The sequence below is a fragment of the Clostridioides sp. ZZV14-6387 genome (assembly GCF_020657835.1).
GTDB lineage: Bacteria > Bacillota > Clostridia > Peptostreptococcales > Peptostreptococcaceae > Clostridioides > Clostridioides difficile_A.
Genome location: NZ_JAGWCW010000009.1, coordinates 1 through 57,671, shown reverse-complemented (window position 1 = coordinate 57,671; position 57,671 = coordinate 1). Strand labels below are relative to the sequence as shown.

Here is a 57,671-nt window from a genome sequence, read left to right as displayed (position 1 = left end):
AAATTTGAAGATATAAAAGATGATATGATGTTTATCTCAGAAAATGGAACATTGGTGGTATATAAAGGAAAAGAAATATTATCAAATCCTTTGGACAAAGAATTAGTAAATGAAATTATAGAGACAACAAGAAGTATAGAAGGTAAGAAAATCGTAATGAGTGGTAAAAAATACGCTTATATAGAAAGTAAAGATGAAGCTTTTATAGATGAAGTTAGTACTTACTATGCAAAGTTTAAAGTTGTAGATGACTTGACTAAAGTAGAAGGAGATATATTAAAGATAGCCGTATTTGACTTCAAAGGTGCAGAACATAATAATAGTATTTACTTTGAAAAGTTTTCTGATAGAGCTCAGGTATGTATTTCTGGAGTAGAATGGCTTGATTTAACTGCAAAAGGTGCAAATAAAGGAAGTGCCATAAAAAAAGTACAAAGAATGCTAGATATAAAATATGAAGAAACTATGGTATTTGGCGACCAATTGAATGATGTAGAAATGATGAAGAGTGCTTATCATAGTTATGCCATGGAAAATGCAAATGAGTATTTAAAAGAAATTGCTAGATTTAGAGCAAAAAGAAATACTGAGAATGGTGTTGTAGATAAGATAAAAGAGGTCATGAAAATAGGATAGCCATTTATAGTGGGGGTCTAAATGAAAAAGATTATTTTGGCTGGTATAAATGATAAGTTAAAAGTAGCATATAAATTGCAACTTGAAAATGTATTGGGAGATGTTGCAAAAATAGAGGCTTATGATATAGAAGATTCAAACTTGTCAAATTGTGATGTTATAGTAGCAATGAATTATTTAGATGAACAGATAGTAGATAAATGGATAAAGAGAAATAAAGAAAAATTAGTTTTAGTAAAAACTATGTATACTAAAGATGCAGTGGAAAAGTTGAGTAAAATTCCAAAAGGAAAAAGGGTTCTCATTATAACTCCTGAATGGATATATACATTAGAATGTATAGCAATACTAAAAAAGTTAGGGATAAATCACATTGAATTTATACCATATAACAAAGAGTTGTTTGGTGTGCATATAGAAAATGTAGATACAGCAGTTTATTTGGGAGAAGTTTTTTATACACCAGATTTTGTTACAAATTTTATTGATATCGGTTGGAGAGAAATTGTATATAATGGATATTTAGAAATATTGGAGAGACTAGAAGTAGACCCAAGTGTAGTATCATCTAAGTTAAAAGTAGTGAAAGAAAATGTATATAGTGAAGATGAGATTGATATTAAATCTATAATGGAAGATTTGAAATATAAAAATCGAGTGAGACATTTAATTGATTCAATACCAATAGGGATGATTATTTTAAATCAAGATAAAACTATAGAGCTATATAATGACTATGCAAGAAAATTACTTAATATAAAGGAAAGTAATATAGGAAAAAATTTAAGTACAATTAAGCCACTACTAAATATATACAACTTATTTAAACGTACAAATCTTAAAAAGAATATATATTACTCAGATAAAACTTTAAATAAGGAATTTATAGTCAGTAAAAACAATATAAACTTTATGGGTAAAAATTATCAAGAGTCTATATTTATAGATGAAGTGTTTGAAGCATATAAAGGAAATACTGGAAAGATAAATAAATCTTATTTAGCTAAATATACGTTTGATGATATAGTGGGAAACTCTAAGAAGAATAAAGAAGTTATAGAATATGCTAAAAAATACGCTAAAATAGATTCAACAGTACTGATATTAGGTCAGACAGGAACAGGAAAAGAGTTATATGCTCACTCTATTCATAATTGTTCAGATAAAAGGAATCGACCATTTATATCTATAAATTGTGCAGCAATACCAGATGAACTACTTGAAAGTGAATTGTTTGGGTATGAAAGTGGAAGTTTTACAGGGGCTAGGTCTCAGGGTAAAAAAGGTTTATTTGAAATAGCTAATGGCGGAACTATATTTTTAGATGAAATAGGAGATACAAGTCAATTATTTCAAGTGAAGCTTTTAAGAGTACTGCAAGAAAAGGAAATAGTTAAAATTGGTGGATATGAAAAAATTAGATTGGATATAAGAGTAATTGCTGCTACTAATAAGACCATAGATGAACTTAGAAATTCCAGTAATTTTAGAAAAGATTTATTTTACAGACTTAGTACTTGTATACTCAGTATACCTCCACTTGAAGAGAGAAAGGAAGATATACCTGTGCTATGTAATTATTTTTTAGCAAATATGGGATATCCTTATAAAAAAATCGATGACGAATTAGGAAAGTTTCTGTACAAATACAACTGGGATGGAAATGTACGAGAATTAAAAAATTGTATTGAATATGTTGGAAACTTTGGTGGTGAATTACTTACAATAGATGATTTGCCTATGATATATAAAGATTCTTACCAAAATAAGTATATTGAAGATAAAGAATTTACTTTAAATACATATGACAATAATCAAAACAGAGCATATGAAAATAACATGCTTAATGATACAGATTCTGAAGTTAATGATAATATAGAAAAATCTTATAATGTATATTTTGAGAACTTAAGCCATCGAGATAATCTTATAGCATGTGAGATTATGAGGATATTATATAAAGAAAATTGTGGAAGAAGAATGATAGTAAAGAAATTACAATCAAACAATGTAAATTCAAGTGAACATAGTGTTAGAGTAATTATGAACTTTTTAGAGTCAGAGGGATATATCGGAAAGAGTATTGGGAGAAATGGGAGTCATCTTGAAGAAAAAGGGGAGAAATGGGTTACTAAAAACTTATAAATAGAAAGTAAATGGGATATCGATTTAATGATATCCCATTTATTTTTTTTGTTTACAATATTATTTATTTAATCAGGATAATTAAAATTTTAAAAAAGAGTGTTTGTAAGTCTTACAAGACTTACTGAGATTAAAATCTACTTACTTGGCACAATCATTGCTTATATAGTAAGTCACAAGTAAAAAATAATTATTCCTAGGAGGGTTTTAAATATGAAAAATGATTTAATTAGTTGTGTTGATAAACATAAAAAAGATTTAGTAGAAATGGCAAAAGGAATCTGGGAAAATCCTGAGACTTCATATGAAGAATATTTTGCAAGCGGTGTACAAAAGAAGTACTTAGAAGAAAGTGGATTTAGAGTAAATACTGTGCAAGGAATAGAAACTGCCTTTGTAGCAGAGTTTGGAGAAGGTAGACCTGTCATAGGGATATTGGGAGAATATGATGCCTTACCAGGATTATCTCAGAAAGTATCTTTAATTAAAGAAGCTATAACTGAATCTGCTCCAGGTCATGGATGTGGTCATAATCTGTTGGGAGTAGGAGGAGTAGGAGCAGTAGTAGCATTAAAAGAAGTTATGGAGAGGGATAATATCAAAGGAACTATAAAATATTTTGGATGTCCAGCTGAAGAAGGTGGAGTAGGAAAATGTAATATGTATAAAAAAGGATGTTTTAGAGAGATAGATTGCGCTTTTAGCTGGCATCCTTTTGATGTAAATAGCCCTTGGAGACCAACTAGTTTATCAAATTTTTCTATGAAATTTAGATTTAAAGGAATTACTTCTCATGCAGCACAATCTCCACATACTGGTAGAAGTGCACTTGATGCAGTTGAACTTATGAATGTAGGTGCTAATTATCTAAGAGAACACATACTGGACTCTATACGTATGCACTATGTAATAACTAATGGAGGAGAAAGACCAAATATAGTTCCTGGTTATGCAGAGTCATGGTATTTCTTAAGAGGTAAAAAAGCATCAGATGTAAAGAGTACTCTTGATAGATTGGTAAAAGTTGCTAAAGGTGCAGCGATGATGACAGAAACAGAAATGGAATATGAAGTTATAGATGCAATGTATGATTATTTACCTAATCAAAGTTTGACAGATGTTGTATCTGAGAATATGAGATTGGTAGGAGCACCGAACTTTAAAGATGAAGATTTAGATTTTGCTCACAAATTAGCAAATACAATTACAAAAGAAGAAAGACGAAATGTAGCAACTTCATTTCAAGGAAATCTTAATATAGTAGAAAAATATCTACATGATGATATTGCTGACTTTGAAGATTATAAATACAAAAATGTATCTGGTTCAACTGATGTAGGAGATATAAGCTATATAGTACCAACTGCACAATTTGCTATGGCGGCATGGCCTATTGGTACAGCAGCACATACTTGGCAAGCTTGTTCATCATCTGGTTCTAATGTAGGTTTTGAAGCAATGTTAAGTGCAGCGAAAGTGCTTGCTTGTTCTGCATATGATATCTTGATGGACAGAGAAAAGCTTGAAAAATCAAAAGAAGAGTTTACAAAATCTTTGGATGGATTTGAATATAAACCATTGGTATAATCTTTATTTTAAAAATAGAATTATACCTTAAATAATAAATTAATCTTAAAATCACTAAAATTGGGGGGTAAAAAATGGAATCAAATAATATATCTAATTCACAAAAAGGGTTTTTTAGAGGATGGTTAGTTGTATTTGCTGGCTTAATACTAATGATATCTGTTTATGGAATAGTAAATAATTGTGCAAGTTTATTTATAAAACCTGTAACAGAAGACCTAGGTTTTTCTAGGTCTGAGTTTTCTCTTTATTATACAGTAATTGCTTTGTCTACCATGGTAATAGCGCTCTTTATGGGGAAATTAGCAAAGAAATTTAAACTAAAAAATATAATTCTTGTAGGGTGTGTGTTAGCAGGAATTGGTTATATAGGATATTCATATGCAAGCAGTATATATGTTTTTTATTTAATGAGTATATTTTCAGGCTTGGGGTTAGGTATGACAACTCTAACTCCTCTATCAATAATAATAAGCAATTGGTTTGTAGAAAAAAGAGGTCTAGCATTAGGTTTAACTTTTATGGGAAGTGGAGTAGGTGGTATGATATTTAATCCTATAGCTAACTATATAATATTAAACTACAGTTGGAGACAATCCTATTTAGTGTTAGGAATAATAATATTAGTCACAACTATACCAGTAGTTTTGATATTTATGTCTGAAAAACCAAGTGATAAAGGTTTATTGCCATATGGATATAGCAATTCTTCTGAAAACGTTTTAGACAATTCTGTAAAAGGAATCATGCTTGGAGATGCTATAAAAACTAAAATATTTTGGATTATGGTTGTAGGATTAATTTTGATTACAATAATAGCTATGGGAGTACAAATGCATATTGCATCTTATTTGACTGATATAGGGTATTCTCCAACTTTTGCAGCAAGTGTTATATCTATAAACATGGGAGTAGTTATATTAGGCAAAATACTTCTAGGATATGTATTTGATAAAGTTGGATGTGAAAAAGGTGTTATATTTGTTGGATTACAAGTATTTCTAGGGGTATTGGCTCTATTATTTGCTAGTAAGTATCCAGCTATAATAGTATTTATTATATGTTGGGGAATTGGAAACTGTATGGGAACTATTGTACCTGCTCTTATCACATCAGAGATATTTGGCAAAAGAGATTATTCAACAATAGTTGGTGTAGTAAATGCAGTAGTTTTATTGGGAGCAGCCTTAGGTTCAGCTGTTACAGGAAAACTATATGATATGTCTGGAGGATATACATTAGCATGGATGACATACTTGGTATTGACTGTAATTATGGTTGGATTGATATTAATAAGTCTAGTTTTAGGAAAAAAGAAAAAGCTAAAAGAGGTTTAAATTATACTAATTAAACAAATAAAAAATATCAATGTAATTTTTAATAAAATAAATTTATTTATATAAAAATTACATTGATATTTAATAAACATCAATAATGATATTTATTTTTTTATTATACTCAGTATTTTGTTTTCTATTTGAGAGGCATTTTCAGCAGAAATTAGATAAACATATCTGCCTGCTTTCTCAACTATAGTATTATTTGCTATTTCAGAATTGCTTTTTTCTCCATGTCCTTCTCCAAAAGGTGCTTGTATCATGTCTTTTTTATAATTTTCTAGAGTTTTATAGATTTTATCTACATCGTCAGTTTTTATGACGATAATATCTTCTAGAGATAATTTTTCAGAAGAATTAATTACAAAACCTTGAATGATGTCCTCTTCCACATCATTGAAATAGTTAAATTCCTTTGCATCAAAGACTTTTGATTCTTTTACAAGTAAATCAGAAGATTTTAATGACTTTTCAATTTTCGATGTAGAAACGTTTTTGTAATCACCACTTGAAGAACAACTAACCATTCCAAATGATAAGATTATCGAAAAAAACAATATTAAAATTTTTTTCATGATAAACCTCCAAGTTTTTTAAACTCTATCTTAAATTAGTTTACTACATAATTATATAAAAATAAATGTATTTAATGTTACAGTTTTGATTAATAATGTAATATTTTGATAATAATACCTATTAAGAGGTGATTAGAAATGAGAGTACCAAAACATGTAGGAATTATCCCAGATGGAAATAGAAGATGGGCGAGTCAAAATGGTATGACAAAAGATAGAGGATATGAAAGTGGAATAAATCCTGGACTGGAATCTTATAGATTATGTAGAGATTTAGGTTGCGAAGAAGTAACTTTTTATGGATTTACAACTGACAATACAAGACGTCCATCGGTGCAGACAAAAGCTTTTACAAAAGCATGTATTGATGCTGCAAATATATTAATAGATGAGGGTGCAGCTTTATTAGTTGTTGGAAATACGAAATCTCCAATGTTTCCAGAAGAATTATTACCATATACTAATAGAATCCAAGCTAGGGAAGGTCAGATAAAAGCAAATCTATTGGTAAATTATGGTTGGTATTGGGACCTGAATAATATATCAGGAGTAGAAAATGTAAATAAAAATAACATACAAGATTACATACAGTCATTTGATGTATCAAGATTAGATTTGATAATCAGATGGGGTGGAAGAAGAAGATTAAGCGGTTTTTTACCTGTGCAATCGATTTATGCAGACTTTTATGTTATAGATAATTATTGGCCAGATTTTAGAGGTGATGATATAAAAGATGCCTTTAGCTGGTATGATACACAAGATGTTACTTTAGGTGGATAATTAGAGAATTTTGATGTTTTAGGTTGTAGAATGTTTTAAATTATTGAAAAAAAACCTTCTTGGTGGTAAAATAACACTAATATTATGAAAAAATAACACTAATATTATAAAAAAATGTGAAAATTTATACCAAGAAGGGTGAAAAAATGTCAAAAAGCAATAATAACAATAATTCAAGAAACAAATCTAAAAATACTAGCCATCTGAATAGAAAAAAAAGAAAATTAAATAAGAAAAAATTAGTAGTGTTGGTTTGCTTTACGATGTTATTTTTATTTATTGCATTTAAAGTTACTCAAGGTGTAGTGGCTTTAGTAAAAGGGATGGATAAAAGCAATAAAACTAACCAACAACAAAACGTTGAGTCAGAGCAATTTGATCTTGGCAATGAAGAAGAAAATAAAAATAAAAAATATACTGTATTCATAGACCCAGGTCATGGAGGAAATGATAAAGGGACCCAAAGTAAGACTAGTAACAGATATGAAAAAGACCTAAATTTACAAATTTCAAAGAAATTAGCAAATAAATTAGCTAAACAGAAAGATATTCAAGTTGTAGTATCTAGAACTGATGATACATATGTATCGCTGATGGATAGAGTTAATCTAGCGAAAAATAGTTCTGCTGATGTGCTTGTTTCTATCCATTTAAATGCAGAGAAAAATGGAAATTCAGCAACAGGTATAGAAACTTGGTATAGGAATAAAGCTACAGATGGCTCAAAAGATCTTGCGCAGTCAGTGCAAAGTACTATATCATCCTATGTTAAAGTAAAGGATAGAGGTATAGTTGAAAACAACTTTGAAGTACTTAGAGAATCAGATATGCCTGCTATATTGATAGAGTGTGGTTTTTTAACGACACCATCAGAAGAACAAAAAATAATAAATGAAAAATATCAAGACCAACTTACAGAGGGTATTGTTCAAGGTATACTTTCATACTTAGATTCTAAAGGGAAAAAATAAATTAAGTTCATGTTTATGTATGGATTTACTTAAATATGAAACTGTATACTTTGGATTAAATTTATTCTGTTGAATTGTATCAAAAAATACTATTTGAATTGAAAAACTATGAAATTAGAAACTATTTTACATATATCTAATCTCATAGTTTTTTTGTTAAGAAAGTAAATATTTATGAAATTTAAGAAAGTAAATTTAATATAACATAGTTATTTATTTGTGATGTTAACTTACATTGATTTACTATCAATTGTGCTTTATAATTAATATAGAAAAAGTTTGATTGTAAGATAATTTAAAAATAATATAGGGGAATTTATATGAATAAGAATAGTATGACAAAAATTTACAGTTTAAATAAAATAATTTTTATCATAATCGGAATTTTGGGAATAGTTTTACTCACAAGGCATGTTGGGATATATATAAAGGTATTAATTTTACTTTTATTAATATTATTTACTATAAATATATTTATTTCGTATCTTAAAATCAAGCTATATGAGGATAAAATTAATTTAGAAATAGTAAATAATTCAGATAAGATTATGAATATTACTAAGGATGAGAACTTTTTAAAACATATTCAAAATTATATTATTAGCAATAAGAAAGAAAACTGTGTTATGGCTTGTTTTGATTTATGTAGACTTAAGCTTATAAATGATATATATGGTTATGAGTTAGGGGATGAAGTATTAGATAATATTTCAAGCAATCTAAAAAGTTATTTTGGTGAAGAGGCTATTTATGGAAAACTAAAAAGCGATGTTTTTATATTAATAATAAAGCTTGAAGACAGAGAACAAAAGATTCCTTATTTGGTAAATCTCATTAGGAATAAAATTGTGACATTAAGTCAGATTGATAGTTTTAAAATGAATATAAATGTTGAGGCATCAATTGGAATTTATAGATTTAATGATGATAAAGTTGATATAAAAAAAGCTATGGACAATGCTGATATGGCAAGGATTAAGTCAAAAGGACTAAAGCATATAGAATATGTAGAATTTGATTCTGCAATGGAAGAAGAAATACAATCACTTATGAAAATAGAGCAAGATTTATTCTTAGCTATAAAGAACAAGGAATTTGTAATCCATTATCAACCCAAAGTTGATTCGAGTACAGGTAAAATTATAGGTTCAGAGGCATTAATAAGATGGATACATCCGTCTTTAGGTATGGTTGGACCAAATAAGTTTATTCCTATAGCTGAAAGAAGTGGTCTGATAAATAATATTGGTAGATGGCTAATTCAAGAAGTATTTGTTACTATTGATAATTGGATTTCAGAAGGTATAAATGTCTTACCAGTTTCAATAAATCTTTCCAGGGTGGAACTATACAAAAATGATTTAGTAGATTTTTTTAAATCAATGTTTAATACATATAATGTGCCTAAAGAACTCATAGAAATAGAAGTTACAGAAACAACAGCACTAAGAGATGTAAAATTTATAAGTGAGAGGCTTTATGAGATTAAATCTTTAGGTATAGATATATCATTAGATGATTTTGGAGTAGGCAACTCGAATTTTATTAATCTTAAGGGGATACCACTAGATGTTATAAAAATTGATAGGTCGCTTATAATGGATATAGTCACAAATACAAAGACAAAGTTTATGGTAAAAGCAATTGTTAATCTTTCACAAGATTTGAACTTAACTGTTATATGTGAAGGTGTAGAGGATATGGAGCAGGTTAAAGTTTTAAACGAAATGGGATGCAATTTAATACAAGGTTACATCTATTTTAAGCCTTTAGATGAGATTAGTTATAAAAGAATTCTTACTGACAGAAATTATGTAAATCTAGAAGATACTCTTTTAGATAGATACATGGCAGTTGAGGAGGCGGAAGAATGATTTCAGAAGATGTAGATTATTCAATAAGAATTATAAGAGCTATATTTAACAATGGGGAAGATAATCCAATAGATGTTAAAACAATATTAAAAAGTGAAGATATACCAATACTAACACTGTATAAACTTCTTAGAAAACTTTGTGCAAATAATGTACTTACTCTTAATAAAGAAGATGGCAAGAAATACATGTTAAATGTATCATTGGATACAATAAGTTTAAGAACTATTGTAGAATTAATTGATGGAAAAATATATATAAATAAATGTACGAGATATGTATCCAATTGCAGTAATTGCTTAAAAGGTTGCAAAGTAAATCGCGAGTTACTAGAAATAGAAAAAGAAATCTATAAACTTTTATCAAGAAAATCTATAAGACAAATACTAGAATAATAAATTTTCAGCTATGATAATAATTGGAGGTTTTCAGCTATGGATGATATATCTCAAGATAATTTTCTACTGTCTAAAGAGTATGAGAATAGTTTAGATGTAGATACTAAAAAAGCAAGTGGAATATACTATACTCCTAAAATCATTGTCGATTATATTGTAAAAAAAACTTTAAAAAATCACGATATAATTAAAAATCCATACCCACGAATACTCGATATTTCTTGTGGGTGTGGAAATTTTCTTTTGGAAGTATACGATATTTTATATGACTTATTCGAGGAAAATATCTATGAATTAAAAGAGAAGTATGATGAGGCTTATTGGACTGTTGATAATATACACAATCATATATTAAATTATTGTATATATGGTGCTGATATTGATGAGAAAGCTATAAATATATTAAAAGACAGCTTAATAAACAAAAAGGCAATAAATGACTTAGAGGAATCTAATATAAAGATTAATCTATTTTGTTGTGATAGCCTTAAAAAGAACTGGCGATATAAGTTTGATTATATAATTGGTAATCCGCCATATATTGGTCATAAAAAACTTGAAAAGAAATATAAAAAATTTCTCCTAGAAAAATACAGTGAAGTTTATAAAGATAAAGCTGATTTGTATTTTTGTTTCTATAAAAAGATTATAGACATTTTGAAACAAGGAGGAACTGGTAGTGTTATAACTCCAAGATATTTTTTAGAAAGTCTATCGGGTAAAGATTTAAGAGAATATATTAAATCAAATGTTAGAGTTAAAGAAGTAGTAGATTTTTTAGGTGCAAATATATTTAAAAATATAGGGGTATCTAGTTGTATACTTACTTTTGATAAGAAAAAATCAAAAGAGAAATCAATAGATGTATTTAAAATAAAAAATGAGGATATATGTATAAATAAATTTGAAACACTAGAAGAACTTTTAAATAGTAGTAACTTTGATTATTTTAGTATAAATCAAAGTTTGTTGTCTGATGAATGGATACTTGTAAATAAAGCTGATGGAGTTTTTTATAATAAGATACAAGAAAAATGCAACTATAGTTTGGAAGATATAGCAATAAGTTTTCAAGGAATAATCACAGGTTGTGATAAGGCATTTATTTTAAGTAAAAATGATGTAAAATTGAACCTTGTGGATGATAAATTTTTAAAGTGTTGGATAAAAAGTAAAAATATAAATAAATATATAGTAGATAAAAGTGAATATAGGTTAATATATTCAAATGATATAGAAGATGAAGAAAAAAATAAGAAAATACTTGATGAGATTATAGGAATATACAAGTCAAAGCTAGAAAACAGAAGAGAATGTAAAAATGGAATAAGGAAATGGTATGAACTTCAATGGGGAAGAGAAAAGCTTTTCTTCGAAAGAAAAAAAATAATGTATCCTTATAAATCAAAAGAAAATAGATTTGCTATAGATTATGATAATAACTTTTCAAGTGCAGATGTATATTCTTTTTTCATAAAAGAAGAATATTTAGATAAATTTTCATATGAATATCTAGTTGGAATCTTAAATTCTAGCATTTATGATAAATACTTTAAAATAACTGCTAAAAAGATGAGTAAAAACATATACGATTACTATCCTAATAAGGTTATGAAGATAAGAATTTTTAGAGATAATAATTATGAAGAGATAGAGAGTTTGTCAAAGGAAATAATATCAATTTTATTAAACAACTCTGTGGATAAAGAAAAGATAGAAAGATTGCAGATAAAAATGGATAACTTAATAATGAATTCTTTGGGTATATAAGCATCTGTAAATATAAAGAAAATCACGGAATGTTAATTATTTATCTAAATTTTGAATAAAAAGTTAACCATATAAAAAACATTAAAGATATATACTTTTAAATGGTTTTTTGATAAAATAAAAATAAATTTGTACAATTTTATTTTTCTCCAATAACTAAAAATAGTTTTTTGAATTAATATTTGCTGAGAAATAGAAATCAGAAACGTTTTTAATATAGTAGGTGATAATATGAAAGGATTAGTTTTAGAAGGTGGAGGAACAAAAGGTGCCTATCAAATAGGGGCATATAAGGCTTTAAGAGAGCTTGGAATAGAGTTCCAAGGAGTAACTGGAACATCAATTGGTGCTTTAAATGGAGCATATATAATTCAAAATGATATTGAAGTAATGGAAGATATTTGGTTAAACTACGATTATACTCACTTTATGAATATGGATAAAGATACTTATGAGAAATTTAAAAATGTAGATTTCACTACTAAAAATATCAATGCACTTATTGAACTTATAAATAAGGCTAGAAAAAATGAAGGCATAGATATAAGTCCTATGAGACAACTAATGGAAACTACATTAAATGAAGATATAATACGAAAATCAAAAAAAGACTTTGGACTTGTTACAGTGTGGTGGGATAAAAAGATTAATCCACACCCAATGTATATAGAAGATATGCCACAAGGGAGATTGATTGATTATTTAATTGCTAGTTCTAGCTTGCCTATTTTTCAATCAAACATGATGGATGATAAATTATATCTTGATGGAATGTTTTGTGACAATATGCCAATAGGACTTTTAGAAGACAAAGGGTATGAAGATGTTGTTGTAATTAGACTGATTGATGATTTTCTTGGAAAAATGAATTTAAATAAACATCAGAATATAAATATAAAAACTATAATACCATCAGAGTATTTGGGAGGTTCTCTAAATAAAGACAGAGACAATGTAGAAAAAAATATTCGATTGGGTTACTTAGATACTATGAAAGCGTATGAAAGATGTAATGGGATTAAATATTATTTTGATGTAGAATATAAATACAATGAAGAATATTGTTTTGATAAGTTTAGAAGTATGAGTAATGAAACTGTGCAATTTATTTGTAATTTATTAAATATAAAGAGAGATGTTTCTTTAAGAACTATTATGGAAAGTGTAATACCAAAACTTGGTGAAGTACTTGGCTTACCCAAAAATTTTTCATACAAAGATTTATTTTACTGTATATATGAAAAAAAACTTGAAGAAAATAGCATAAATAGAATAAAATTATATGATTTTAACAAAGTTATAGATGTTGTAAATACAAATATTGATTCTAATAAAAATTTAGCTTCTAATTTTGAAATTAGACCTAAAATTAGTATTAAAAAGAACAAAAATACAAAATTATTGACAAATTGTATTATAAAAGACTTAAAAAATCAAAGTTAAATAAAAAACAAAAAAAAATTTGTAATTATACTCGAAAAAAGTGTATATTAGTAGTATAATATTTTTGTAGCACTAGTGGGAACAAAAAATGACCATAGGACAAAAAAGTACCACTAAGTACCATTAAAGTAAAAAATAGGAAAACAATTTTAAAAAATATAAAATGTAAAGTCTATAGGAGGATTTAAAAAATGGAAAAAGTAGTTAGTATCAAAAATGCAAGTGGATTACATGCTAGACCAGCAGGAATGTTTGTTAAGAAGGCTGCTGAGTTCAAATCAACAGTAGAGGTTGTAGCAAAAGACAAGACTGTAAATGCAAAATCAATAATGGGAATAATGAGTTTAGGTTTAGCTCAAGGAGAAGAATTAAAGTTAGTTGTAAATGGAGACGATGAAGAAGTAGCTTTAGCTGCAATGGTTGAATTAGTTGAAAGTGGATTTGGAGAGTAGATATAATAATTTTTTAAGTTTGATATTTATAATCTAATCATTACTTAAAGTAAAAGTAACAGAGAAGCATTAAACATATACAGATTGACATTTGTAGATATTTAATTTCTTTGTTACTTTCATGTTTATTTAATCAGAAGATTAAGACTATTGTTAACTGGGTATGAAAATACAAATATTTTAGAATATGAAATAAGATATTTTTAATCATAAATTTAGTATGAAAATACAGAAGATATTTTTTAGGAGGTAGGGTTATGGCTTACAAAGGAATAGGTGCTTCTCCAGGTGTTGCTTTAGGGAAAGCGTTAGTAGTTGAGCATAGTGAATTAGTAATTGAAAAAAAATCTATAGATAATGTTGAGGCGGAAATTGCTAAATTAGAAAATGCAGTTGCAGTTTCTAAAGAAGAATTAATAAAGGTTAAGGAAAAGGCTTCTGAAGAATTAGGAGCAGAAGAGGCAGAAATATTTGAAGCACATTTATTAGTTTTAGAAGACCCAGAATTAATTGGTTCTGCAATAGACAAGATTAAAACTGAAAATGTAAATGCAGAGTATGCTTTAAATGAAATAAAAGAGATGTTTGTTAGTATGTTTGAGTCTATGGACAATGAATATATGAAAGAAAGAGCAGCAGATATAAAAGATGTTACAAATAGAATACTTAGACATATATTAGGAATTAAAGTTGTTGATTTATCTGCTTTAAGTGAAGAAGTAGTATTAATAGCACATGATTTAACTCCATCAGATACAGCAACTATGAATAAAAAAATGGTTTTAGGATTTTTAACTGATATAGGTGGAAGAACTTCTCATACAGCTATCATGTCTAGAACTTTAGAAATAGCTGCAATCGTTGGATTAAGTGATATAACTTCAAATGTTAAGGATGGAGATTTTGTAGTCTTCAATGGGGATACTGGTGAAGTAATCGTTAATCCAGATGAAGATACTATAAATAAATATACTGAGTTAAAAGCTAAATATGAAGAAGAGAGAAAAGCATTACAGTTATTAAAAGGAAAAGCATCTGTGACTTTAGATGGAAAGCATGTAGAATTAGCTGGTAATATAGGAACTCCTAATGATATAGAAGGTCTAATAAAGAATGATGCTGAAGGTGTTGGTCTTTATAGAACAGAATTCTTATACATGGATAGAGATTCTTTCCCAACTGAAGAAATACAATATGAAGCTTACAAAGCTGTACTAGAAGGAATGGATGGAAAACCTATAGTTATAAGAACATTGGATATAGGTGGAGATAAAGAATTAAGTTATTTAAGCATGGAACCTGAAATGAATCCATTCTTAGGTTATAGAGCAATAAGACTTTGCTTAGACAGAAAAGATATATTTAAGACTCAATTAAGAGCTTTATACAGAGCAAGTGTTCATGGAAAACTAAGAATCATGTTCCCTATGATTTCCTCTTTAGAAGAATTATTACAAGCTAAAGAAGTTGTAAAAGAAGTTTTAGCAGAACTTGATTCTGAAGGTATAACTTATGCTAAAGATGTAGAAATTGGTATGATGATAGAAGTGCCATCTGCTGCTGTAATATCTGATGTACTAGCTAAACATGTAGACTTCTTCTCTATAGGAACTAATGACTTAATTCAATATACTTGTGCAGTTGATAGAATGAATCAAAAAATAAGCTATCTTTATAATCAATTTAATCCAGCTGTTTTAAGACTTATAAAGACTGTTATAGACAATGCACATAAAGAAGGTAAATGGGCAGGTATGTGTGGAGAATCTGCTGGAGACCAAAAAATGATACCAATACTTTTAGGTATGGGATTAGATGAGTTCTCTATGTCTCCAATATCAATACTTCCTGCTAGAAAATTAATAACTTCAGTTAAAGAAGCCGATATGAAAAAATTAGCTGATGAGGTACTTAATATGGGTACTGCTGAAGAAATAAAGAAATATATTGAAACTACTTTTAATATGTAATTATTAAATTATATCTATATAAATACTTATTTATGTAGATTATAGATAGTAAAAAATTATTTAATGAATAAGTAAAAGCCATAGTTTGTTCTATATACTATGGCTTTTTTATTGTATAATTTAAGATATTATAATATTTATGGTTTGGTATTAATAATATAGTCTGCATCTAATAAATCTTTAATGGAGGTATACAATTTGAAAAGTAAAAACACAAAGGTATTCATCATAGCTATACTTATTTTGAGTTCTATAATATTATATTTAAATACACAAAACAACCTAATAAGTAACAAATATGATAAAAAAGTATATTTAGATTTAAAAGATACAAAAAAAATAGAAATTTACAATAAGATTAGCCAAGAAAAAGAGCATAAGGCAATTTTAATTTCAGATAAACATTTAATAAATGAAATATTAAACTATTTAAATAATGTAGAGTATTATGATGGGGAAGATAGGAATGAGATTATATTAAAAAGTCAGAGTATAAATTTTTATAATGGTGATGGAGAACAAAAAATTATAAATTACTCATATGATAGTATACATAATATTGGAAAGATTGAATATGATAATGAAAAATTTAATGTACCACATGATTTTTTTAGGTTAATATCATCACTTGAAGAATTTAGACCTCAATATTCAAAAGTACCTAATGATGTAAATGAACTTTTTAAAAAGTATAACTGGACGCCAAGTTTTCTAATATCATCTCAACAAAAAACAATTCCAAATAATTTTAAATATTCATCAGAAGATACAGTAGAGAGTATGTACTGGGCATATAATATAGAGCTATCTAAAGATATAGGGTTAGATTTTTCAAACTTAAAATCAAAAGAGATTACTGCTGAGATATACAATTTAAATGAACCGTTATCAGATGAACTTGAAGATACTCTATTAAGTACTAGAGGTATAATAATAAGGTATGAAGGAAAAATTGTAGGTGCGTATATTGATTCTGGAAGGCATGAAGGGAATGCTATTAGCTTAAAAAGACATAGTTTTAAGGAAGTGACAAAAGAAGACTTAAATACATGGGTAGATGATAATTGTATAGATAAGTCAAATTCTTTATATATAGAGGTATCAAAGTTAAGTAATGAGGATTTAATAAAAATGTATATAAAGGCTATAAAAGAAAATAATACAAAGGTTTTATTAACTACTATGGATGTAGAAAGTAAGATAAGTACTCTCTTCATTAATTTGGATAATCATAAGCTTTTTAATGATACTAAGTTTGGGATGAATTTACCAGATTATATTAATAATGATAAAATTGTATATATGGAAAAGATTGATTTAAAAGAAAATGATAAGAGATGTTATAATGTTATATTTGGGGGTAATGATATAATGAGTGACACTGGAAGAGGAACTTTCTCAGATATCAATATTGATATTGTAAATGAAAAGGGAGTGTGGAAAGTGTCTGGCTTTACAAAATAAATCTAAAATAAATATTGTTAAAAATTAATATTGTATTGAAAAATAATTAAAAGTATTTAATAATAGAATTAAGGGAAGACTAAGTTTATAAATAAAGGATAATTAAATAAAAGTTAATAAAATAAATGTGATATCCAAATAAATCCTGAATCTAATTTGAGTTTTAATATAGATAGTCTAAAGTTTGATTATTAAAGATTTAATTGTAAGTGGTTACAGTTGATGATATTGATATAGAGATTAAAGTTTAGAATAGAAAGTTACCTTAAATTTAAAAATGCAAGATAACACAATCTAAAAATTATAATCACTCAATGGGTTTATGGATTTATTTGTTTATTATAAATAAATGGGAGTAGAATTATCTACTCCCATTTTGTATATTATTATTAATTTAATTGGTAATATGAGCTAAACTTGTAATTCTAGTTAAGACTTGCTGCATTAGTAGTAAATAATTCTTTAATAGCATTATTTCTAGCAGTTAAATCATTATTAGAATTATTTGTTTTTTTCATAATTACTGAGTAACGCTTTTTATTTATAAAAAATATTAAGATTTTATCATCATCAAAATTGTATTCCTTGTATCTATCAATAGACTCATAACCTAAGTTTAAAATGTTCTTATCCTTTATACTATCTACATCTAAAATATATGATGGGTCAGCCTTTAGTAATATATTGATTAAACATTTTTCTTCACCAGCACAGAATAACTCCATCTTATTTGATATGGATTTAGATTGTTCTGAAGTTATTTTTGCAGGAATAAGGTCATTATTATCATCTCTTAAAAGATAACCATGTGTGTCTTGTTGATAAACTAAATTAACCTTTTTCTTAGGGACATTGATTATTTTATCTAAATGCACATAATGATGATTCTCAACAAATCCTTCATTTAATATTTCAACAAAGTTGTCAATCTTACCTAGACAAAAAGATTCTATAGATTCTTTACAGAATTTATTTGTAAATGGGATTATGCTTACGTTTTCCTCGTCTGTATTCCATGCTATGGCATAATCTAACGAATATACTTCTTCCTCTATATCTGCAAAATTAAATTGTACTATGTTTCCTTTCAAAATTACTCGACCTCCATCTTTATAATATATTTAATATACTTTATAAAACTTATATTATATTTAAATAATATCATAAATTGGATAATTATGATATAGTAAATGATAAAAAAATTGAAAAAAATCACTATAAATGAGTGATAAATATAAATAGTGTATACTAATGGGATGAAAAATGTCCACTATTAACTTTATTACCCCACATATGTAAAATAAATTTATTAATGTAAAATATAATCTGTCGACAATGAATAGACTTTTAAAGGAACTTAATATAAAATTAATTAAATAAATACTTAAAAACGATTTACTTTAATGATAAAATCGTATTAAAGGAGGTTAATTTTATGGATATAAAAAATAAAATTAAATCTATATTTTTACCAGAAAAAGATGACTATTTAGATGATGAAGAATTTGAGGATGATATAGAGGATAATGAGGAGAGTTTAAAGCAAGACAATAAAGTACATTTAAATGACTTAAGCAGAGTAAAGTATGATTACAGAGAATTAAAAGACATAGAAAATCAGACAGAAGAAATGTGTTTACTAGCAGTAAAACAGGATGGGACTATAATTGAGTTTGTAAAAAATAAGACTTATAAGGTATGTATGGAAGCCGTTAAACAGACATACAAAGCTCTTAAGTATATAACAAATCAGTCTGAGGATATTTGTATAGAAGCCGTTAAACAGAACTACAGAGCTTTATATTACATAAATGATAAGACTGATAATGTACTAATTGAGGCTATAAAACATGCATCTACTCATGATGTTATGGAAGTTTTTAAATTTGTAGAAGAGCAGACTGAAGATGTATGTCTAGCATTTATAGAAATGGCATCAAAAAATGATGTTGCAGAAATACTTAAAGACATAAAAGAGCAAACTCCAACTATATGTTTGGAAGCAGTAAAAAAAGATGGAAAATCTTTAGCTTATGTTAAAGAACAAACTTCAACTATATGTTTAGAAGCAGTAAAAGAAAACTATAGTGCTCTACCTTGTGTGGAAGAACAAACCGAAGAAATATGTATAGAAGCAGTAAAACAGAATGATTTTGCATTATATTATGTAAATGAACAGACAGAAAAAATATGTATAGAAGCAGTTAGAAGAAGTTATATGGCACTACAATATGTAAAAAAACAGACAGAAGATATATGTATGGAAGCAGTTAGAAATGATGGAAGAGCACTACAATATGTAAAAGAACAGACAGAGGATATATGTATAGAAGCAGTTAGACAAAATGGGAAAGTCTTGCAATATGTAAAAAAACAGACAGAAGATATATGTATAGAGGCAATAAAAGATTCATTTGAAGAACTTCAAATAAAAGAAATATTAAGCTATGTGAAAGTTCCAACAGAAAGAGTTTTTGTAGAAGCAGTAAAACAAAATGGAAAGGCTCTTAAATATATAGAAAATCAGACAGAATTAATGTGTATAGAGGCAGTAAGAGAAAATTATAATGCTTTACAGTATGTAAAGAAACAAACAGAAAAAGTTTGCTTAGAAGCAGTAAATCAAAGTTATGAAGCTCTTAAATATGTGAAAGAGCAGACAGAAGAAATTTGTTTAAAAGCAGTGAAGCAAGATTACAGAATGTTGAAATATGTAAATAAACAAACAGAAGAAGTATGTTTAGAAGCAGTAAAACAAAACTATAGAGCTTTGGAATTTGTTGATAATCAAACAGAAAAAATTTGCTTGGAAGCAGTAAAACAGAATAGAAAAGCACTACAATATGTAAAACAAAAACAAAGTTGAAATATATAGAAAAATATATGTAAAGGCACCTAGCTTATAGTAATAAGTTAGGTGTTTTTATGTATATAAAACATAATAAAAATATTTTATTATAATTATTTTGTTATATAAAGAATATCTAAAGATTTATATAGGTCTTTTTTTGACCAGTTTTACAATTTTAGCAACTAGTTTTGTAAAGTATATTGAATTTTCTCAAAAAAGAAGGTATTCTATGTATGTAAAATTTTTTTGGAGGTAAAAATGTTTAAGAAATCTGCTGATAAAATGACATCTGTTTTAATTTGTAATAATATGATAGATAATAATGAATCAAAAGTTTATTCTTATGGATTTGAAATATTGATAGCTTTTATAGTTAATGTAACGACCATGCTGCTCATAGGTTTTTTATTTGGTAAATTTACATATATATTGTTTTTTTTAATGTGTTACTGTCCAATAAGACAATTTTCAGGTGGGTATCATGCAGACAATTATTTTAGGTGCCTATTGACTTTTGTTTTTATAATTTTGTCTACAATATTAATTATAGAAAATCTAAATTTATACTTATTTAAAAATATCATTATGGTTACTGCTAGCATTAGTTGGGTTGGGATTTGTATTCTCTGTCCAATAGAACATAGAAGTAATCCTATAAGTGATAAAGAAAAGTCAACTTACAAAAAAGTTGCTGTATTTGTATCTACAATAATATTATTAATGACAGTTTTAAGCTTTTTATTGAATATATTTGTAGATTATTTCATATATAGTGCATTTGCTATGTTTTGGATTTTTATAATGTTGGTATTAGGGAAATTAAAAGCTAAGAATTTAAGTAAAATATGTGTGAGGGAGAATTAAGTTATGAAGAAATTTTTTGTAAAATTTATGAAGTTTGCTAGTTCATTAGCACTTAGCACTGCCATCTTGTCAGCTAATAGTACTTGTCCATGGATTATACATCAACCTAAAGTTCCTAAAGAAATTAAGAGTTTAAAGAAGATAAATTAAATAGAAGCAATTATATAAAATTATTATAAAAAGAAATTATTATATTTTAATAAGGTTAAAACTATATAAAGATTAGATATAAATTTTATTTTAAGGTATATAATATACATTTGATGGTGTATTATTGTGCCAATTTAGGGGGATGTAGTGTATCCAATGAAATGACTTACGAGTAGTAAGTCATTTTTGTATTGTATGTATTTTAGATAAACTTATGATATAATGAAGGGTAAAGTTTAATTAAAACAACAAAAAACTTTAGTATAGATAGTAATTTAGGAGGTAGGTTATGAGTATGATACATAAATTTTCTATGAATGGATATAATATCGTTTTAGATGTGAATGGTGGAGCTGTTCATGTATTAGATGATGTTGCATACGACTTATTAGACTTTTATAAAGAAAAAAGTAAAGAAGAAGTATTAGATATATTAAAATCTAAATATCAAGAAGAAAAAATAAATGAAGCATATGAAGAAATATCAAACTTAGAAAAAGAAGGTCTTTTATATACAGAAGATACATATCAATATCATCCAAGTTTTGTACATAGAGAACCTGTGGTAAAAGCTTTATGTTTGAATGTAGCCCATGATTGTAATTTAAAATGTAAATATTGTTTTGCAGCTCAAGGTGACTTTGGAGGAGAAAAAGAACTTATGAGCTTTGAGGTAGGTAAGGCAGCAATAGACTATTTGATTGCTAACTCAGGCACTAGAAAAAACTTAGAGATAGATTTCTTTGGTGGAGAGCCTTTGATGAATTTTGAAGTTGTAAAACAGTTAGTTGATTATGGTAGAAGTATTGAAAAAGATTATAATAAAAATATAAGGTTTACAATAACTACAAATGGTGTACTATTAAATGATGAGATTATAGACTATATAAATGAAAATATGCACAATGTAGTTTTGAGTTTAGATGGAAGAAAAGAAATTAATGATAATATGAGACCAACTTTAAATGACAAAGGAAGTTATGATATTACATTGCCACGATTTAAAAAACTTGTGGAAAAAAGAGCAAAAGATAAGTATTACTATATAAGAGGAACATTTACAAGAGATAATCTGGATTTTGCTAAGGATGTTATGCATTTTGCAGATTTAGGATTTAAATTAACATCTGTAGAGCCAGTTGTTGGAGATGAAAGTAATCCATATGCACTTAGAGAAGATGATTTACCTAAGATATTTGAAGAGTACGAAAAGTTTGCTGTAGAGTATGCAGATAGACAATTACAAGGCGATGGATTTAAGTTTTTCCATTTTATGATAGATTTAAATCAAGGACCATGTGTAATAAAAAGAATAACTGGATGTGGAGCTGGAAATGAATATCTTTCTGTAACTCCAAATGGAGATATATATCCATGTCATCAATTTGTTGGAAATGAAGAATTTAAAATGGCAAATATATTTGATAAAGAAATTGTACTTCCAGAAAGTTTAAAAAATATGTTTAGAGAAGCTCATGTATATACTAAAGAAGATTGTAAACAATGTTGGAATAAGTTTTACTGTTCAGGTGGATGTCATGCAAATGCAATAAACTTTAATAATGACATATCAAAGCCATATGAATTAGGATGTGAAATGCAAAGAAAACGTACAGAGTGCTCTATAATGATACAAGCAAAGTTAATGTTAGAAGGAGCAACTAACTAAATTTATATTTTAAAGGAGTTGTTTATATATGATTAGAGATTATTTGGAAGATAAACCTTTAATTGATGAAAGTGTATTTGTGGCAAAATCAGCAGACATAATTGGAAATGTCAAAATAGGTAAGGATTCAAGTGTATGGTATAATGCAGTAGTTAGGGGAGATGAAGGTCCAATAACTATTGGAGAAAATACTAATATACAAGATTGTTCTATAGTACATGGAGATGCAGATACTATAATTGGTAACAATGTAACAGTTGGACATAGGTCAATAGTTCATGGTTGTAAAATTAGTGACAATGTTTTGATTGGTATGGGTTCAATAATATTGGATAATGCTGAAATAGGAGAATATACTTTGATAGGAGCAGGTACATTAATTACATCTAATAAGAAGTTCCCACCAGGTGTTTTAATAATGGGCTCTCCTGGTAAGGTTGTTAGAGAACTTACAGAGGAAGATAAAAGATATATTGATGAATCATATAAATGGTATCTAGAAGCAGCACAAAATCAAAAATATTAAATTAAAGAGTGGTTGTTTCAAAACATACTTAAATCTGTTTTGAGGCAACCACTAATTTATTTTATTAAAGTTAGCTGATATTTTAGTTTTCAAAAAGTATTTGATTAAGATAGGTATAAAATGTCAAAAATAAAAATTAACTGAGTTAAATAATTTTAATAAAATTACTAGTATATGTGATAAAATTAAATATTAAAGAGGATATAAGACATTAGTATATAAATTGGTAAAATAATGTCTTATATAAGATAAATTAAGGTGTAAGTTTTCGGGTATACCTATTTTAGGAGTGAAAATATTTGAGAATAAGTTATAGAAACTTAAAAAGATATAGAGAAATTGGATATGTTTTAATAAAGTATGGTTTTAGTTTTATTGTAGAAAGATTAAATATAGAAGGAATAGCTTATAAAATACCACTGTTTGACCCTCCAGAAGAAATAAAAAATATGACAACTGGTGAGAGAATAAAAAGAGTTTTAGAAGAGCTAGGGCCTACATATATAAAAATAGGACAGATATTAAGTACAAGAAAAGATTTATTAGACCAAGATATAATTGATGAAATATCAAAACTTAGAGATGATGTAGAGAAATTTGATTCAAATATAGCTATTGAGATATTTAAAGAAGAAGTAGGATTAAGTATAGAAGAAATATTTTTAGAGTTTAAAGAAGAACCAATTGCAGCAGCTTCGATTGGTCAAGTTTATGAGGGTGTTCTTAGAACTGGAGAAGAAGTAATTGTAAAAATTCAAAGACCAAATATAGAGAAAATAATAAAATCTGATTTAGAAATTCTTAGAACGATTGCAAATACTCTAAAGGATTTAAAAAAGGATTTTAATTTAGACTTAGTACAAATGATTGAAGAATTTCAAACTCAATTAATGAGAGAGCTTGACTATACTTTTGAAGCTATAAATGCAACTAAATTCTCTAGGATATTTAAAAATAGTGATGAGGTATATATACCTAAAATATATCCAGAATATAATACTAAGAAAATTTTAGTAATGGAGAAGGTCAATGGTACAAAATTAAGTGATGTAGAAAAAATAAATAGGTTAGGTTATAATACAAAAACTATTGTTGAAATAGGAGTAAGGTCTTTTTTTACACAAGTATTGTCTCATGGATTTTTTCATGCAGACCCACATCCAGGTAATATATTTGTAGTTGCTAAAAACAAGATAGCATATATAGATTTTGGAATGATTGGAATTATTGACAATAAAACACTGAATCAATTAAATGAAATTGCATTAGCAGGAGTGGAAAAGAATGTCGACAAGATAATATACTTGTTAATAGAAATGGATGCGTTAAATGGAGAGGCAGATATTAAAGGTCTTAGACAGGATTTACTTTATCTAATACATTATTACTATGATATTTCTATAGAAAAAATAAATGTAACAGATATATTAAATGAACTGTTTAGATTTTTTAGGCAGTATAAGATAGTCATGCCTGCACAGTTTGTGACACTTGCTAAGACTGTTATAACATTAGAAGGAACAAGTAGAACTTTAAATTCAGATTTTTCTTTTGGTTCTATGGGAAAAGAGTTTATGAAACATCATTATAAGAGTAAATTTAATCCTAAAAATGTCGTTTTAAGTTCAAAACAAAATGTAGAAGAAATATTACTCGATATAAAAACTATTCCAAAACAGCTAAAAGCAATCTTAAAGAATGTAGAAAGAAATAATATAAAAATGCAAATTGAAGACGTAAAAATGACAAAATTAGAAAATTGTATATTAGAGTTAACGTCTCAAATATCATTAAGTTTAGTGTTAGCATCAATTATAGTGGGTTCTTCCCTTATAATTGCATCTCCAAATATAGAAAACAATATTTGGATAAAGTTTACTGCTATAGGAGGTTTCTTTATATCTTTTATAATAGGACTTTGTCTAGTTATAAGGAGTGTTAGGTCAAAATATAAAAAGGATTAGGGGGAGTTGAATTTGAAAAAATGGATATTGAAATATAAAGGTAAGATAGAGGAAAGTGAATTTAGCAAAAAAATTAATATTTCCCCGGAAATCTGCCAAATTTTAAAAAATAGAGGAATATATACTGAAAAAGATTCAGAAATATTTATGAATCCATCTTTGGATTATTTAAGGGACCCTTTCTTAATGAAAGATATGCAGAAAGCTGTTGATAGGATAAAATCAGCTATTGAAAATAATGAAAAAATTTGGATTTATGGAGATTATGATGTTGATGGTGTGTCATCTACTTCTATTTTATGTATATATTTTAAAAGTATAGGGTATCATGTGGATTACTATATCCCAAATAGATTAGAAGAAGGATATGGTATAAATGAAGAAGCTATTAAGCTTATAAGCTCTAGAGGTTGTGACTTGATTATAAGTGTTGACTGTGGGATTACATCAGTATCTGAGGTTAATATAGCGAATGATTTGGGTATAGATGTTATAATAACAGACCATCATGAATGTCAAAACGAGATTCCACCAGCTTTTGCAGTAATAAATCCAAAACAAGAAGATTGTAATTATCCATTCGATTCATTATGTGGATGTGGTGTAGCATTTAAAATGATTCAAGCATTAACTCCAAAAGAAGAATTTAAAACTAGTATGTATGATTATTTAGAAATAGTAACATTGGCAACTATTTGTGATATTGTACCACTTATAGACGAAAATAGAATAATTGTAAAAAATGGTTTAAAATCAATGAAAGAAGGCAAAAATATTGGATTAAGAGAGCTTATAAAAGTTTGCGGTGTAGAAAGTGATAAAATAGGTTCTTCTCATATAGGTTTTGCAATAGGACCTAGAATAAATGCTTCAGGTAGATTAGGATATTCTTATTTAGGTGTTGAGTTGTTTACCACTCAATCTAAAGAAGAAGCTGTAGAAATAGCCAATATATTAGAAGAGAAAAATAATGAAAGACAGATGATAGAGGCTAAAATGTATCATGAAGCTGAAGAAATGTTAAAGTCTAATAGCAGATATAATGATGATAAAGTCTTAGTTTTAGCTAAAGAAGGTTGGCAACATGGAATAATAGGAATTGTAGCATCTAAGCTAACTGAAAAATACTATAAACCTACAATTCTTTTAGGCATAGAAAATGGAGAAGCTACTGGTTCAGCAAGGTCTATAAAAGGATTTAATGTATTTGAAGCTCTTGTAAAGTGTAAGGACTTAATGACTAAGTTTGGTGGTCATGAGCAAGCAGCAGGGCTATCTTTAAATTCAGATAATGTGGAAGCTTTAGCAAATGAAATAAACAAATTTGCAAATTATAATTTAACTGAAGATGATATGATAGAGAATGTGAATGTTGAATTTGAACTACAAGAAAATGTAATAAATCTAAATCTTGTAGAAGAATTACATAAGTTAGAGCCTTTTGGATTAAATAATCCAAATCCTAGATTTATAGTTAGAAATTATATTTTAAAAGATTTAAAGGTTATAGGAAAAAACCAACAACATCTAAAATTAAGTATAGAAAAAGAAAAAAGCTATGAATGTATAGGATTTAACATGAGTCATTTAAAATCATTGTATAAAGTAGGAGATAAAGTAGATGTATTGTTTCAGTTAGATGAAAATAACTATATGGGAAATAGAAAAGTACAGTTTTTACTTAAAGATATAAGATTAGCTCGACCTAAAAGTGCAAGTAGTGACAAACTTTCACTGAAATTAATGTCAAAAATAATACCCAAAGATACACAAAGCTTGTATAATATATCTGTATCTGATTTTGATTTATTCGATGGAAATACTGATATAAATATATTTGATTATTTTGAAAAAGGTACATTAATAATATCTAATTCCATAAATGGATTTTATAGAGCAGTTTCGGATATATCACTTGTAGATTTAGATTTTGAGATAAATTACAATATTATTGAAGATATTAGCAAAAATACTGATAAATTAGAGCTTATATTTTCTCCTAATATTGATAAAATAGACTTAAAAAGATATAATAATATTATTCTTTATGATTATTTATACAATAAAGGCGAATATTCGTATATATATGAGAATAAAAGAGAAGAAAGTGAAATTATAAAATATTATAATAAAACAGACCTATTATATTTAAAGAATGTAGTTAGTAATATAGTTCCATCAAGAGATGAATTTATAACAATTTATAAGCAAGCACTCACAAAAAAAGAAATTGATTTGGATATGGTAAATATAAAGGGAACTTTTAATGTAATTCCATTAAAGTTTTTTACGATATTGAATGTGTTTAGAGAATTAAATTTACTTGACTTTAATTTAAATTATGAAAAAAATTCTGTACTCATAAGAATATTGCCAAAACCACAGAAAAAATTAGATTTAAATGAGAGTTTAATACTCAATAATCTAAAAAATTTAGAAAAACAATATAATAGCAGTTATTAGGAGGCGTTTCCCATGGATTTAAAAAACTTTATAAGGAATATTGATGATTTCCCAAAACCAGGTATAGATTTTAAAGATGTTACTACTCTATTTAAAGATGGAGAGGCATTTAGATATGCAGTAGACTCTATAGTTGAAGAACTAAAAAATAAAGGTGTAGATTTAGTAATAGGGCCAGAAGCAAGAGGTTTTTTGATGGGTACACCTGTAGCGTATGCTTTAGGAGTAGGATTTGTTCCAATTAGAAAACCTGGAAAGTTACCAGGAGAAGTTGAAAGTTATGAGTATGGCTTAGAGTATGGTACGGATACTTTAGAAATACATAAAGATGCAATTAAAAAAGGTCAAAAAGTAGCAATAGTAGACGATTTATTGGCTACTGGTGGAACTATGGAAGCTGCTGCTAAGCTTGTAGAAAAATTAGGTGGAGAAGTAGTTTCTATGCAATTTTTAATTGAGCTAGAATTCTTAAATGGGAGAGAAAAATTATCTAACTATAATGTTAATTCTCTTATAAAATACTAGTACTTTTACAATAGTTGGTATAGCACCAACTATTTTCATATATATTAAAATTTTATACAAAATAGGTGGTTATATGCATGATAAAGAATTACAAGAAATAATTGAAAAAATAAAAGTTTATGCACCTAATGCAAATTTTGAGATGGTTGAAAAAGCCTATAATCTTGCAAAAAAAGCGCATGAAGGACAATATAGAAAATCTGGGGAACCATACTTTATTCATCCATTAGCAGTAGCAAATATTTTGATAGAGATGGAATTAGATATTGAAACTATAACAGCTGGTTTACTTCATGATGTTGTAGAAGATACGGAATATACCTATGAAGACATAACAAAAGAATTTGGCAAAGAAGTAGCGGATTTAGTTGATGGAGTAACAAAACTTGGTCAAATAAAATATCGTTCAAAAGAAGAAACTCAATCTGAAAACCTAAGAAAAATGTTTTTGGCAATGGCGAAAGATATAAGGGTTATACTTATAAAACTTGCTGATAGATTGCACAATATGAGAACCTTAAAATATATGCCTCCAGAGAAAGCTAAATATAAGGCAAAAGAGACACTTGAAATTTATGGAGGTATAGCTCATAGATTAGGGATTTCTAAGATAAAGTGGGAATTAGAAGACAGAGCACTGAGATTTATGGACCCAGAAGGGTATTATGATTTAGTTGATAGAGTATCAATGAAGAGAAGTCAAAGAGAAGATTATATACATGGAATTGTTGAACTTCTTAAAGATAAGTTTAAAGATTTAAGTATACCATGTGATGTATATGGTAGACCAAAGCATTTTTATAGTATTTATAGAAAGATGCAAAAAAAACACAAAACTTTTGAAGAAATTTTTGATTTAACAGCTGTAAGAATACTAGTAGATAATGTAAAGGATTGTTATGCAGTTCTTGGTATAGTTCACACATTATGGAGACCTATTCCAGGCAGATTTAAGGACTATATAGCAATGCCAAAGCCAAATCTCTACCAATCGTTGCATACTACTGTTGTAGGTCCTGATGGAGAGCCTTTAGAAATACAGATAAGGACTCATGAAATGCATAACATAGCTGAAAATGGTATCGCAGCCCATTGGAAATACAAAGAAGGTATTTCTAGTAAAGAATCAAAAGTTGAAGAGAAACTTCAGTGGTTGAGACAAATGATGGAGTGGGAAAAAGACTTGAAAGACCCACAAGAGTTTATGGATGCACTTAAAGAAGATGTATTTAATAGTCAAGTTTACGTATTTACTCCAAAAGGAGATGTAATTGAATTACCAGCAGAATCAACACCTATAGATTTTGCATATAGAGTTCATACAAATGTAGGGAATAAGTGTGTAGGAGCTAAAATTGATGGAAGAATAGTTCCTATTGATTATAAGCTTCAAAATGGTAATATTGTAGAGGTACTTACATCATCTAATTCTAATGGGCCAAGTAGAGATTGGCTTAATATAGTAAAGACACCAAATGCTAAAAGTAGAATTAGACAATTTTTCAAGAAAGAAAGAAGAGAAGAAAATGTCGACCGTGGAAATACAATATTAGAAAGAGAATTTAAGAAGCATGATATACCACAGAAAGACCCTCTTGTTGAAAAATATATGGCATTAGTTGCTAAGAAATTTAATCAGCCAAGTGTTGAGGATTTAGTTGCTACTGTAGGTTATGGTGGTATAATGTCATCTCAAGTTGTATCTAAAGTAAAAGACTTATATTTAAAAGAAGTTAAAAAAGTTAAAAAAGAACAACAAATACAAGAAGAAGATTTAAATAAACACAATATAAGTGAAACAGAATACAGTAAAAAGAGAAAGAAAAACGCATCACAAGGAATTATAGTAAAAGGGCTTGATAATATCTTAGTAAGATTTGCTAAGTGTTGTAATCCTCTTCCAGGAGATGAAATTGTAGGATATATTACTAAGGGTAGGGGAGTAGCTATACACAGAGCTGATTGCCCAAATGCAAACAATAATGGGGATTTCTTCCAAAATAGATTGGTAGAAGTTTCATGGAGTTCAGCAGGCAAAGGTAAGTTTGAAGCAGAGATTCAAATAAAGGCTGTTGACAGAAGAGGAATTGTTAATGAAATAACTCATATTGTTGCAATGGATAAACTTAGTTTAAATGGAATAAATGCAAGAAAAGGTAAAGATAGCATTGTAAGTATAAACTTACTTGTAGAAGTTAATGACACAGAGGAATTAAAAATTCTAATGAAAAAATTAAAAGCAATTCCTGGTGTAGAAAGTATTTATAGAATGACAAATTAGAGTTAAAATAATAGGGAGGAAACTATGAGAGCAGTAGTACAAAGAGTATCTTCATCTAAAGTTACAGTAGATGAAAACACTATAGGTCAAATAAATAAAGGGTTACTAGTATTATTAGGAGTGACTCATGATGATAAATCAAGTGATGTAGATTATATGATTGACAAAATATTGAATCTGAGAATTTTTGAAGATGAAGATGACAAAATGAATTTATCTCTAATGGATATAGGTGGAGAGCTTTTAGTAGTATCTCAATTTACTTTATATGGAGATTGTAGAAAAGGAAGAAGACCTGGATTTAGTAATGCGGCCAAACCAGAACTTGCAAATAATCTGTATGAAGAGTTTATAAAAAAAGCAAAAGATAAAGGTGTAACAGTTGGTACAGGTAAATTTGCGGCTCATATGATGGTAGAATTAACTAATGATGGTCCAGTAACAATACTATTAGACTCAAGTAAATCTTTTTAAGGGGGAAAACTTTAATGGTTATAAAAAAATTTGTAGATAGTTATTTTGGAGTAAATACTTATGTATTAGGTGATGAAAAAACTAAAAAATGTGCAGTTATAGACCCAGGTGGAAGTTTAGTAGATACTCTAAGTTTTGTAAAAGAAAATGAATTAAATATCGAATATATAATTCTTACTCATGGACATGGAGACCATATAGGATATGTTAAAGATATTAAAGATAAAACTGGTGCTAAGGTAGTTGCACATATTGATGAAAAAGAATTATTAAATGATAAAAATAAAAATCTAAGTTATACAATGAGATGTGGAGCACAAGAGTTTGATGCAGATATATATGTAAATGATAAAGACAAGCTTGAACTTGGTGAATTAAAAATGACTTTCTTACACACTCCAGGACACACACAAGGGTGTATGTGTATAAGAGTTGAAGATGAATTGTTTACAGGAGATACTTTATTTGCTGGAAGTATTGGTAGAACTGATTTGTATAGTGGAGATTTTCATCAAATGGAAAAATCGCTTAAGAAATTATGTAAATATGAAGATGCTATTAGAGTATATCCTGGTCATGGACCAGCTAGTACTCTAGGGGTTGAGAAGAAGACAAATCCTTATATGTAATTTTATATTAGTATTAAATAATGTATCAAATATTTAATAACTGTATTAGAGATGGAGTTCTTCTACTGTTAAATAGAAGGAGTTAAGTTGATGTTATATGTTTTTTTAAAAGGACATGATTATAAGTATGAAGTAGCAGAACTTATAAAATTGTTTACTAATGAATTTAAATTTAATGACTCTGATAAATGTGGTAATAACATGGAGTCAATGTATTTAATAAATAGGTTGATTTATGAAAATGGAGTCTTGTTTTCAAGTACTGAGTATTATGAAGATGAAAACTTGAAGTATGAATCAATACAAAATATAGAAAATATAAATCTTGAATTTTTAAATGGATTTGATAATAGCAAATCAATTGAAGAGTTTTTGAATAAGTTAGATAATGAAAGTAAGAGAAACTTTAAAAAACTATGTAAAGAAAGCATCAAAAAAAGCATGTTTATAGTGCTTAAGCAAATATTTAATTCTTATGTTCCATGGGGAATTTTGACTGGTATTAGACCAGTCAAAATTGTCCACAATCTAATGGATAAAAAGCTAGATGATAATAGCATAAGAACCATTCTAAAAGATAATTATTTTATAATAGATGAGAAAATAGATTTAGCTCTTGAAATAGCCAAAAGAGAGCGAGTATTTATGTATCCTATAGATAAAAATAAAATTTCTCTTTATGTAAGTATTCCATTTTGTCCAACTAGATGTGTATATTGTTCATTTCCTTCAAACTCATTAAAGCAATTTGGGCATTTGAAAAGAGAATATGTTTATAAATTGATTGAAGAAATCAAGGGATTTGCCAAGCTTATTAAGGATACTAATAAAGAAATTGAAACTTTATATATTGGTGGGGGAACTCCTACTACATTGGATGAGGAAGAGTTAGATTTGCTTATAAATTCATTGTTTAGTGAATTAGATTTAACTAAAATCAAGGAATTCACTGTAGAAGCAGGTAGACCAGATACCATTACAGAGCAAAAATTAAAAGTATTGAAAAAGCACAATGTAAGTAGAATTAGCATAAATCCTCAGACTATGAATGATGAGACTTTAGTTAAAATTGGAAGAGAACACAAGGTTTCTGACTTAGTAGACTGCTTTAATATGGCTCGTAGAATGGGATTTGATAATATAAACATGGATATAATTTTAGGTCTTATAGATGAGGACTTAAATATGGTAAGGAATACATTGGAAGAAATAAAAAAACTTTCTCCTGAAAGTCTTACAGTTCACACATTAGCTATAAAGAGAGCATCTAACTTGAATATAAATATGGATATGTATAAAGAACACCTAACACAGTATGAAGAAATGGTAAAAATGATAGATTTATCAATGAAGTATGCAAAAGATATGGGATTAAACCCATATTATATGTACAGACAAAAACATATGTTAGGCAATTTAGAAAATATAGGTTATGCTAAAGAAGGATATGAGTGCATTTATAATATACAAATTATGGAGGAAAAGCAAAGTAACTATGCATTAGGTGCAGGTGCTATATCAAAATTTGTTTATGTAGATGAAGATAGAATTGAAAGAGTAGAAAATGTAAAAAACGTTGAACAATACATTGCAAGAGTAGATGAAATGATAAAAAGGAAGAAAGAAGAGGTATATAAAAATGTTGACTAAAGCTCCTAGAGGAACTAAAGACATAACTCCAAAAGAGGCTTATAAATGGAGTTATGTAGAAAATAAATTTAGAGAAATATGTGCTTTATATGGATATGAAGAAATGGTAACACCTATATTTGAACATACAGAACTTTTTAAAAGAAGTGTTGGAGATACTACAGATATAGTTCAAAAAGAAATGTATTCTTTTAAAGATAAAGGAGACAGAGAAATTACATTAAAGCCAGAGGGAACAGCAGGTGTAGTAAGGGCATTTATAGAAAATAAATTGTATGCAGATACTCAGCCAACTAAGTTATTTTATGTTACACCTTGTTTTAGATACGAAAGACCTCAAGCTGGAAGACAAAGACAATTTCATCAATTTGGTATAGAAGCACTTGGAAGTGACACTCCTTCAATGGATGCTGAAATAATAGCATTAGCTGTTCAATTTTTTAATGAAGTTGGGCTAAAGGATTTAATAGTAAGCATAAATTCAGTTGGTTGTCCAGTTTGTAGAAAAGAATACAATGCTTTATTAAAAGAATATCTTGATTTAAAAGCAGATGTATTATGCGAAACTTGTAATGAAAGAAGAGAAAAAAATCCAATGAGGGTTATAGATTGCAAAAATCCTACATGTAAGGAAAATATTAAGGATATACCATTTATTGCAGACCATTTATGTGATGATTGCAAGACTCACTTTGCGAAATTACAAGAATATTTAAATGAAATGGATATAAACTTTGTAGTTGATAAAACAATAGTTAGAGGACTAGACTATTACAGAAAAACTGCCTTTGAAATTATATCTAATGATATAGGAGCGCAAAGTACTGTATGTGGTGGAGGTAGATATGATGGTCTTGTTGAGCAACTAGGAGGACCAAAAGGTATAAGTGGGATTGGATTTGGATTAGGAATTGAAAGACTTTTACTTACACTTGAAAACAATGGTATTGAAATAGAAAATCCACAGTCTACAGACATATTTATAGTAACAATAGGAGAAGAAGCAAATACAAAAAGCTTTAACCTATTAAAAGAATTGAGAAAAAATCATATAAGTGCAGATAAAGACCATATAGAGAGAAGTGTCAAAGCACAATTTAAATATTCAGATAAGATAAATTCTAAATTTACAATAGTAATTGGCGATGATGAGCTTAAAAATGATACTGCAACATTAAAAAATATGAAAACATCAGAGCAAATTACTGTAAAATTAAGTACATTAGTTGAAGAATTAAAACAAAAGCTGTAAAATAAGAAAGTATGATGTTTTGCATATTAGATAATAATATAGCATTAAAATTAAATAAAATGGAGGTAGTATCTTGGAAACTTTAAAGGGTCTAAAGAGAACTCACTACTGTGGAGAGTTGAGAGAAAAGAACATAAATGAAGAAGTTGTACTTATGGGATGGGTACAGAAAAAAAGAAACTTAGGTGGTCTTGTATTTGTTGATTTAAGAGATACAAGTGGATTATGTCAAATAGTTTTTGATACAGATGTAGATAAAGAAGCTTTTGAAAAAGCTGAAAAATTAGGAGCTGAATTTGTAATAGCTGCAAAAGGAAAAGTATGCGAAAGACAATCTAAAAATCCTAATATGCCAACTGGAGATATAGAAATATTTGCCACTGAACTTAGAATCTTAAATAAGTCAGAAACTCCACCTATTTATATAAAAGATGATGATGATGTTTCAGAAGCATTAAGATTAAAATATAGATACTTAGATTTAAGAAAAGCATCTATGCAAAGAAACTTAAAATTAAGACATAAAGTAATGAATATTACAAGAAATTACTTATCGAATAATAGATTTTGCGAAATAGAAACACCATTTTTAATTGCACCAACTCCAGAAGGAGCAAGAGATTACCTTGTACCAAGTAGAGTTAATCCAGGTAAATTTTATGCATTACCACAATCACCACAATTATATAAACAGTTATTAATGGTAAGTGGTATGGATAGATATTTCCAAATAGTTAAATGTTTTAGAGATGAAGATTTAAGAGCAGATAGACAGCCAGAGTTTACACAAATAGACTGTGAAATGTCTTTTGTTGAGCAAGAAGATGTTATGAATATGATTGAAGGATTGCTTGAAGCTATATTTAAAGAAGTTTTAGATGTAGAATTAACACTTCCACTTCCTAAGATGACTTATGCAGAAGCTATGTCTAGATATGGTTCAGATAAGCCAGACACTAGATTTGGATATGAATTAACAGATATATCTGATGTTGTTTGTAACTGTGGGTTCAAAGTGTTTGCGGATGCTACACAGCCAGGTAAAAGTGTTAGAGGTATAAATGTAAAGGGTAAAGCTGATGATTTTACTAGAAAGCAAATATCATCATTAGAGGAACATGCTAAAACATATAGAGCAAAAGGTCTTGCTTGGATGAAAGTAGGACAAGAAGGAGTAACTTCTCCAATAGCAAAATTCTTTAATGAAGAAGAAATGAATGCTATACTTACAAGAATGAATGCTGAAGCAGGAGATTTGCTTTTATTTGTAGCTGATAAAAACTCAGTAGTATTTGATGCTTTAGGACAAGTTAGACTTGAAGTAGCTAATAGACTTAACATGTTAGATAAAAATGTATATAATCTATTATGGGTAACTGAATTCCCTGTTTTTGAAGAAGATGAAGAAACAGGAAAATTCTCAGCAATGCATCACCCATTTACATCACCTATGGATGAAGACTTAGACAAGTTAGAAGAAGGTGATAAAGCATCTTTAAGAGCTAAAGCTTATGACATCGTATTGAATGGTTATGAGATAGGTGGAGGAAGTGTTAGAATATCAAATTCTGATGTACAATCAAAAATGTTTAAAGCACTTGGTTTTACAGAAGAAAGAGCTAATGAGAAGTTTGGATACTTATTAGAAGCATTTAAATATGGAACTCCTCCTCATGCTGGTTTAGCTTTTGGTCTTGATAGACTTGTTATGTTACTTGCAGGAGCTGACAATATAAGAGAGGTTATTGCATTCCCTAAAAATCAAAATGCTGTTTGTCCTATGACAAATGCTCCAACATTAGCAGAAGATGAGCAATTAGAAGAATTAAGTATAAAAGTTGATATAAAAGACAACGAATAATATATAGTTATAAGAAATTAAAATGTAAAAAGTCTGGATATAAAGCATATTTATATTCAGACTTTTTTAGTTAATCTATTTTTTCTATTTTAAATATATTTATAATTTTGGCATCTGGGCAACAAAATACACATTCGTTTTTATTTTCCTCACCAGGTATGCTTCCACCATATCTTAGAATGTCAAGATAAGGAAAAGCTACATGTAATGCCATTGGACATAATTTTCCTCTTTCTGTATCAAAATCAAATGAATCTCCAATCTTATGTCCATAATGACAAGCACCTTTTTCTTTTTTATCTATTAAGGTTATCTTTATCTTTGGTCTTCTAGCCATATTTTTATACATCCCCCTTGTATTTTTATTTAATATAAAAAGACTATAATTATAGCTTTTATTTAAAGATTTTTAAAATAATTAATAAGAAAGTCTTTAAATAATAACACAGCTTTAGATGTGTAATTTTCATTAAACCATGATAGATTTAAGTATCTTTTAAATTCAATATCTTTTATATGTAATAGTTTAATTTCTGGGTCTTTAGATAATCCCCATGATTTTCCACATATAAATCCAACACCTTGAAGTGATTTTATGAGTGCATAGATTGTATATGGTGAATCGCATTCAAAGGCTATTTTTGGTTTAAAATTAGCAGATTCACATAGTATATCTATTATTTCTCTATAGTTCTCACCCTTAGTTATAACTATGAAGTTTTCATCAGAAACTTCACTTAGGTAGACTTCATCTTTTAAAGATAAGTTATGGTTAATTGAAATACCTAGTAATATCTCTTCACAAGTTAAAGTTATATTATTTTCTGAATTTATTTTTGTAAATGAAGAAGATATATACAAATCAAAATCACTTTTCTTGTAAGAAGATGGCAGAGTATGTGAGACATTAAAAGTAATGTTAGGATATAGTTTTCTAAAATTACTTAAAAGTGAAGGTAGTACATTAGCTGCTGCAGTAGCTAATATTTTTACTTCTCCTGAGTTCTCTAAAGAAGTATCTCGTAATTCCTTTTTTGACATTTCTACCAAATCTAAAATACTATCCACTCTTTTTAAAAATAATTTTCCATATTCATTTAATACAATATATCTTCCTTTTCTATCAAACAACTTGACTCCAAGTTCTCTTTCTAAAGAAGATATGGTCTTACTTAAAGCTGGTTGTGCTATATTTAGTTTTTGTGATGCTTTTGTTATGTGTTCCATTCTAGCAACTGTTTGAAAGTACTTAAGATGCAATAAATCCATAATATAAAATACACCTCTTTTAATATGACTTGAGTTATATCAATTTGATAATTAACTATATATTATACATTATAATATAAAGCTTGTATAATAAACTATAGTATATCAAAAAGTTAATCACATAGTTCTTTATGTATTATACATAATCTAATTAAAAAAAATGAGTCCAATATATAATTAATTAAAGAAATAATGCTGAAAATTTTAATTATATAAAAATATATCTGAGAAATAAATTGTATATCAAGTAAGGTAAAAAATTATTATAGAAGTTAAGATATACTAAAAATAAAATTTTATTTATATTATTTAATATCTTAGAGTAATGATATTAGCTAAATTATTATGTTATACTATTTTAAATAGGAAAAATTTAGATACTATAATTTTAGGGGGAGTTAAGATGAAATTAACTAAATCAATATCATCCGTATTGTGTTTATCTCTAGTTTTAAGCTTATCACCAGTGTCACATGCAAATGAAATAAGTAGAACAACATTGGAAAATACTTTAGTAGGTCAGGATAGATACCAAACTGCTATTGAAGTAAGTAAAAAAGGATGGAGTAGTGCAAATGAGGCTGTAGTTGTAAATAGTGAATCTATTGTAGATGCATTGTCTGTAACACCATTTGCAAAATTAAAAAATGCTCCTATACTATTGACAGAAAAAAACAATCTAAATTCACAAACTGAGAAAGAATTAAAGAGATTAGGAGTTAAAAAAGTTTATATAATTGGACTATCTAGTTCTGTATCAAATGATGTACAAAAACAGTTAGAATCTAATAATCTAACTACTGATAGAGTTGGTGGTAGTGATAGATATCAAACAGCCTTGAGTATAGCTAAAAAAATAGAGGAATTAAAAGATATATCAGAAATAGCTATAGTAAATGGATATACAGGTCTTGCTGATGCAGTTAGTATAGCTTCTGTAGCTGCGACTAATGGAATGGTTATACTTCCAGTGTCTGATTCATCTGGAATATCTAGCTTTAAAGATTTTATAGAATCTAAGAATATAAGTAAATCATACATAATAGGCTCTACTAATGCTGTATCAGATAAAATAAAACAAAGCTTACCTAATTCTGAAAGAATAGGTGGAGCAGATAGAAATGAAACTAATGGTAAAGTAATAGAAAAGTTTTATACATCCAATAAATTAAATAATGTATTTGTAGCCAAAGATGGAATGAAAAAGCAAAATCAACTTATAGATGCTCTAGCAGTAGGAGTGCTGGCATCAAAAGAAGATTCTCCTGTACTTATAGTAGGGGAACAATTAAGTACAACACAAAAGAGTGTATTTTCAAATAAAAGTGCTACCTCTATAACTCAAGTTGGTAGTGGAGGGAATGAGAGTGCATTTAAAGAATTAAAAGAGTTACAAACAAATAGTACTAATAAGAAAGTAATGTATGTAACTAATACAGATAAGGTGAATATAAGAAGTGATGCTACAATAGAAGCTTCTGTTATAGGATATTTAAATAATGGTGATGAAGTAGAAGTTTTAGAAGTATTAAAAACAGGATGGGTAAAAATAAAATACAATGAAGATATTGGGTATGTTAGTGGGTCTTATCTGACAAATAATAAGCCTGATAGTAGTAATGAAAATGTAAAAATAAAGTATGTAAAAGAAAAAGACGGTCTTAATGTTAGAAAAGGACCAAGTACAGAAGATGAAAAAATAGGACATCTTTCATATGGAAGTAAAGTGGAAACAATAGAAATGTTTGCTACAGGATGGGTAAAAATAAAATATAGTGGTGGATATGGTTATGTAAGTAATGATTATTTATCTGATACACCAGTTATTTAATTATAAATAATAGTAAAAGAAACTGCTTTAATATATGAAGCAGTTTCTTTTTTATAAAATTTTAAGCTTTATGGTTATTTCTATTTGGATGCCTTAATTCTAGGATTAATTATTATGGATATTGCTATCATACAAATACTTAAAATCCAGTGAATAATTCCAAACTTAGATATCAATAAATTCAATCCTGCTATAGTAAATAAACAATATTTAATTAGAATTAAAAGCGAATTTATAGAAATACCTTTTATTGAAAGTATTCTAAATCCTAGGAAAGACATTCTAAGCCCTACAAATGCCAATAATATACCTGTAATATCTTGAATTAAGTAATAGTATTCAAAGTTCATACTTAATCAACTCTTCTCTGGGCAATGTCAAATATCTCTAATTCTTCAATTTCATCATCTGTATATGTAAGCATAGTAAAGCCAGTTACACCATAAATAAATGAAATTATAGGAGTAATCCAACTTAAGAAACAGTATGGTATAAATTCTAGTGGACTTACACCAAGAGTTTGGGCACAGAAAACAGCATTTGAATTCCAAGGTATTAATGGTCCACCAAGTGTGGCTGTATCTTCTATAATTCTAGATAGATTCTGTGGTTTTAATCTAAACTCTTTGTATATTGGTGACATTAAAGTTCCAACAAATACTGAAGTAAACATCATTGATGAGCTAAATGCATTTGCAAAGTAACTTACTATAAAGGTAGACCCAACCAATTTAGTTCTAGATTTTCCTATTTTAGTTATCATAGGCTGAAGTAGTACCTCTAAGAAACCAGTTTTTTGGAGAATACCAGCAATAACAAAAACTACAAAGACTAGTAAAACAGTTTCAGCCATGCTCATGATTCCCCCACGATTTAATAGCTTGTCAGCATAGGCAAATCCAGTATCGATAGTAAAACCTGATAGCATATAATTTAAAATATCGCCTATTTTTTCTCCTTCTTGAAATACAGCTATGATAAGCCCCATTATAGCTGAACTTAATATAGATATAATAGGAGGTTTTTGTAACAATAGAAGTAATAATAAAAACATTATTGGAATCATTGCTACTAAACCAATATGAAAGTTTGAATTTAATACATCTTTAATTTGGTTTATTTGAACATAGTCAATAGTGTTATTTGAATATTTTAAGCCAATTACTGTATATAGAACTATACATATTACGTATGCAGGTCCTGTTGTGTAAACCATGTGTTTCATATGTGTAATCACATCTGTCTTACAAACTGCTGCAGCTAAGTTTGTAGAATCTGATAGGGGAGACATCTTATCTCCAAAGAAAGCGCCAGAAATGACTGCACCAGCTGTTAAACCAAGAGGAATACCCATGCTAGTACCAATACTCATCATTGCTATACCAGAAGTTCCAAGAGTTCCCCAAGATGTACCTGTAGCAACAGAAGTAAGTGAACAGACTATTAATGTTGTAAGTAAAAAATATTTGGGTGTTATTATTGTTAGACCGCTATACACTACTGTTGGTATCGTACCAGCAGCTATCCAAGATGCTATTAGTACGCCAACAGAAAGTATAATTAAATTTGATTGAAAGGCATCCTTCCCAACCTCAAATCCGAAAGCCTCTATTTCATCATTAGTGTAACCAAGCTTCATAGCAGCAGGAACTACTATAAGCCATGAAAGTAAAAACATTATAGTTATAGAGGCATTAAATACAACTATACCAATTGATGTTAAAGCTATTATTGCAAGCATTACTAACAAGGAATATCTAAATGAAGGTCTTTTTCTTTCTGTATCTATTTTCATAGTGCAAATTCTCCTTAAATATTTTAGTTGATTGCATTTTTTATTCTTATAAGAGCTTCTTCAAGCATACTTTTTGGGCACGCTAAGTTTATCCTTTGATACCCTTTTCCTCCAATGCCAAAACTATTTCCTTGATTTAAGGCAATCTTACCTTTTTTAACAAGTATACTTTCTAGTTCATCATCACTCAATCCAAGTTCACTAAAGTCTACCCATAATAAATAAGTTCCCTCTGGTTTTCTAACTTTAAGTTTTGGCATATTTTCATTTATATATTTTATAGCAAAATCTATATTGGATTCTAAATATTCCAAGAATGATTCTAACCAAGGTTCACCATTATTATATGAGGCCTCTGTTGCAACTAAGCTGAAGCAGTTATTTCTTTTTATATCAATTCTAGTGAAGGCATTATCTAACAACTTATAGTCTTTTTCATCAGGTAGTATCACATAAGATGATTGAAGACCAGCTATATTAAAAGTTTTAGTTGGAGCCATACAAGTAATTGTATTTTTTTCATATTCTTTAGAAATAGATGCCATAGGGATATGTTTATGTTTTTTTAATATAATATCACTATGTATTTCATCAGATATTACTTTTACATTATGTTTAAGGCAAATGTCTCCTAGTTTTTTTAATTCTTCTTTTGTCCATACTCTACCAACTGGATTATGAGGATTGCAAAGTATAAACAATTTTACATCTTTAATCTTGCTTTCAATGTCTTCATAATTCATTACATAATTTCCATCTTCTAGTTTTTGTAATGGGCTTATAACCAGTTCTCTATTATTATTTTTCACAACGCTATTAAAAGGACTATAAACTGGTTCTTGTATCATTATTTTATCGTTTTCTTTTGTAAGTTCGTTTATTAAAAGACTTATAGCTGGTATAACACCTGGGCTATAAACTAACCATTCACTTTTAATTTTCCAGTTATGTCTTCTATCTAGCCAATTTACTATCGATTTATTGTAAGAATCTGGCCTTGTTGTGTAACCATAAATCTCTTGCTCTAGTCGATTTTTTAAAGCATCAATTATACAAGGGGCAGCTTTAAAATCCATGTCAGCTACCCACATAGGAAGTAAATCATTGGTTCCATATTTTTTATCCATCTCTGACCATTTAGACGAAAAATTATTACTTCTATCAACAACTTCATTAAAATTATAATTCATTATAAAAACCTCCAGTAATTTTAAAATTTATGTTAATAATATTAAGCAAACAACATGCCAAGATGGATAATAAAAAGTAATTAACAATAAGTTAATATTTGATATTAAGTAATTCCAAAGTATAGAGCAATTAAAAATATTAACTATATTTAGAACTTTGTGGAAAAGCTTATTTCGAATAAAGTTTCATATGTATGAAAATATAAATAAATGGGGTTAAGTGGTTTAACAGTTTAACTTATTAGACCTGTTTATATTTTTTTATAAATTCAACCCCTTTTGATGTTATAACTGAACCACCACGACCAACAAGTATGTCTACAAGTCCAAAGTCTTGTAATTCTAGAAGTATATTTCTAATCTGTTGTTCTGTCAGAAATCTATTTTCATTTAAAGCTATTTTGTACAGACTTTTTCTGCCAATTCTTTCTTTTAAATCATAAGCCTTCTTTAAATTGTCCAATATAAATAGGTATCCCTCTAAAGGTCTTTTAAAGTTATAATCATGTTTTATTAAGTTTTTGTCTTTGTTAATGTTTAATTGATATTTTACTGTTTTATCTGTTACTTTGTTACAGACAGTCCTACTATAATTTGAATCTATAGTATCCAATATATATTCAGGTAAGTCACAAATTTCTATAACATCTTTTCCTAAGTAGCAGAAGTATTCCCCTAAATTTCTTAATTCCCTTACATTTCCTTCCCATTTATACACTTTAAAGATTTCTTTTACTTCTTTACTTAGAATAAAATTACATGGAATATCATACTTTAGAGAATTGAAAATCTCAAATATATCAGTAGGCCTTTCTCTAAGAGGGTGTATTTTAAGAGGAAGAACGTTTAATCTAAAGTATAAATCTCTTCTAAACATGTCTTTAGATACAAGTTCTTTTAAATTTCTATTAGTAGCTGCAATTATTCTTACATCAATATCAATGACATTGTTTGAACCAATACGCCTTACTTGTTTTTCTTGTATAACTCTAAGTAATTTAGATTGAGAATTTAAATCCATTTCTCCAATTTCATCCAAAAATATAGTTCCATTGTTAGCTAATTCAAATAAACCAATCTTTCCACCTTTTTTAGCACCAGTAAAAGCACCTTCATCATAGCCAAATAGTTCGCTTTGTAATAAATTTTCTTGAAAAGTACTACAATTTACTGCTACGAAAGGACCATCTTTTCTTCTAGAGGCGCTGTGAATAGATTGAGCAAATAATTCCTTGCCAGTACCACTTTCACCAATTATTAAAATAGAGGAGTTTGATTGAGCCATGCTATTGGCAATTTTTTTTGTATTAATGGTTTGTATACTAGAGCCTAATATATCATCAAATGTATATTTACTGACATTACCTGAATTGACTAATTGTGCTCTTAACTTGGCTTGCTTTTTTTCTAGTTGAGAGAATTTGGTCATTTTCAATATAAATCCATCAAATACATTTAATTGTATATGTTTAATCTCTAAATTTATATCTACATGATTTATTTTAATTAATTTTTCATAAAATGGAGCTTTATTGGTTAATATGTTTTGAAAATTTATTTCTCTTATACAATCACCAATAAATTCATAAATCATTTCATTTGCATTTATAGATAAAATTTTTCTAGCCATATGATTGTAAAATTGAATTATCCCATCATTATTGGTACATATAATTCCATCATCAATTATAGATAATAATAAATCAAATTGCCTTTCAAATTTATTTGCATCTAATAGTAACTCACCTGTACTATAGCTTGTAGGTATTATTTTCTCTACATATTTTTTTATTAAGTCATCTTTTATTAGATGTTTTAGTTTAGTTTTTGTAGCAATTTCAACTATACAACTTAAATCTATTATTCTATATTTCAAGTCTATAACTTCACAATTTTTAACTTTAGGTAAGATTTTTTCGCCAGGAGTTAGTATTATAGCATCTGTAGGAGTAAATTCTATCTCTGGATAACAAGGTAGGATATTGATATTGTCTATTCCTAGTCTATGTATTAAAGATATTGTCTCTATTGCCATATCCTTACTTAGATTATATACATAAATAATTTTATCTTTTTCTAATCTTGATATCATATCTATACTGTTCTTTTCAAATGTTAACTTAGGTACAATAATTTGAGCATCATGATGGGATAATTTTGCTATTTCATCATATTTTAAATAAGCAGATAATAATATCAAACTTTCTTTAAAAAATCTTAAATTTCCTTCTTCAAATGAGTATAAATTTATTTTTATATTGTTACCTAAAAATTGTCTTATTTGGTCTTCATAAATTTCTCCAGCATCTTTTTTTAAACTTACAATAGCTAATTCCATTTGTTTCATTTTAACCTCTCATACAAATTTGACTTATTTTAGATTATATAACAATTAAACTAGATATAAATAATTTTGTTTAATTGTTATTATAAATTTATTATAGATTATATATGGAAGTAAAAGAAATCGCTAAAATTATTCCTTTTATTTTTGTTTTTTGTATCTATTTGGTATAATAGTATTAAAGCGTATAATAATTTAGGCAAAATTTTTTAAGAGGAATATTAGAGGAGAATATAATATGAAAAAATGTCTTTACTGTAATAGGGATATAAAGTCACCAAATAATAAATTAGCTATACAATATGATGACAATACAAATATATATCCATGTCGTGCAGAATGTAAGGAAAAAATTGAAGAATATATAGCGAAAAAACCTACATATAAATTTATAAATATATTAGAGGTTCTTTTAGGTGTGGGTGGAATATTTTGTTTTTTGAGTAAATGGACTATTGCAGCCCAAGTTGTACTTGGAATTGATGCATTGGTTATATTTTTATTTCCATTAGCAGGGTTTAAGATGAATGGAAAGTTAAGTATGGAACAAACTAAGAATCAAAGTAGGTCTATTGCAATATCAATTTTAGCATTTATAGTAGTAATAACTGTATTGTATTTTAAACAAATTGGTAAGTAGAGCATAATTGAATAAGACATCATTAGAGTATGAGGTGAGTTTATGGAAGAAAGAAAATTAGCGCCAAACAATGAGAGAGAAGCTCTTATAAAAAGATTAAAGAGAATAGAAGGTCAAGTAAAAGGGATACAAAAGATGGTAGAGCAAGAACGTTATTGTGTTGATATACTGGTTCAAATATCTGCTATAAGGTCTGCTATAAACAGAGTGGGCACGATTATACTGGAAAATCATATAAAAGGATGTGTAGCAGAAAGCATTAAACATGATGATGGTGAGCAAACTGAAGAGATGATAAAAGAACTTATGGATACTATAAATAAATTTACAAAATAAGGAGGCGGTTAGTTATGAATCAACAAGGATTTATTATGGAAATTGTTGATGATAGAACTGCAAAATTAAAAATGCAAAGACATTCAGCTTGTGCTGCTTGTGGAAAGTGTGCTACTACAGATTCGGCAGAGTCGAAGGAAATATTAGTAGAAGTAGATAACACAATTGGTGCAAAAGTTGGTGACCATGTAGAAGTAAGTATGGATAATATGAATGTATTAAAAGCAGCTGTAATGGCTTATATAATACCACTTATAGCACTTCTTGTGGGAACAATAGGGACTTACTATATATTAGGTGCAATAGGAGTAACATCTGGTGTTGAAGTCATAAGTGGATTGGTTGGAATCTGTCTTACAATACTTTGCTATCTGTACTTAAAGAAGAATGACAAAAAATTTAGAGATAGTAGAGAGTTTATACCAGTAATAACAAGAATATTAATTGACCTTTAAAATAATTAAAAAATAGCAATGTACTTTTTGAATAAATACCCAGTGTGTATTTGCAAAACTTTAGTACATTGCTATTTTTGTGTTTTATTTCGATTTTCTGTATGGAATAAAGTTTTTTCTGATTTTTAAAAGATTCAATGTTCTTACAAAAGAAGTTACAACTAATACACCTAATGCTATTGCAGCACTTAAAAATAGGGCATCTGTACCTTTTGACATGGCCAAAGAATAATTTTTTTGAATCAAAGATAACATTGTATTGTACAATCCAATACCTGGTATTAAAGGAAGGATACCTGGTATTACGAACACAATAGCTGGTTGTTTTAACTTTCTAGCTAAAGTCTCACTACATGCTGAGACTAAAGCAGCAGCTATAAATCCTGCAAAAACTGCATTTGTAGTAAAATTAAATAAATAAACATACACAATCCAGCCAATTCCACCAGTTATTCCAGCTGGAAGAAGTAGATAAAGTGGAGCATTAAAGAAAACAGCAAATCCAGCAGTTGCAATGCCTGAAAATAAAAAATGTAAAATCATTGACATATCAGTCATTAGAAAGGACCTCCTATTCTATACCATGTATCAAGAACAAAACCAACTCCAGAAGCAATTGCAATAATAATCATAGCTGCATCAAAAGCACGAGAAATTCCTGATATTAAATTACCTGATATTAAATCTCTAATAGCTTTTATAAAGGCAACTCCTGGGAGTAGTGGCATTATAGCACCAACTATAAGCATCTTAGGGTCATTTAAAATGCCTATTTCAACTAACAGAACTCCTGAAAGTGCAATTAAAAAAGAGGATACTAAACAGGAAAATGCAGATATTGCACTTATCTTCATAGTTTTATCATAAGTAATCGCGGCAAAGATTGCTATTATAAATGTAAGTATAAAATTTAATACATAATTCCCTCCAAGCAAACAAGCAAAACAAGCAGATGCAATTCCTGTACAAGAGTAAAATAACCACAAAGGATAAGGTTTTACATCTTGGATTTCATAAAGACGTGCAATGGCATTATCAATATCATATTCTTTGTCGCTTACAAATTCTCGAGAAAAACTATTTAATAAAGAAATCTTATTTAAGTTTATACCTCTTGATTGAATCGTTTTCATAAATGAAAAGCCATCAAATTTTTCATCAGAAATAATTATTACTGTAGGAGTTGTAAAAATATTTACATGATAAAATCCTCTTGACCTGCATATCCTAAGGACACTGTCTTCAACCCTAGATGTTTCAGCTCCATTTTTTATCATAAGTTCCCCTACAAATAGAGCTAATTTTAGAATATTTTTCTTATATTCAAGCTCCTCATTTTGATTCATAAATACACCTCCAAATTAAAAACCGTAATATTGAAATTATACCAAATTTCTAAGCAATATTCCTTAATATATATATAAATTATATTATCTTTTTTTATTTAAAAATAGTCACATTTAAATTATATCCAATTAAAAGAATTAGACAATATTATTTATTATATTTTAACTTAAAAATAAAGAAAGTAACTATGTTAAATATAGAAAAATAGCAAAACACTTGACTATTAATTTGTAAAGGACTATAATAATAAATTATCATATTGATAAAAACGAAAATTATGAAATGTCTGTAAAAATAAAAATTAAATAATAACTAGGAGGAGTAATATGTTTGAGAACTTGAAAAAAGCGGACCCTGAGATTTATGAAAGTATGAAAAGAGAGTTAAAAAGACAACAAAGAAATATTGAATTGATAGCATCTGAAAACATAGTATCAGTTCCAGTGATGGAGACTATGGGAAGCCATCTTACAAATAAGTATGCAGAAGGTTACTCAGGAAAAAGATATTATGGTGGATGTGAGTACATAGATGAAGTTGAAACTCTTGCAATAGATAGAATCAAAAAAATATTTGGAGCAGAGCATGCTAATGTTCAACCTCACTCTGGAGCAAATGCAAATATTGGTGTATATTTTGCTATGTTAAAACCAGGTGATGTTGTTATGGGAATGAATTTATCTCAAGGTGGACATTTAACTCATGGTGCTCCAGTTAATATTTCTGGTCAGTATTATAAATTTTATGAATATGGTATAGATAAAAATAGTGGACTTATAGATTTTGATGAAGTTAGAAAAATAGCGCATGAAGTAAAACCTAAAATGATAGTTGCAGGAGCAAGTGCATATCCTAGAGAAATAGATTTTAAAAAATTTAGAGAGATAGCTGATGAAGTTGGAGCATTGCTTATGGTAGATATGGCTCACATAGCAGGTCTTGTTGCAGCTGGTCTTCACCAAAATCCATGTGAAGTGGCTGATTTTGTTACAACAACAACTCACAAAACTTTAAGAGGGCCTCGTGGAGGAGTTATTCTTTGCAAAGAAAAGTATGCTAAAGCTATAGACAAAGCAATATTCCCTGGAATTCAAGGTGGGCCTCTTGAACATATAATTGCATCTAAAGCAGTTTGTTTTAAAGAAGCTTTAAGTGATGAATTTAAAGAGTATCAAGTACAAGTTGCTAAAAATGCAAAAGCTCTAGCTGAAGAACTTATTAAAAGAGATTTTAAATTAATTTCTGGAGGTACAGATAATCATTTAATATTATTAGACTTAACTAATAAAAATATAACTGGTAAAGCTGCAGAAAAAAGATTGGATGATGCTTATATCACAGCTAATAAAAATACAATTCCATTTGACCCAAATGGTGCTCTTGTTACAAGTGGGATAAGACTTGGTACTCCAGCTGTAACTACTAGAGGTATGAAAGAAGAAGATATGGCGATAATTGCTGAGGCCATAGACCTATGTTTAACTTATGATGAAGAATCTAAGGCTAGAACATTAGTTGTTGGATTAACTGAAAAATATCCTTTATATGAAGAATATAATATTATGGATTAATTATAAAGAATAATTAAATAAAGTATGTTTAAATAATTATAATGATTGTGTATGTATTTGAATATATAGATATAAAACCCAATTGGTATAGGAGATAATCTTCTATATTAATTGGGTTTTGTACTTTTTAATTAAAACTTTAAGATTTCTTAAGAATTATACTAGGTTTTTCTAAAGATTTAAAGTCTATACTTATAAATATAGTAATTAGAGGAAAAGAAAGACTTTAATGAGGAGGGAATCTTATGAAAGTATTAATTCTTACAGGAAAATTTGGTATGGGTCATTACTCAGCATCAAATTCTTTAAGTGAAGATATAAAAACAAAATTTAATAATTCAGAAATAATAATTAAAGATATATTTGAATATATTATGCCTAACTATTCTGATAAAATGTACAAGACTTTTTCTATTCTTGTAAATCGGGGAAGTAGTCTTTATAATTTATTTTATAAATGTACAGAAAATGGAAAGAAAGATATAAAATTTACTTTTTCAGATTATTTTTTAACTAAATTAGACAAGTTACTTAATGAAATACAACCAACAGTAGTTATTTCAACTTTTCCATTTTGTTCACAATTAGTATCAAGATATAAGGAAAAGTATAATTCAAATCTTCCTTTGATAACATGTATAACAGATATAAGTAGTCACTCAGAATGGATTAGTAAAAATACAGATTGTTACTTAGTAGCTAGTAAATCTACGAAGGAAGAACTTGTTTTTAAGGGAATAGATGAAGAAAAAGTTAAAGTTAATGGTATTCCAGTAAAAAAAGAATTTAAAAAAATAGAACATATAAATCACTCAAATAAAAAAAATATACTTATAATGGGTGGAGGTTTAGGGTTACTGCCTAAGTCAGAACAGTTTTACAGTGAATTAAATAGTTTAGAAGGAGTAAAAACCACTGTAATAACTGGTAATAATAAAAAAATGTACTATAAGTTATCTGACAGATATGAAAACATAGAGGTAGTAGGCTATACGAATGAAGTATATAAATATATGAAAAATGCTGACCTTATTATTTCTAAACCAGGTGGAATAACTCTATTTGAAACTATTTATTCAGAACTTCCAATATTAGCATTTAATCCATTTTTACAACAAGAGATAAATAATGCTGATTTTATATTAAATAATAAGATTGGAAGAATACTTGATAAAAATAAAAAATACTATGTAGATGAAATAAAAGATTTAATTTATGATGATGCCACTCTTCAAGAGATGAGTAGAAATATGAAAGAATTAAAAAAACAGTTTGATAACAATACATTAGAAAATATTTTATTTTCATTTGATGAACAAGGAGAGTGTATAGAATGTATGTAGTAGGTTTAATTATAGTTGTTGCATTGATTTTTTTGGTACATTCAATTATACCTACATATTATAACAAACTATTAAATAAAGATGTATTAAAAAATATGACTGGAGAAAATGAAATTGCACTAACATTCGATGATGGTCCAGATAAGAGATATACAGAAAAATTATTAGATGTTTTAAAAGAAAATGATATAAAAGCCATGTTTTTTGTAGTTGCAAAGAATGCTGAAAAAGAGCCTGAAATTATAAAAAGGATGTTAAGAGAAAATCACATAGTTGGTTTACATTCATTGGAACATAAGAATGCATGGCTTTACAGTTATAATTATGTTAAAAAAGATTTTATGGAAAGTGTAAATATAATGAAAAATTTAGGTGTAGATATAAACTATTATCGTCCACCATGGGGTCATACTAATATATTTTCAAATCTATTTGTTAAAAAATATAATCTAAAAATGACATTATGGGACGTAATGGCAGAAGATTGGAGTAAAGATAGTACTGTAGAGATTATTATAAATAAATTAATGAGTAGAACAAAAGAAAATTCTATAATTTGTTTACATGATGCGGGTGAAAATTCAGGTGGTGCAGTAGGTGCACCTGAGCGTACTATTGAAGCTTTGAAGATAGCCATTCCAAAACTTAAAGATAGTGGTTTTAAATTTGTAGCACCAGAAAGGATGTAGCTATGATAAGTAAAACTGAAAAGAAAAATAAATGCCTAGGTAGTGTTGCTTTTTTAGTTTTACTAATGGGCATAACAGGATACTTTGTTTTTAGAGGGCAATCAATTGAATCATTAATAAAATCATTAAAAGGCGCAAGCCCTATGTTTATACTAATTGGATTTATGATGATGATTATATATGTTGCTTGTGAAGGTATAAACATATATTTAGGTGTAAAAGCCTTAAAACAAAAAACTACTCTTTTAAAATGTATGGGATATGCTTTTATTGGATTTTATTTTAGTTCAATTACACCTTCAGCCTCAGGTGGTCAACCAGCACAAGTTTATTATATGAAAAAAGATGATATAAATATATCTTACTCTTCACTTATATTATTAGTTATTGTTGTTATTCATCAAGTGGTTATATTAGCATATAGTGGAATAATGTTCATTATGGAACGTGAATTTATACTAAATAACGTAAGTGGTATGAATATTTTACTAATATATGGTGTAATAACAAATGTAGCTCTTGTAGTTGGAGTAATCACAATTATATTTTCAAAGAGACTGGTAAATAATTTTATAATATCAATAACAAACTTATTAGGAAAGTTAAGAATAATAAAAGATGTTGAAGGTTCAAGAAAAGTTATAACTTCTCAAATTGAAGAATATGTTAAAGGTGCCCAATATATAAAACAGAATCCAAAGCTTGTAATACAAATTTTAGCTATAACGATTATACAAATAACAGCTATGTTTTTAGTACCATTCTTTGTATACAAAGCTTTTCATCTATCAACGTATACTGTATTTGAGATATTGGCAATACAATCGCTACTAAATATTGCTGTTTCATCATTGCCATTACCAGGAGCTGTTGGAGCTTCTGAAAACAGTTTTATGACATTGTTTAAAATATTTTTCCCAGGTCATTTACTAGTTCCAGCAATGTTACTTAGTAGAGGAATAAGTTTCTATGCATTTGTAGCTATAAGTGGTTTGATATGTATTATAGTACATGTAAAATCTTCTGAAAAAGTTAAATCAGTAAAAAAAGTCATTTATGCAAGATAATATTATATAGATTATTTTTATAAGTATGTCAATTTATGTATACATGTTAATTTAATAGTAAATGTATTTACAATAGTAGAAAGTATTAAAACGTGTGACATTGCTAAGCTTTTGCTAATAAAGTATAATATTTTATATAGTTTGAAATATTTAAGAAATATAGCAAAGAAAGGAGCTTAGTGATGAATAAAGAGATTCCAAAAAAAATTTTAGTAGCTGATGATAATCCTGAGATTAGAGAAATTGTAGAGATACTTTTAACTGGTGAAGGTTATGAAGTTGTTATGGCTACAAACGGGGAAGAAGCTGTAAACTTAGTAGATAGTACGATTGACTTGATTATTTTGGATGTTGTCATGCCTGTAAAGACTGGGTTTGTTGCATGTAATGAAATTAGAGAAAAAACAACAGCCCCAATCTTATTTTTGACTGCAAAAACTCAAGATTCTGATAAAGTTATTGGATTTTCAGCAGGAGGAGATGACTATTTGTCAAAGCCTTTTTCATATTCTGAATTAATTTCAAGAGTTAAGTCACTACTTAGACGTTATTATATATATCAGGGAAAGGAAAAGGAAAGAGAGCCAAACATATTACATACAAAAGAATTATATGTCAATTTAGATACTCAAGATGTTACATTGAATGGAGAACCTGTATTTTTAACAACCATAGAATATAGTATTTTAGTACTTATGTTAAAAAATAGAAAGAAGGTTTTTTCATCTGAAAATCTATATGAGACTATTTGGGATGAACAATATTTTTATACAGCAAATAATACCATAATGGTTCATATTAGAAATTTAAGAAAAAAATTAGAAAAAGACCAAAAAAATCCACAATACATAAAAACTGCATGGGGGAAGGGGTATTATATTGATTAGCAAAATTAAGCCATCAAAGTTGGGTGTTATACTATTGATATATGTAGTAATCTCAGCTGCAGTGGCTTTTATTTTAAATATACCACTTTACTATACTGTTGAATCTATAGTAAAAGACGTGTCAGAAGGAAAGGTATATTTTAAAAGAGAAGTAGACCAACTTATGGATGATTTTCAACTTTATGTTACTGAGAATAATGTAAGTTCAAATGATGGAGATAATATAGCAAAATGGAATGGTGATAACTGGTTTGTTTCTATGAAGATATACAAAGGAAATAAGGTTTTTTATGATACATTATACTATCCTAATGAAGTACCAGATAAAAGTGAGGAAAATGAATTTTATAGTAGTTCTATGGCTAGAAATTATGAAATACAATTTTCTAATGTTAAAGCTGATATAGTTGTAATAGCATTATTTAGATTCAGATTTCAAAATTTTATAGATGCAATCTCTATTACATTTATGGCACTTACATTTATTATAACATTCCTGCTATTATTAAGTAGAAAGATAAAATACCTAAGGAAAATAGAGATGGGTATAAAGATAGTGGAGAGTGGTAGTTTAAAGTATAGAATTCCAGTCAAAGGGAATGACGAATTATCATCACTTGCATCTAGTATTAATGAGATGAGTCAAACATTAGAGCATCAACTTATAAAAGAAAGAGAAATGAAGAATAAAAATAAAGATATAGTAACTTCAATATCACATGATGTCAGGACTCCATTAACATCAGTAATATGTTACTTAGATTTAATTAAAGACCATAAATATAATAGTCCTGAGCAACTAGAACAGTATATAAAAAATGTAAGGTCTAAAGCATATCAAATAAAAGATTTAACTGATGACCTTTTTACCCATTTTGTCAATTCTGGAGAGGAAGTTTCCAAAGAATATGAAAAGATAAATGCAAATGAATTTATTTTTCAATTGCTTTTAGATAGTTCATATACATTGGAGGAAAAAGGCTTTCATATAACCATAGAGAATGAACTTTATAATCAGTATCATATTTATGTAGATGTAACACAATTTAGGAGAATATTTGATAACTTATGTTCTAATATAATAAAATACGCTAGAAAAGATAAACCAGTAGTATTTTTAATTAAAGTTGAAGATTCTAAATTATTAATTATACAAAAAAATAGAGTGAGTAATTTTTCAAAAAATGTAGAAAGTTTTGGAATAGGTATAAAAAATTGCGAGAAAGTAGTTGCACATCATAATGGGAGTATAAATGTAAACTCAGATGATGAAGAGTTTTCTATTGAAATATCTATCCCAGTAAAGAAATTATAAAAATTTAAATTTTATATTGTACAGTTAATAATTGTGTATCTATGAGCAAGTAACAAGTTAACTTACAAGACCATATAATATTATTATCTTAAAAAAAGGGGACATAATAATATGGTTTTGACAGGAGCACATTATATTTACATTGTATTTATGGTAATTATATTAATTACTATGATTATGAAAAAGGATACAATAGTACCATGTATATTGGGTGTTTTTTTCATGGGATTATTCTTTGAGAAAAATATATTTGGGGCTATAACAGCAGTATTCAACTCATTTATTATATCTTTAAATGAGTTGGGACCAATTATTTTAATTATAGCTATTATGGTTGCTTTATCTAAAGCATTAGAAGCCAATAATGCTATACAGTATATGGTAAGGCCATTTTCAAAAGTTATAAAAAATTCTAATACTGCATTTTTTGTAACTGGATTTGTCATGTTAATTCTTTCATGGTTTTTCTGGCCAACTCCAGCTGTTGCTTTAGTTGGGGCTGTTTTTTTACCTGTTGCTATGAGAGCTGGATTACCAGCAATTGGTGTTGCAGTGGCATTAAATTTATTTGGTCATGGTCTTGCTTTATCTACAGACTTTGTCATTCAAGGGGCTCCAAGTATAACAGCTGGTGCAGCAGGAGTTGCAGTATCATATGTTATAAATGACGGTATGATTCTATTCTGGGTAATGGGAATTGTAACGATATCTATGGCATTTTATACATTGAAAAGAGACATTAATAAGGGAATGTTTAGAGAAGAACTCAAAGATTTTGAAAGTGAAGAAGTGGAAGAGTTTAATGGAAAATCTAAAATAGCAACTATTTTAGTAGCTTTAGGATTTCTTGCTGATATAATTGCAATGTATGCATTTGACCTAAAAGGAGGAGATGCTTCAGCACTTTTAGGTGGTACAGCAGTGTTTTTAATAATCATTATAAATACCATAAATTTTGGAAAAGATAGTCTTGAAAATGTCTGTGAGAATATAATTGATGGTTTTGTATTTGGTATAAAAATATTTGGAGCAATTATACCAATAGCAGCATTCTTCTATATGGGTGAAGTTGCACCTTTAACAGGCGTATTTGGAAAAGTATTAGCACCAGGCTCACAGGGCTTATTATCAGATATAGGCATAGCTCTTTCTCAAACAATACCGCTTAATAAGTTTGCTGTATCAGGTATAGAAACTATAGTAGGAGCAATAACTGGACTTGATGGTTCTGGTTTTTCTGGAATTTCATTAGTAGGCTCACTTGCTTCTGTGTTTGGAACAGCTATCAATGCAAGTGTTGGTGCATTAGCTGCATTAGGACAAATCAGTGGTATTTGGGTAGGGGGAGGCTGTTTAGTTCCTTGGGGACTTATCTCAGCAGCAGCAATTTGTGGAGTCAGCCCAATAGAGTTAGCAAAACGAAATTTTGTCCCAGTTATAACTGGGTTGATTGTAACAACTATAGTAGCGATGTTTATTATTTAGTTGAGTAAATAAGCATTAATTATATGCAAGTTTAAATAAACCTTGATTATATACAAATAAAAAATAGAGGTATAGCTGTAATTTATAGTAATGATTTTACTAACATTAAGCTATACATCTATTTTTTATTGATATTCTTCTATTAAATGATTTATATAGAAGATATTTTTATATTGTACTTTATAATGCTTAATAGACTATGTCAATTTGTAGATTTTAGATACAATTTAAAGTATTAATATTAATACTTTAAAAGTTCAAACTCATATCCTAGCTTTCTTGAATCTGATATAATATTATTTAAAATTTCTGTACTAGTTTTGGAAACTGCATGTAATAGCAAAATAGAGCCATCATGTAAATTATCCATTATTTTCTTATTTGCTTCTTCATGTGATGGTTGTTTTTCAGTATCCCAATCCCTGTATGCAAAACTCCAAAACACAGTCTTATATCCTAAGTTTTTAGTCATTGCTAAACTTTTCTCTGAGTACTTGCCCATAGGAGGTCTGAAAAATTTAACCATATCTTTTCCAGTTGCATCCTTATAGAGTTTTTCAACATCAGAGAATTCACCATTAAAGCTTTTTAAATTACTTGTTTTTGTTGGCATAGATGGATGAGATTTACTGTGATTTCCAACTATATGTCCTTCAGACACCATTCTTTTAACTAAGTCTTTATTTTCCTTTATGTATGGAGATGTAACAAAAAAAACTGCTTTAACCTGATTTTGTTTTAAAATATCTAGTATCTTTGATGTATATCCATTTTCATAGCCCTCATCAAATGTAAGGTATAAAGTTTTCTGGCTATCTTTTTTAGGTCCATTATATATGGCATCATAGTCAGAAAATTTAAAATCAATGTCAGTATTTACCTCTGGGGTCTTATGTTTAGTGTTTGGTATGTAAAACCAATCAAGAGTGGTGTTATCTAAAGAGGATACATCTAGTTTGTCACTATCATTATTAATAGTATCTTGTTTTGATGGTTTATCTGTTCCATCTGAAACGACAACATTGGAAGTATCCTTATCGCTATCTAATTCTTTATTATCTTCTTGTGACTGTGTTTCTTTATTTTGGTTTGTATTTTGTTTGCTCTGTGAATTTGAACATCCAACAATAAAAAAAACAGATAGACAAATTAATGCTAAAAAATATAATATCTTTCTAAACATTTTGAAGCTCCTTTCTAAATTAATAACAATTGTACATAGTATCATTATAATTGTAAATTCTTACTAATAATAGTTACATCTTTGAAAATAAAGTCATAATAGTATTACAAATAGATGAATAATCGATAAATTTAAGAAAAAATGAAAAAAGTAGTTGACCATACTAGAATAAGATGTTATTATAATAAATGTGCTCAACAAGAAGTAAAAAAATAACAAGCACAAAGAAGCAAATTAAATGAAATGAACTTTGAAAATTAAACAGTAGGTTAATTTATAAAACAAGAAACAAACCATAAAGCCAGATATTTTGATAACAATAGTATCTGAGCCTGATAAACTTTTATTTGAGAGTTTGAT

Annotated in this window: 49 protein-coding genes (1 of these 49 running past the window's edge); 38 read left to right on the top strand and 11 right to left on the bottom strand. The window is 27.9% G+C overall.

The genetic code is table 11. From position 1 onward, the window contains the following. The 4 genes from KGF38_RS07705 to KGF38_RS07690 form a co-directional block, all read left to right on the top strand. On the top strand, positions 1-636 hold the 3' portion of the coding sequence (locus KGF38_RS07705; protein ID WP_054271341.1) for an HAD family hydrolase. The gene continues 153 nt to the left of window position 1, outside the view; only the last 636 of its 789 coding nucleotides appear in the window; its start codon lies beyond the left edge, outside the window; its stop codon occupies positions 634-636. Positions 637-657: 21 nt separating this feature from the next. Beyond that, a complete protein-coding gene (locus KGF38_RS07700; RefSeq protein ID WP_074178807.1) occupies positions 658-2,781 on the top strand; it encodes a sigma-54 interaction domain-containing protein in 2,124 nt (707 codons plus the stop codon). A gap of 213 nt (positions 2,782-2,994) precedes the next feature. After that, complete coding sequence (locus tag KGF38_RS07695) at positions 2,995-4,368, top strand: M20 family metallopeptidase (protein WP_074178808.1); 1,374 nt, start codon at positions 2,995-2,997, stop codon at positions 4,366-4,368. 74 nt (positions 4,369-4,442) lie between these two features. Then, positions 4,443-5,705: an MFS transporter gene (locus tag KGF38_RS07690; protein WP_074178809.1), complete on the top strand. Its 1,263-nt coding sequence runs from the start codon at positions 4,443-4,445 to the stop codon at positions 5,703-5,705. Positions 5,706-5,809: 104 nt separating this feature from the next. On the opposite strand, the gene KGF38_RS07685 is transcribed toward KGF38_RS07690, so the two are convergent. Further along, positions 5,810-6,280, bottom strand: a complete 471-nt coding sequence (locus KGF38_RS07685; protein ID WP_054271336.1) for a DUF4358 domain-containing protein — start codon at positions 6,278-6,280, stop codon at positions 5,810-5,812. 138 nt (positions 6,281-6,418) lie between these two features. On the opposite strand from KGF38_RS07685, the gene KGF38_RS07680 reads away from it, so the two are divergent. From KGF38_RS07680 to KGF38_RS07640, 9 genes are all read left to right on the top strand, one after another. Next, a complete protein-coding gene (locus KGF38_RS07680; protein ID WP_054271335.1) occupies positions 6,419-7,063 on the top strand; it encodes an undecaprenyl diphosphate synthase family protein in 645 nt (214 codons plus the stop codon). A 146-nt stretch (positions 7,064-7,209) separates the two neighbouring features. Next, positions 7,210-8,034 (top strand): N-acetylmuramoyl-L-alanine amidase family protein, encoded by an 825-nt coding sequence (locus tag KGF38_RS07675; RefSeq protein ID WP_079770251.1) that lies wholly within the window; start codon positions 7,210-7,212, stop codon positions 8,032-8,034. A 320-nt stretch (positions 8,035-8,354) separates the two neighbouring features. Then, positions 8,355-9,908, top strand: coding sequence for a putative bifunctional diguanylate cyclase/phosphodiesterase (locus tag KGF38_RS07670; protein ID WP_074178810.1), 1,554 nt, complete (start codon positions 8,355-8,357; stop codon positions 9,906-9,908). Then, a complete protein-coding gene (locus tag KGF38_RS07665; protein ID WP_054271333.1) occupies positions 9,905-10,303 on the top strand; it encodes an RrF2 family transcriptional regulator in 399 nt (132 codons plus the stop codon). The genes KGF38_RS07670 and KGF38_RS07665 overlap by 4 nt, the downstream gene beginning before the upstream one ends. Before the next feature lie 39 nt (positions 10,304-10,342). Then, positions 10,343-12,076 carry an Eco57I restriction-modification methylase domain-containing protein gene (locus tag KGF38_RS07660; RefSeq protein ID WP_074178811.1) on the top strand — a complete coding sequence of 578 codons (1,734 nt, stop codon included), beginning with the start codon at positions 10,343-10,345 and terminating at the stop codon, positions 12,074-12,076. 231 nt (positions 12,077-12,307) lie between these two features. Continuing rightward, complete coding sequence (locus KGF38_RS07655; RefSeq protein ID WP_054271331.1) at positions 12,308-13,519, top strand: patatin-like phospholipase family protein; 1,212 nt, start codon at positions 12,308-12,310, stop codon at positions 13,517-13,519. Between the two features lie 191 nt (positions 13,520-13,710). Next, a complete protein-coding gene (locus KGF38_RS07650) occupies positions 13,711-13,971 on the top strand; it encodes an HPr family phosphocarrier protein (RefSeq protein ID WP_054271330.1) in 261 nt (86 codons plus the stop codon). A gap of 257 nt (positions 13,972-14,228) precedes the next feature. Further along, positions 14,229-15,941 (top strand): phosphoenolpyruvate--protein phosphotransferase, encoded by a 1,713-nt coding sequence (ptsP, locus tag KGF38_RS07645; RefSeq protein ID WP_074178812.1) that lies wholly within the window; start codon positions 14,229-14,231, stop codon positions 15,939-15,941. A 198-nt stretch (positions 15,942-16,139) separates the two neighbouring features. Beyond that, positions 16,140-17,405 carry a DUF4830 domain-containing protein gene (locus KGF38_RS07640; RefSeq protein ID WP_074178813.1) on the top strand — a complete coding sequence of 422 codons (1,266 nt, stop codon included), beginning with the start codon at positions 16,140-16,142 and terminating at the stop codon, positions 17,403-17,405. Positions 17,406-17,830: 425 nt separating this feature from the next. Here KGF38_RS07640 and KGF38_RS07635 read toward each other — a convergent pair whose 3' ends face one another. Beyond that, on the bottom strand, positions 17,831-18,496 hold the full coding sequence (locus KGF38_RS07635; RefSeq protein ID WP_054271327.1) for a hypothetical protein: 666 nt from the start codon (positions 18,494-18,496) through the stop codon (positions 17,831-17,833). Between the two features lie 344 nt (positions 18,497-18,840). Here KGF38_RS07635 and KGF38_RS07630 point away from each other — a divergent pair, with 344 nt between their 5' ends. The 14 genes from KGF38_RS07630 (at position 18,841) to aspS (ending at position 36,564) form a co-directional block, all read left to right on the top strand. Next, the gene (locus KGF38_RS07630) at positions 18,841-20,271 is read left to right on the top strand and encodes a DUF4116 domain-containing protein (RefSeq protein WP_074178814.1); all 1,431 of its coding nucleotides are present in this window, start codon (positions 18,841-18,843) and stop codon (positions 20,269-20,271) included. A gap of 243 nt (positions 20,272-20,514) precedes the next feature. After that, a complete protein-coding gene (locus KGF38_RS07625) occupies positions 20,515-21,120 on the top strand; it encodes an accessory gene regulator ArgB-like protein (protein WP_074178815.1) in 606 nt (201 codons plus the stop codon). 3 nt (positions 21,121-21,123) lie between these two features. Further along, complete coding sequence (locus KGF38_RS07620; RefSeq protein WP_074178816.1) at positions 21,124-21,270, top strand: cyclic lactone autoinducer peptide; 147 nt, start codon at positions 21,124-21,126, stop codon at positions 21,268-21,270. A 289-nt stretch (positions 21,271-21,559) separates the two neighbouring features. Continuing rightward, on the top strand, positions 21,560-22,939 hold the full coding sequence (scfB, locus tag KGF38_RS07615) for a thioether cross-link-forming SCIFF peptide maturase (RefSeq protein ID WP_074178817.1): 1,380 nt from the start codon (positions 21,560-21,562) through the stop codon (positions 22,937-22,939). Between the two features lie 28 nt (positions 22,940-22,967). Next, positions 22,968-23,465 (top strand): gamma carbonic anhydrase family protein, encoded by a 498-nt coding sequence (locus KGF38_RS07610; protein ID WP_054271322.1) that lies wholly within the window; start codon positions 22,968-22,970, stop codon positions 23,463-23,465. Positions 23,466-23,764: 299 nt separating this feature from the next. Continuing rightward, positions 23,765-25,429, top strand: a complete 1,665-nt coding sequence (locus KGF38_RS07605) for an ABC1 kinase family protein (protein WP_074178818.1) — start codon at positions 23,765-23,767, stop codon at positions 25,427-25,429. A 12-nt stretch (positions 25,430-25,441) separates the two neighbouring features. Then, entirely contained in the window at positions 25,442-27,892 is a 2,451-nt protein-coding gene (gene recJ, locus KGF38_RS07600; protein ID WP_074178819.1) for a single-stranded-DNA-specific exonuclease RecJ, read from the top strand. Between the two features lie 12 nt (positions 27,893-27,904). After that, positions 27,905-28,417, top strand: a complete 513-nt coding sequence (locus KGF38_RS07595; RefSeq protein ID WP_054271319.1) for an adenine phosphoribosyltransferase — start codon at positions 27,905-27,907, stop codon at positions 28,415-28,417. Positions 28,418-28,490: 73 nt separating this feature from the next. Continuing rightward, positions 28,491-30,698, top strand: a complete 2,208-nt coding sequence (locus tag KGF38_RS07590; protein ID WP_054271318.1) for a RelA/SpoT family protein — start codon at positions 28,491-28,493, stop codon at positions 30,696-30,698. A gap of 24 nt (positions 30,699-30,722) precedes the next feature. After that, positions 30,723-31,172, top strand: coding sequence for a D-aminoacyl-tRNA deacylase (gene dtd, locus KGF38_RS07585; protein WP_054271317.1), 450 nt, complete (start codon positions 30,723-30,725; stop codon positions 31,170-31,172). A 14-nt stretch (positions 31,173-31,186) separates the two neighbouring features. Continuing rightward, positions 31,187-31,801 carry an MBL fold metallo-hydrolase gene (locus tag KGF38_RS07580; RefSeq protein WP_074178820.1) on the top strand — a complete coding sequence of 205 codons (615 nt, stop codon included), beginning with the start codon at positions 31,187-31,189 and terminating at the stop codon, positions 31,799-31,801. Positions 31,802-31,891: 90 nt separating this feature from the next. Continuing rightward, on the top strand, positions 31,892-33,451 hold the full coding sequence (locus tag KGF38_RS07575; protein ID WP_054277343.1) for a coproporphyrinogen III oxidase: 1,560 nt from the start codon (positions 31,892-31,894) through the stop codon (positions 33,449-33,451). Further along, positions 33,441-34,703 carry a histidine--tRNA ligase gene (gene hisS, locus KGF38_RS07570; RefSeq protein WP_227832280.1) on the top strand — a complete coding sequence of 421 codons (1,263 nt, stop codon included), beginning with the start codon at positions 33,441-33,443 and terminating at the stop codon, positions 34,701-34,703. Before KGF38_RS07575 ends, hisS begins: the two co-directional genes overlap by 11 nt. A gap of 73 nt (positions 34,704-34,776) precedes the next feature. Continuing rightward, complete coding sequence (aspS, locus tag KGF38_RS07565) at positions 34,777-36,564, top strand: aspartate--tRNA ligase (protein WP_054271313.1); 1,788 nt, start codon at positions 34,777-34,779, stop codon at positions 36,562-36,564. Positions 36,565-36,634: 70 nt separating this feature from the next. On the opposite strand, the gene KGF38_RS07560 is transcribed toward aspS, so the two are convergent. Both KGF38_RS07560 and KGF38_RS07555 read right to left on the bottom strand, forming a co-directional pair. Then, entirely contained in the window at positions 36,635-36,901 is a 267-nt protein-coding gene (locus KGF38_RS07560; protein ID WP_227832279.1) for a TIGR04076 family protein, read from the bottom strand. Positions 36,902-36,963: 62 nt separating this feature from the next. Continuing rightward, a complete protein-coding gene (locus KGF38_RS07555; protein ID WP_054271311.1) occupies positions 36,964-37,833 on the bottom strand; it encodes a LysR family transcriptional regulator in 870 nt (289 codons plus the stop codon). Positions 37,834-38,236: 403 nt separating this feature from the next. On the opposite strand from KGF38_RS07555, the gene KGF38_RS07550 reads away from it, so the two are divergent. Beyond that, a complete protein-coding gene (locus tag KGF38_RS07550) occupies positions 38,237-39,664 on the top strand; it encodes a cell wall-binding protein Cwp14 (RefSeq protein WP_074178824.1) in 1,428 nt (475 codons plus the stop codon). Between the two features lie 80 nt (positions 39,665-39,744). On the opposite strand, the gene KGF38_RS07545 is transcribed toward KGF38_RS07550, so the two are convergent. The 4 genes from KGF38_RS07545 to KGF38_RS07530 all read right to left on the bottom strand — a co-directional run bounded on the left by KGF38_RS07545 (position 39,745) and on the right by KGF38_RS07530 (position 44,996). Further along, on the bottom strand, positions 39,745-40,014 hold the full coding sequence (locus KGF38_RS07545) for a hypothetical protein (protein WP_074178825.1): 270 nt from the start codon (positions 40,012-40,014) through the stop codon (positions 39,745-39,747). 2 nt (positions 40,015-40,016) lie between these two features. Further along, positions 40,017-41,459 carry a Na+/H+ antiporter NhaC gene (nhaC, locus tag KGF38_RS07540; protein WP_074178826.1) on the bottom strand — a complete coding sequence of 481 codons (1,443 nt, stop codon included), beginning with the start codon at positions 41,457-41,459 and terminating at the stop codon, positions 40,017-40,019. A gap of 23 nt (positions 41,460-41,482) precedes the next feature. Continuing rightward, positions 41,483-42,649, bottom strand: coding sequence for a MalY/PatB family protein (locus KGF38_RS07535; RefSeq protein ID WP_074178827.1), 1,167 nt, complete (start codon positions 42,647-42,649; stop codon positions 41,483-41,485). A gap of 241 nt (positions 42,650-42,890) precedes the next feature. Then, positions 42,891-44,996, bottom strand: a complete 2,106-nt coding sequence (locus KGF38_RS07530) for a sigma-54 interaction domain-containing protein (protein WP_227832278.1) — start codon at positions 44,994-44,996, stop codon at positions 42,891-42,893. A 235-nt stretch (positions 44,997-45,231) separates the two neighbouring features. Between KGF38_RS07530 and KGF38_RS07525 the strand changes: the two genes are divergently transcribed. Genes KGF38_RS07525 through KGF38_RS07515 form a run of 3 tightly spaced genes read left to right on the top strand, consistent with a single transcriptional unit; the run spans position 45,232 to position 46,424 of the window. Next, complete coding sequence (locus KGF38_RS07525) at positions 45,232-45,633, top strand: hypothetical protein (RefSeq protein WP_054271306.1); 402 nt, start codon at positions 45,232-45,234, stop codon at positions 45,631-45,633. Between the two features lie 42 nt (positions 45,634-45,675). Beyond that, positions 45,676-45,969, top strand: coding sequence for a metal-sensitive transcriptional regulator (locus KGF38_RS07520; protein ID WP_021385716.1), 294 nt, complete (start codon positions 45,676-45,678; stop codon positions 45,967-45,969). Between the two features lie 14 nt (positions 45,970-45,983). Then, positions 45,984-46,424 carry a SoxR reducing system RseC family protein gene (locus KGF38_RS07515; protein WP_227832277.1) on the top strand — a complete coding sequence of 147 codons (441 nt, stop codon included), beginning with the start codon at positions 45,984-45,986 and terminating at the stop codon, positions 46,422-46,424. Between the two features lie 84 nt (positions 46,425-46,508). Here KGF38_RS07515 and KGF38_RS07510 read toward each other — a convergent pair whose 3' ends face one another. After that, positions 46,509-46,982, bottom strand: coding sequence for a threonine/serine exporter family protein (locus KGF38_RS07510; protein WP_054271304.1), 474 nt, complete (start codon positions 46,980-46,982; stop codon positions 46,509-46,511). Next, positions 46,982-47,770, bottom strand: a complete 789-nt coding sequence (locus KGF38_RS07505) for a threonine/serine exporter family protein (protein ID WP_054271303.1) — start codon at positions 47,768-47,770, stop codon at positions 46,982-46,984. Before KGF38_RS07505 ends, KGF38_RS07510 begins: the two co-directional genes overlap by 1 nt. A gap of 327 nt (positions 47,771-48,097) precedes the next feature. Here KGF38_RS07505 and glyA point away from each other — a divergent pair, with 327 nt between their 5' ends. The 7 genes from glyA to KGF38_RS07470 all read left to right on the top strand — a co-directional run bounded on the left by glyA (position 48,098) and on the right by KGF38_RS07470 (position 56,128). Then, entirely contained in the window at positions 48,098-49,342 is a 1,245-nt protein-coding gene (gene glyA, locus KGF38_RS07500) for a serine hydroxymethyltransferase (protein WP_054277337.1), read from the top strand. Positions 49,343-49,587: 245 nt separating this feature from the next. Next, the gene (locus KGF38_RS07495) at positions 49,588-50,685 is read left to right on the top strand and encodes an MGDG synthase family glycosyltransferase (RefSeq protein WP_054277336.1); all 1,098 of its coding nucleotides are present in this window, start codon (positions 49,588-49,590) and stop codon (positions 50,683-50,685) included. Then, positions 50,676-51,374, top strand: a complete 699-nt coding sequence (locus KGF38_RS07490; protein WP_074178828.1) for a polysaccharide deacetylase family protein — start codon at positions 50,676-50,678, stop codon at positions 51,372-51,374. Before KGF38_RS07495 ends, KGF38_RS07490 begins: the two co-directional genes overlap by 10 nt. Positions 51,375-51,376: 2 nt before the next feature. Beyond that, positions 51,377-52,441 (top strand): lysylphosphatidylglycerol synthase transmembrane domain-containing protein, encoded by a 1,065-nt coding sequence (locus KGF38_RS07485; RefSeq protein ID WP_074178829.1) that lies wholly within the window; start codon positions 51,377-51,379, stop codon positions 52,439-52,441. Between the two features lie 182 nt (positions 52,442-52,623). Beyond that, complete coding sequence (locus KGF38_RS07480; RefSeq protein WP_054271298.1) at positions 52,624-53,328, top strand: response regulator transcription factor; 705 nt, start codon at positions 52,624-52,626, stop codon at positions 53,326-53,328. Further along, positions 53,321-54,643, top strand: coding sequence for a sensor histidine kinase (locus KGF38_RS07475; protein ID WP_074178830.1), 1,323 nt, complete (start codon positions 53,321-53,323; stop codon positions 54,641-54,643). The genes KGF38_RS07480 and KGF38_RS07475 overlap by 8 nt, the downstream gene beginning before the upstream one ends. 111 nt (positions 54,644-54,754) lie before the next feature. After that, a complete protein-coding gene (locus tag KGF38_RS07470) occupies positions 54,755-56,128 on the top strand; it encodes a hypothetical protein (protein WP_054277332.1) in 1,374 nt (457 codons plus the stop codon). A 241-nt stretch (positions 56,129-56,369) separates the two neighbouring features. On the opposite strand, the gene pdaA is transcribed toward KGF38_RS07470, so the two are convergent. Then, positions 56,370-57,311, bottom strand: coding sequence for a delta-lactam-biosynthetic de-N-acetylase (gene pdaA / locus KGF38_RS07465; RefSeq protein ID WP_074178831.1), 942 nt, complete (start codon positions 57,309-57,311; stop codon positions 56,370-56,372). Positions 57,312-57,671 lie beyond the last annotated feature (360 nt).

Coding starts and splice junctions, on each gene's coding strand:
- KGF38_RS07545 (WP_074178825.1), bottom strand. CDS start 40,014: ATGAACTTTGAATACTATTACTTAATTCAAGATATTACAGGTATATTA.
- KGF38_RS07520 (WP_021385716.1), top strand. CDS start 45,676: ATGGAAGAAAGAAAATTAGCGCCAAACAATGAGAGAGAAGCTCTTATA.
- hisS (WP_227832280.1), top strand. CDS start 33,441: ATGTTGACTAAAGCTCCTAGAGGAACTAAAGACATAACTCCAAAAGAG.
- KGF38_RS07480 (WP_054271298.1), top strand. CDS start 52,624: ATGAATAAAGAGATTCCAAAAAAAATTTTAGTAGCTGATGATAATCCT.
- KGF38_RS07535 (WP_074178827.1), bottom strand. CDS start 42,649: ATGAATTATAATTTTAATGAAGTTGTTGATAGAAGTAATAATTTTTCG.
- KGF38_RS07610 (WP_054271322.1), top strand. CDS start 22,968: ATGATTAGAGATTATTTGGAAGATAAACCTTTAATTGATGAAAGTGTA.
- KGF38_RS07695 (WP_074178808.1), top strand. CDS start 2,995: ATGAAAAATGATTTAATTAGTTGTGTTGATAAACATAAAAAAGATTTA.
- KGF38_RS07580 (WP_074178820.1), top strand. CDS start 31,187: ATGGTTATAAAAAAATTTGTAGATAGTTATTTTGGAGTAAATACTTAT.
- KGF38_RS07595 (WP_054271319.1), top strand. CDS start 27,905: ATGGATTTAAAAAACTTTATAAGGAATATTGATGATTTCCCAAAACCA.
- ptsP (WP_074178812.1), top strand. CDS start 14,229: ATGGCTTACAAAGGAATAGGTGCTTCTCCAGGTGTTGCTTTAGGGAAA.
- KGF38_RS07690 (WP_074178809.1), top strand. CDS start 4,443: ATGGAATCAAATAATATATCTAATTCACAAAAAGGGTTTTTTAGAGGA.
- KGF38_RS07685 (WP_054271336.1), bottom strand. CDS start 6,280: ATGAAAAAAATTTTAATATTGTTTTTTTCGATAATCTTATCATTTGGA.
- KGF38_RS07625 (WP_074178815.1), top strand. CDS start 20,515: ATGTTTAAGAAATCTGCTGATAAAATGACATCTGTTTTAATTTGTAAT.
- KGF38_RS07485 (WP_074178829.1), top strand. CDS start 51,377: ATGATAAGTAAAACTGAAAAGAAAAATAAATGCCTAGGTAGTGTTGCT.
- dtd (WP_054271317.1), top strand. CDS start 30,723: ATGAGAGCAGTAGTACAAAGAGTATCTTCATCTAAAGTTACAGTAGAT.
- KGF38_RS07560 (WP_227832279.1), bottom strand. CDS start 36,901: ATGGCTAGAAGACCAAAGATAAAGATAACCTTAATAGATAAAAAAGAA.
- KGF38_RS07470 (WP_054277332.1), top strand. CDS start 54,755: ATGGTTTTGACAGGAGCACATTATATTTACATTGTATTTATGGTAATT.
- KGF38_RS07505 (WP_054271303.1), bottom strand. CDS start 47,770: ATGAATCAAAATGAGGAGCTTGAATATAAGAAAAATATTCTAAAATTA.
- KGF38_RS07675 (WP_079770251.1), top strand. CDS start 7,210: ATGTCAAAAAGCAATAATAACAATAATTCAAGAAACAAATCTAAAAAT.
- pdaA (WP_074178831.1), bottom strand. CDS start 57,311: ATGTTTAGAAAGATATTATATTTTTTAGCATTAATTTGTCTATCTGTT.
- KGF38_RS07680 (WP_054271335.1), top strand. CDS start 6,419: ATGAGAGTACCAAAACATGTAGGAATTATCCCAGATGGAAATAGAAGA.
- KGF38_RS07700 (WP_074178807.1), top strand. CDS start 658: ATGAAAAAGATTATTTTGGCTGGTATAAATGATAAGTTAAAAGTAGCA.
- KGF38_RS07575 (WP_054277343.1), top strand. CDS start 31,892: ATGTTATATGTTTTTTTAAAAGGACATGATTATAAGTATGAAGTAGCA.
- KGF38_RS07495 (WP_054277336.1), top strand. CDS start 49,588: ATGAAAGTATTAATTCTTACAGGAAAATTTGGTATGGGTCATTACTCA.
- KGF38_RS07650 (WP_054271330.1), top strand. CDS start 13,711: ATGGAAAAAGTAGTTAGTATCAAAAATGCAAGTGGATTACATGCTAGA.
- KGF38_RS07550 (WP_074178824.1), top strand. CDS start 38,237: ATGAAATTAACTAAATCAATATCATCCGTATTGTGTTTATCTCTAGTT.
- KGF38_RS07555 (WP_054271311.1), bottom strand. CDS start 37,833: ATGGATTTATTGCATCTTAAGTACTTTCAAACAGTTGCTAGAATGGAA.
- nhaC (WP_074178826.1), bottom strand. CDS start 41,459: ATGAAAATAGATACAGAAAGAAAAAGACCTTCATTTAGATATTCCTTG.
- KGF38_RS07510 (WP_054271304.1), bottom strand. CDS start 46,982: ATGACTGATATGTCAATGATTTTACATTTTTTATTTTCAGGCATTGCA.
- KGF38_RS07530 (WP_227832278.1), bottom strand. CDS start 44,996: ATGAAACAAATGGAATTAGCTATTGTAAGTTTAAAAAAAGATGCTGGA.
- KGF38_RS07525 (WP_054271306.1), top strand. CDS start 45,232: ATGAAAAAATGTCTTTACTGTAATAGGGATATAAAGTCACCAAATAAT.
- glyA (WP_054277337.1), top strand. CDS start 48,098: ATGTTTGAGAACTTGAAAAAAGCGGACCCTGAGATTTATGAAAGTATG.
- KGF38_RS07630 (WP_074178814.1), top strand. CDS start 18,841: ATGGATATAAAAAATAAAATTAAATCTATATTTTTACCAGAAAAAGAT.
- KGF38_RS07620 (WP_074178816.1), top strand. CDS start 21,124: ATGAAGAAATTTTTTGTAAAATTTATGAAGTTTGCTAGTTCATTAGCA.
- KGF38_RS07490 (WP_074178828.1), top strand. CDS start 50,676: ATGTATGTAGTAGGTTTAATTATAGTTGTTGCATTGATTTTTTTGGTA.
- KGF38_RS07670 (WP_074178810.1), top strand. CDS start 8,355: ATGAATAAGAATAGTATGACAAAAATTTACAGTTTAAATAAAATAATT.
- scfB (WP_074178817.1), top strand. CDS start 21,560: ATGAGTATGATACATAAATTTTCTATGAATGGATATAATATCGTTTTA.
- KGF38_RS07665 (WP_054271333.1), top strand. CDS start 9,905: ATGATTTCAGAAGATGTAGATTATTCAATAAGAATTATAAGAGCTATA.
- KGF38_RS07660 (WP_074178811.1), top strand. CDS start 10,343: ATGGATGATATATCTCAAGATAATTTTCTACTGTCTAAAGAGTATGAG.
- KGF38_RS07515 (WP_227832277.1), top strand. CDS start 45,984: ATGAATCAACAAGGATTTATTATGGAAATTGTTGATGATAGAACTGCA.
- KGF38_RS07655 (WP_054271331.1), top strand. CDS start 12,308: ATGAAAGGATTAGTTTTAGAAGGTGGAGGAACAAAAGGTGCCTATCAA.
- KGF38_RS07590 (WP_054271318.1), top strand. CDS start 28,491: ATGCATGATAAAGAATTACAAGAAATAATTGAAAAAATAAAAGTTTAT.